At 60.2% G+C, this 57,671-nt stretch carries 52 protein-coding genes, 1 pseudogene and 1 other annotated feature (1 of these 54 running past the window's edge); of the genes and pseudogenes, 18 read left to right on the top strand and 35 right to left on the bottom strand.

The window, feature by feature from the left end; all coding sequences use genetic code 11:
* The 3 genes from PUT78_RS07430 to PUT78_RS07420 form a co-directional block, all read right to left on the bottom strand.
* Positions 1–1,200: the 5' portion of an ABC transporter substrate-binding protein gene (locus PUT78_RS07430; protein WP_274351617.1), read on the bottom strand. The gene continues 321 nt to the left of window position 1, outside the view; the window shows 1,200 of its 1,521 coding nt (coding positions 1–1,200); the start codon lies at positions 1,198–1,200; the stop codon falls past the left edge of the window.
* A gap of 310 nt (positions 1,201–1,510) precedes the next feature.
* Positions 1,511–3,112 carry an FAD-dependent monooxygenase gene (locus PUT78_RS07425; protein WP_274351616.1) on the bottom strand — a complete coding sequence of 534 codons (1,602 nt, stop codon included), beginning with the start codon at positions 3,110–3,112 and terminating at the stop codon, positions 1,511–1,513.
* Positions 3,113–3,408: 296 nt separating this feature from the next.
* Positions 3,409–4,605 (bottom strand): winged helix-turn-helix domain-containing protein, encoded by a 1,197-nt coding sequence (locus PUT78_RS07420; RefSeq protein WP_274351794.1) that lies wholly within the window; start codon positions 4,603–4,605, stop codon positions 3,409–3,411.
* A 229-nt stretch (positions 4,606–4,834) separates the two neighbouring features.
* Positions 4,835–4,888, top strand: a sequence feature (sul1 is cis-regulatory element that is thought to sense ions involved in sulfur or methionine metabolism; They are found in Alphaproteobacteria).
* Between the two features lie 106 nt (positions 4,889–4,994).
* On the opposite strand from PUT78_RS07420, the gene PUT78_RS07415 reads away from it, so the two are divergent.
* The gene (locus tag PUT78_RS07415; RefSeq protein ID WP_274351615.1) at positions 4,995–6,278 is read left to right on the top strand and encodes an SAM-dependent methyltransferase; all 1,284 of its coding nucleotides are present in this window, start codon (positions 4,995–4,997) and stop codon (positions 6,276–6,278) included.
* 75 nt (positions 6,279–6,353) lie between these two features.
* On the opposite strand, the gene PUT78_RS07410 is transcribed toward PUT78_RS07415, so the two are convergent.
* The 7 genes from PUT78_RS07410 to PUT78_RS07380 all read right to left on the bottom strand — a co-directional run bounded on the left by PUT78_RS07410 (position 6,354) and on the right by PUT78_RS07380 (position 14,756).
* On the bottom strand, positions 6,354–7,322 hold the full coding sequence (locus PUT78_RS07410) for a LysR family transcriptional regulator (RefSeq protein ID WP_274351614.1): 969 nt from the start codon (positions 7,320–7,322) through the stop codon (positions 6,354–6,356).
* A gap of 170 nt (positions 7,323–7,492) precedes the next feature.
* Positions 7,493–9,340 (bottom strand): CocE/NonD family hydrolase, encoded by a 1,848-nt coding sequence (locus PUT78_RS07405; RefSeq protein WP_274351613.1) that lies wholly within the window; start codon positions 9,338–9,340, stop codon positions 7,493–7,495.
* Between the two features lie 5 nt (positions 9,341–9,345).
* Positions 9,346–10,899 (bottom strand): ABC transporter substrate-binding protein, encoded by a 1,554-nt coding sequence (locus PUT78_RS07400; protein WP_274351612.1) that lies wholly within the window; start codon positions 10,897–10,899, stop codon positions 9,346–9,348.
* A gap of 17 nt (positions 10,900–10,916) precedes the next feature.
* Positions 10,917–11,897: an ABC transporter ATP-binding protein gene (locus tag PUT78_RS07395; RefSeq protein ID WP_274351611.1), complete on the bottom strand. Its 981-nt coding sequence runs from the start codon at positions 11,895–11,897 to the stop codon at positions 10,917–10,919.
* On the bottom strand, positions 11,894–12,865 hold the full coding sequence (locus tag PUT78_RS07390) for an ABC transporter ATP-binding protein (protein ID WP_274351610.1): 972 nt from the start codon (positions 12,863–12,865) through the stop codon (positions 11,894–11,896). The genes PUT78_RS07395 and PUT78_RS07390 overlap by 4 nt, the downstream gene beginning before the upstream one ends.
* Positions 12,862–13,785, bottom strand: a complete 924-nt coding sequence (locus PUT78_RS07385) for an ABC transporter permease (protein ID WP_274351609.1) — start codon at positions 13,783–13,785, stop codon at positions 12,862–12,864. Before PUT78_RS07385 ends, PUT78_RS07390 begins: the two co-directional genes overlap by 4 nt.
* On the bottom strand, positions 13,782–14,756 hold the full coding sequence (locus PUT78_RS07380; RefSeq protein ID WP_274351608.1) for an ABC transporter permease: 975 nt from the start codon (positions 14,754–14,756) through the stop codon (positions 13,782–13,784). Before PUT78_RS07380 ends, PUT78_RS07385 begins: the two co-directional genes overlap by 4 nt.
* A gap of 134 nt (positions 14,757–14,890) precedes the next feature.
* Here PUT78_RS07380 and PUT78_RS07375 point away from each other — a divergent pair, with 134 nt between their 5' ends.
* Both PUT78_RS07375 and PUT78_RS07370 read left to right on the top strand, forming a co-directional pair.
* The gene (locus PUT78_RS07375) at positions 14,891–15,772 is read left to right on the top strand and encodes a LysR substrate-binding domain-containing protein (protein WP_274351607.1); all 882 of its coding nucleotides are present in this window, start codon (positions 14,891–14,893) and stop codon (positions 15,770–15,772) included.
* A 390-nt stretch (positions 15,773–16,162) separates the two neighbouring features.
* Positions 16,163–16,360, top strand: coding sequence for a hypothetical protein (locus PUT78_RS07370; protein WP_274351606.1), 198 nt, complete (start codon positions 16,163–16,165; stop codon positions 16,358–16,360).
* Positions 16,361–16,378: 18 nt separating this feature from the next.
* Here the strand turns inward: PUT78_RS07370 and PUT78_RS07365 are convergent, their stop codons facing one another.
* From PUT78_RS07365 to PUT78_RS07355, 3 genes and pseudogenes are all read right to left on the bottom strand, one after another.
* Positions 16,379–16,645 carry a hypothetical protein gene (locus PUT78_RS07365; protein WP_274351605.1) on the bottom strand — a complete coding sequence of 89 codons (267 nt, stop codon included), beginning with the start codon at positions 16,643–16,645 and terminating at the stop codon, positions 16,379–16,381.
* Positions 16,642–16,773: a hypothetical protein gene (locus PUT78_RS07360; protein WP_274351604.1), complete on the bottom strand. Its 132-nt coding sequence runs from the start codon at positions 16,771–16,773 to the stop codon at positions 16,642–16,644. Before PUT78_RS07360 ends, PUT78_RS07365 begins: the two co-directional genes overlap by 4 nt.
* Positions 16,774–16,973: 200 nt before the next feature.
* Positions 16,974–17,306: pseudogene (locus tag PUT78_RS07355) on the bottom strand (3-methyl-2-oxobutanoate hydroxymethyltransferase); the annotation flags it as partial.
* A 66-nt stretch (positions 17,307–17,372) separates the two neighbouring features.
* Here PUT78_RS07355 and PUT78_RS07350 point away from each other — a divergent pair.
* Positions 17,373–17,705 (top strand): hypothetical protein, encoded by a 333-nt coding sequence (locus tag PUT78_RS07350; RefSeq protein WP_274351603.1) that lies wholly within the window; start codon positions 17,373–17,375, stop codon positions 17,703–17,705.
* Between the two features lie 93 nt (positions 17,706–17,798).
* Positions 17,799–18,833, top strand: a complete 1,035-nt coding sequence (gene rsgA, locus PUT78_RS07345) for a ribosome small subunit-dependent GTPase A (protein WP_274351602.1) — start codon at positions 17,799–17,801, stop codon at positions 18,831–18,833.
* A 303-nt stretch (positions 18,834–19,136) separates the two neighbouring features.
* Here rsgA and PUT78_RS07340 read toward each other — a convergent pair whose 3' ends face one another.
* From PUT78_RS07340 to PUT78_RS07320, 5 genes are all read right to left on the bottom strand, one after another.
* The gene (locus PUT78_RS07340) at positions 19,137–20,126 is read right to left on the bottom strand and encodes an ABC transporter ATP-binding protein (protein ID WP_274351601.1); all 990 of its coding nucleotides are present in this window, start codon (positions 20,124–20,126) and stop codon (positions 19,137–19,139) included.
* Between the two features lie 3 nt (positions 20,127–20,129).
* Positions 20,130–20,954 carry a carbohydrate ABC transporter permease gene (locus PUT78_RS07335; protein ID WP_274351600.1) on the bottom strand — a complete coding sequence of 275 codons (825 nt, stop codon included), beginning with the start codon at positions 20,952–20,954 and terminating at the stop codon, positions 20,130–20,132.
* Positions 20,951–21,811 (bottom strand): carbohydrate ABC transporter permease, encoded by an 861-nt coding sequence (locus PUT78_RS07330; protein ID WP_274351599.1) that lies wholly within the window; start codon positions 21,809–21,811, stop codon positions 20,951–20,953. Before PUT78_RS07330 ends, PUT78_RS07335 begins: the two co-directional genes overlap by 4 nt.
* A 67-nt stretch (positions 21,812–21,878) precedes the next feature.
* On the bottom strand, positions 21,879–23,159 hold the full coding sequence (locus tag PUT78_RS07325; RefSeq protein ID WP_274351598.1) for an ABC transporter substrate-binding protein: 1,281 nt from the start codon (positions 23,157–23,159) through the stop codon (positions 21,879–21,881).
* Positions 23,160–23,214: 55 nt separating this feature from the next.
* The gene (locus tag PUT78_RS07320) at positions 23,215–25,509 is read right to left on the bottom strand and encodes an alpha-L-rhamnosidase (RefSeq protein WP_274351597.1); all 2,295 of its coding nucleotides are present in this window, start codon (positions 25,507–25,509) and stop codon (positions 23,215–23,217) included.
* 141 nt (positions 25,510–25,650) lie between these two features.
* Between PUT78_RS07320 and PUT78_RS07315 the strand changes: the two genes are divergently transcribed.
* From PUT78_RS07315 to PUT78_RS07290, 6 genes are all read left to right on the top strand, one after another.
* Positions 25,651–26,667: a LacI family DNA-binding transcriptional regulator gene (locus PUT78_RS07315; protein ID WP_274351596.1), complete on the top strand. Its 1,017-nt coding sequence runs from the start codon at positions 25,651–25,653 to the stop codon at positions 26,665–26,667.
* 307 nt (positions 26,668–26,974) lie between these two features.
* The gene (locus PUT78_RS07310) at positions 26,975–28,483 is read left to right on the top strand and encodes an ABC transporter substrate-binding protein (RefSeq protein ID WP_274351595.1); all 1,509 of its coding nucleotides are present in this window, start codon (positions 26,975–26,977) and stop codon (positions 28,481–28,483) included.
* Positions 28,480–29,409: an ABC transporter permease gene (locus PUT78_RS07305; protein ID WP_274351594.1), complete on the top strand. Its 930-nt coding sequence runs from the start codon at positions 28,480–28,482 to the stop codon at positions 29,407–29,409. The genes PUT78_RS07310 and PUT78_RS07305 overlap by 4 nt, the downstream gene beginning before the upstream one ends.
* Positions 29,406–30,206 carry an ABC transporter permease gene (locus PUT78_RS07300; RefSeq protein ID WP_274351593.1) on the top strand — a complete coding sequence of 267 codons (801 nt, stop codon included), beginning with the start codon at positions 29,406–29,408 and terminating at the stop codon, positions 30,204–30,206. Before PUT78_RS07305 ends, PUT78_RS07300 begins: the two co-directional genes overlap by 4 nt.
* Positions 30,203–31,651 (top strand): ABC transporter ATP-binding protein, encoded by a 1,449-nt coding sequence (locus PUT78_RS07295; protein WP_274351592.1) that lies wholly within the window; start codon positions 30,203–30,205, stop codon positions 31,649–31,651. The genes PUT78_RS07300 and PUT78_RS07295 overlap by 4 nt, the downstream gene beginning before the upstream one ends.
* Before the next feature lie 265 nt (positions 31,652–31,916).
* Positions 31,917–33,158: a glycosyltransferase family 4 protein gene (locus tag PUT78_RS07290; protein WP_274351591.1), complete on the top strand. Its 1,242-nt coding sequence runs from the start codon at positions 31,917–31,919 to the stop codon at positions 33,156–33,158.
* 91 nt (positions 33,159–33,249) lie between these two features.
* Here PUT78_RS07290 and PUT78_RS07285 read toward each other — a convergent pair whose 3' ends face one another.
* From PUT78_RS07285 to PUT78_RS07225, 13 genes are all read right to left on the bottom strand, one after another.
* Positions 33,250–34,104 carry an amidohydrolase family protein gene (locus tag PUT78_RS07285; protein WP_274351590.1) on the bottom strand — a complete coding sequence of 285 codons (855 nt, stop codon included), beginning with the start codon at positions 34,102–34,104 and terminating at the stop codon, positions 33,250–33,252.
* A gap of 31 nt (positions 34,105–34,135) precedes the next feature.
* Positions 34,136–34,981, bottom strand: coding sequence for a fumarylacetoacetate hydrolase family protein (locus tag PUT78_RS07280; RefSeq protein WP_274351589.1), 846 nt, complete (start codon positions 34,979–34,981; stop codon positions 34,136–34,138).
* Positions 34,982–34,991: 10 nt separating this feature from the next.
* The gene (locus PUT78_RS07275; protein ID WP_274351588.1) at positions 34,992–35,738 is read right to left on the bottom strand and encodes an SDR family oxidoreductase; all 747 of its coding nucleotides are present in this window, start codon (positions 35,736–35,738) and stop codon (positions 34,992–34,994) included.
* Positions 35,739–35,781: 43 nt separating this feature from the next.
* Positions 35,782–36,984 (bottom strand): UxaA family hydrolase, encoded by a 1,203-nt coding sequence (locus tag PUT78_RS07270; RefSeq protein ID WP_274351587.1) that lies wholly within the window; start codon positions 36,982–36,984, stop codon positions 35,782–35,784.
* Complete coding sequence (locus PUT78_RS07265) at positions 36,981–37,310, bottom strand: UxaA family hydrolase (protein ID WP_274351586.1); 330 nt, start codon at positions 37,308–37,310, stop codon at positions 36,981–36,983. The genes PUT78_RS07270 and PUT78_RS07265 overlap by 4 nt, the downstream gene beginning before the upstream one ends.
* 51 nt (positions 37,311–37,361) lie before the next feature.
* Positions 37,362–37,694: an L-rhamnose mutarotase gene (locus PUT78_RS07260; protein ID WP_274351585.1), complete on the bottom strand. Its 333-nt coding sequence runs from the start codon at positions 37,692–37,694 to the stop codon at positions 37,362–37,364.
* A 1-nt stretch (position 37,695) separates the two neighbouring features.
* On the bottom strand, positions 37,696–38,811 hold the full coding sequence (locus tag PUT78_RS07255) for a mandelate racemase/muconate lactonizing enzyme family protein (protein ID WP_274351584.1): 1,116 nt from the start codon (positions 38,809–38,811) through the stop codon (positions 37,696–37,698).
* Positions 38,811–39,905, bottom strand: coding sequence for an ABC transporter ATP-binding protein (locus PUT78_RS07250; RefSeq protein ID WP_274351583.1), 1,095 nt, complete (start codon positions 39,903–39,905; stop codon positions 38,811–38,813). The genes PUT78_RS07255 and PUT78_RS07250 overlap by 1 nt, the downstream gene beginning before the upstream one ends.
* A gap of 3 nt (positions 39,906–39,908) precedes the next feature.
* Positions 39,909–40,811, bottom strand: coding sequence for a carbohydrate ABC transporter permease (locus tag PUT78_RS07245; protein WP_274351582.1), 903 nt, complete (start codon positions 40,809–40,811; stop codon positions 39,909–39,911).
* Positions 40,808–41,719 (bottom strand): carbohydrate ABC transporter permease, encoded by a 912-nt coding sequence (locus tag PUT78_RS07240; RefSeq protein WP_274351581.1) that lies wholly within the window; start codon positions 41,717–41,719, stop codon positions 40,808–40,810. The genes PUT78_RS07245 and PUT78_RS07240 overlap by 4 nt, the downstream gene beginning before the upstream one ends.
* A 77-nt stretch (positions 41,720–41,796) precedes the next feature.
* A complete protein-coding gene (locus PUT78_RS07235; RefSeq protein ID WP_274351580.1) occupies positions 41,797–43,125 on the bottom strand; it encodes a type 2 periplasmic-binding domain-containing protein in 1,329 nt (442 codons plus the stop codon).
* 83 nt (positions 43,126–43,208) lie between these two features.
* Entirely contained in the window at positions 43,209–44,390 is a 1,182-nt protein-coding gene (locus PUT78_RS07230; RefSeq protein ID WP_274351579.1) for a CaiB/BaiF CoA transferase family protein, read from the bottom strand.
* Positions 44,387–45,526, bottom strand: coding sequence for an extracellular solute-binding protein (locus PUT78_RS07225; RefSeq protein ID WP_274351578.1), 1,140 nt, complete (start codon positions 45,524–45,526; stop codon positions 44,387–44,389). The genes PUT78_RS07230 and PUT78_RS07225 overlap by 4 nt, the downstream gene beginning before the upstream one ends.
* A gap of 183 nt (positions 45,527–45,709) precedes the next feature.
* On the opposite strand from PUT78_RS07225, the gene PUT78_RS07220 reads away from it, so the two are divergent.
* Both PUT78_RS07220 and PUT78_RS07215 read left to right on the top strand, forming a co-directional pair.
* Positions 45,710–46,171, top strand: coding sequence for a MaoC family dehydratase (locus PUT78_RS07220; protein WP_274351577.1), 462 nt, complete (start codon positions 45,710–45,712; stop codon positions 46,169–46,171).
* On the top strand, positions 46,168–47,238 hold the full coding sequence (locus tag PUT78_RS07215; protein ID WP_274351576.1) for a Gfo/Idh/MocA family protein: 1,071 nt from the start codon (positions 46,168–46,170) through the stop codon (positions 47,236–47,238). Before PUT78_RS07220 ends, PUT78_RS07215 begins: the two co-directional genes overlap by 4 nt.
* On the opposite strand, the gene PUT78_RS07210 is transcribed toward PUT78_RS07215, so the two are convergent.
* A complete protein-coding gene (locus tag PUT78_RS07210; protein ID WP_274351575.1) occupies positions 47,235–48,074 on the bottom strand; it encodes an IclR family transcriptional regulator in 840 nt (279 codons plus the stop codon). The genes PUT78_RS07215 and PUT78_RS07210 overlap by 4 nt on opposite strands.
* A 68-nt stretch (positions 48,075–48,142) precedes the next feature.
* Here PUT78_RS07210 and PUT78_RS07205 point away from each other — a divergent pair, with 68 nt between their 5' ends.
* The gene (locus tag PUT78_RS07205) at positions 48,143–49,312 is read left to right on the top strand and encodes a CaiB/BaiF CoA transferase family protein (RefSeq protein WP_274351574.1); all 1,170 of its coding nucleotides are present in this window, start codon (positions 48,143–48,145) and stop codon (positions 49,310–49,312) included.
* 109 nt (positions 49,313–49,421) lie between these two features.
* Here PUT78_RS07205 and PUT78_RS07200 read toward each other — a convergent pair whose 3' ends face one another.
* Positions 49,422–50,126, bottom strand: coding sequence for a GntR family transcriptional regulator (locus PUT78_RS07200; RefSeq protein ID WP_274351573.1), 705 nt, complete (start codon positions 50,124–50,126; stop codon positions 49,422–49,424).
* Entirely contained in the window at positions 50,123–51,502 is a 1,380-nt protein-coding gene (locus PUT78_RS07195) for a formimidoylglutamate deiminase (protein ID WP_274351572.1), read from the bottom strand. The genes PUT78_RS07200 and PUT78_RS07195 overlap by 4 nt, the downstream gene beginning before the upstream one ends.
* A gap of 64 nt (positions 51,503–51,566) precedes the next feature.
* Between PUT78_RS07195 and hutG the strand changes: the two genes are divergently transcribed.
* Genes hutG through PUT78_RS07175 form a run of 4 tightly spaced genes read left to right on the top strand, consistent with a single transcriptional unit; the run spans position 51,567 to position 56,081 of the window.
* Positions 51,567–52,379, top strand: a complete 813-nt coding sequence (gene hutG / locus PUT78_RS07190) for an N-formylglutamate deformylase (RefSeq protein ID WP_274351571.1) — start codon at positions 51,567–51,569, stop codon at positions 52,377–52,379.
* A gap of 35 nt (positions 52,380–52,414) precedes the next feature.
* The gene (locus PUT78_RS07185) at positions 52,415–53,386 is read left to right on the top strand and encodes a TAXI family TRAP transporter solute-binding subunit (RefSeq protein WP_274351570.1); all 972 of its coding nucleotides are present in this window, start codon (positions 52,415–52,417) and stop codon (positions 53,384–53,386) included.
* 20 nt (positions 53,387–53,406) lie between these two features.
* On the top strand, positions 53,407–53,856 hold the full coding sequence (locus PUT78_RS07180; protein WP_274351569.1) for a DUF1850 domain-containing protein: 450 nt from the start codon (positions 53,407–53,409) through the stop codon (positions 53,854–53,856).
* Positions 53,853–56,081, top strand: coding sequence for a TRAP transporter permease (locus PUT78_RS07175; RefSeq protein WP_274351568.1), 2,229 nt, complete (start codon positions 53,853–53,855; stop codon positions 56,079–56,081). The genes PUT78_RS07180 and PUT78_RS07175 overlap by 4 nt, the downstream gene beginning before the upstream one ends.
* Positions 56,082–56,121: 40 nt before the next feature.
* On the opposite strand, the gene PUT78_RS07170 is transcribed toward PUT78_RS07175, so the two are convergent.
* Complete coding sequence (locus PUT78_RS07170) at positions 56,122–57,573, bottom strand: FGGY family carbohydrate kinase (RefSeq protein ID WP_274351567.1); 1,452 nt, start codon at positions 57,571–57,573, stop codon at positions 56,122–56,124.
* Positions 57,574–57,671 lie beyond the last annotated feature (98 nt).

The following is a 57,671-nucleotide window of genomic DNA, read 5'->3' as shown; positions in this document are numbered from 1 at the left end:
CACGCCTTCCGGATCACCGGAAACATTACGGATCTTGCCCAGGAACTGCGCGGCATCCAGTGTCTGGACCTCTACATTGATGCCCAGTTCACGCAGATACAGCGATGCGGCCTCAGCCGTTTCGCGCAGCCCAGCGAATCCACCACCCCAGATATCAAGCGGCAGATCGAACCCGTCCGGATACCCGGCCTCCGCCAACAGTTCGCGCGCGCGGTCCGGGTCATAGGCATAGGGCGTGATCGTCGGGTCATGGCCCAGTTCCCCCTCTGCCACGGTTGCTGTCACTTCCGGAACCCCGGCAAGCAAGCCGTCGATGATGGACTGCCGGTCCACGGCATGGGCCATCGCCTTGCGGACACGGACATCATACCACGGCACATCCGGGTTCAGGTTATGGAACTGAATCGCGATGGTCGGATGTGCCGCCAGATATTCCATCCTGAACCCGTCCGCTTCCAGTCTGGGTACATCGGGATAGGGAATATCCATCACCATGCCCACCTCACCGGCCTGCAACTGCGCCAGCCGGGTGCCCGCTTCGCGCACATAGCGCAGGGTTGCGTGCTCAACCTGCGGCAGATCACCATGGTAATTGTCATATCGCTTCAGAACCAATTGGGTGCCGGGCGTGTAGGACACGAATTCATATGGTCCGGTGCCGACAGGGTGGCGCATGAACTGGGTTTCACCGACGCGGTCGAAATAGGCTTTTGACACAATCGACAGACTGCGCGAGGGCATCATGCCAGCGTCCGGCGTATGGAATGTGAACCTGACGGTACGTTCGTCCACGACATCCACCGCGTCCAGCGCGCGCGCCCGGCGGGCGTATTGTGGGGCATTTTCCAGCATGCGATTGTGGCTGAACAAGACATCCTCTGCGGTCAGCGGGTCGCCGGAATGGAATGTTATGCCGTCACGGATACGAAACACGATTTCCAGCCCGTCATCGGATATTTCCCAATCAGCGACAGTTGAGGTCAGCGCGCCATCCGTCGCCGTGCTCCACAATCCTTCGGTGATGTTTTCCAGACTAACGCGCGCACCCGGCGCATGCGCGGTGGACGTCATGTCCAGCGTGTCCGGTTCTTCCGCTACCGCGACACTGAAATTATCCGGCGTGGCTTGCGCAAACAGCGCATTGCCTGATGCCGACAATAGCAATGCCCCCGCCGTCACGACCTTTGCCATAGCTGTCATTGGTATCCCCCCTGCCGGTATCGGCGACGCCCTCCCCCAGGGCATCAAACACCGTTCCGACCATTGCCGTTCTTCGGTCAGGCTAAGCGAGATTTGGATATAGAGCAACTAATAATCATATTACAGATGAAATTTATTGCAGCCATATGATCAACCCTTCGTGTGCTCAGCACTCCACCATAAAATACATGTAACTAATTATTTTTATATATTTTTTTTATAAAGCTTAATGTCCAGACAATGATGAATAGGCAGGATTCAACAGAAAACTCTCGGAAAAACTGGAAAATTAGGCAGTTCCAGCATGTTTCTAAGAATCGGACATGCGTTCCCGCAGGACCGAGTCCTGCACAGCTATCGCTGCACCAAGGATTTCGGCCGCCACGCCATCAGACCCAGCCCAGGCCACGAACTGATCAGGCCGGACCAGAACCGCAGCCGCACCATATCTTTCGGCCAGCGCCGGGTCAGGCAGATGACGTATGACCAGCGGCAGGGCCAGTGCCGCCGCCGCAGTCCTGAACCTGTGCGCACGCGCGCCCACGTCACCATCAAAAATGAAAAGCGTGAACCATGGCCCCAGCGCATCATACAAATGCCCGGCGCCATTCACCGGCGCGGGTGCCAGATGATGCCCCGCCCGCGCTTTGAAGCAGTGATCACCCCGCGCACCCGGTTGCCCGCCCGACCCGCTGACAATCGATGATCCGGCATAGTTCGGCGCAAAATTCACCACCTCATCCATATCGGCACGGCGCGCCCAGGCATCCCGGAACGCTGCTTCGTTCCGTACCGGGTCATATTGCTCCAGAAACGCGCGGTCCTGCTCAATGAAACGCGCAATAAAATCGCGTGCGGTCGATTCGAACACTGCGCGCCGCTCTTCCTGATAGCTGTCGAGCAGCGCTTCACTGCCCCAACCCGCGCCGGTTGCGGCAAGCTTCCAGCCAAGATTCACCGCATCCTCCAGCCCGCTATTGACCCCATATCCGCCATAGGGTGGGTGACTGTGCGCTGCATCACCTGCGATAAAAACACGGCCCTTGCGGTACTGGTCAGCAAGCGAGAACCGCATATCCCAGAACCCGACATGATCCAGCCGCAGGTCGAACCGTTGCCCGACAGCGCGGTGCAGCAGCGCTGCGAAATCATAGTTTTCTGCGGTGGTCCCTGTCGGCACCGGGGCATGGAAAAACCAGCTTCTGCCGTGATCGACCCGGCCAAAAAACCACCAATACCCGTCATTTTCCGGGTTCAGCACATTGTAGAATGCCTTGCCCGGATAGCGCGCAAGCAGGCGGTCCAGCTCTTCGCTTTCAAACACCAGCAGCGCCATCTGCCTTTCGTGGTCCTCTCGTGTTTCGGTGATGCCCGCCGCTTTGCGCACAAAGGAATGACTGCCATCGCAACCGACCAGATAGCGCGCGCGCAGGCTTTCGGTCGATGTGCCGCCCCGTCTGGCAATTTCCAGCGTCACACCGTTCTGATCCTGGGCCAGCGCCACCCCCTCAAATCCATAACGCACTTCGATATTGGGCAATTCCGCCACCCTGTCGCGCAGCACCCGCTCGGTCACGTATTGTGGCAGGCGGGCATGGCGGGTGTGATAAAACTGCCCCACTTTGGAACGGTCCAGCCAGTTTTGCGCATGATCTCCCAGCAGCGTGCCATAAACCGTAAGCCCCCCGATACCACCACCTTCAGGAATGGGATGGGCACTGCGCAGCGCGGCTTCGCAACCCCAGAAATGAAAATGCTCTGTGGTGCGCTGGGTAAGGTTCTGGCCTTTCGGTATCGGCTGCGGTTTGTGATACCGCTCTATCACAGTGACATCGCACCCGCGCTGCGCCAACTCAATAGCAAGCCCCATGCCAACCGGCCCGCCGCCATTGATGATAACATCACACTTCATATGTGCGCCCCACCATTTCCGCTGGAATTACGGCCTTAACATCATAACACACATGATATGCCTTCATCCAACGAATTTCTGTTGTGCTACCGTCACCCATGGCCAGATATTTCTTGATCTTCTATTGAACCTTTGAATTTTTCCAAATCCTTGGCTTACATCTGCGGGTTTCCAACGCCTTCATCCGGCGGACAATACGAAGATCACGCCTAAATGTAAAGAAATACTCATATTACTGATGTTAAACTTAGCGCCGCGAGCGGGAAAGTATTTCTCAACTTGCGGTGGGGGGGGGGTCAGACCTGCATCCAATCCGCCCCGTATTGGACAGTGTGCGCCCCGGCGAGGGCCTGCACCCGGTCGAGTTCCGACAACAGACCAGCTATCCGCGCCTTTCCCATCCGCACACCGGCTTCCGGCCAGAAGCGGCGCACAACAAGCGCGTTATTCGCGCGCTTCACATCAAGACGCCCAATCATGCGGTCACCCTGAAGCACCGGAAAGACATAGTACCCGTATTGCCGCCGGGCTTCGGGAACGAATATCTCAATCCGGTAGCGAAAACCGAAAAGGCGCTCTGCGCGCGCCCTGTCACGCAAAACGGGATCAAACGGCGACAAAAGGCGCACACGCGAAGACGGCTCGGGCAGCGCAGCGGCACTTTTCAGGGCGACTTCGGTCGTGAAGCTGCGCCGCACGGACCCGTCCGCCATCCCGATATCCGCTTCGATGATATGGCCGCGGGCAAGTGCTGCCGCGCACCAGGATTTTGCTTCGCTATTGGTCACGATATCGAAGAAAGCGGCCAGTTCACCATGTGTACCAAAACCGATCCGTCGCAGCGCTTCTGACATGGCCCAGTCGATGACTTCATGATCATCATGGCGGATATTCAGATGCACAGCCGGGATGACACGTTCTGTCAGGTCATAGAATTTCCGGAACCCCCGACGATGGCAGATCGCCAATTGCCCGGACCGCCACAAGAATTCCAGCGCGGTCTTGGACGGGTGCCAGTCCCACCACCCCGATGTCCCTTTCTTTTCATCCCCGCCAACATCAAGCGAGCAGGCGGGGCCGTTATCGGCGATATGCTGCAACACGGTATCGAGTTCGGCCTGCCACCCGTCGCGGCGCCATTGTGGCCAGCGTGCCCGCATATGCGCCGCGTCGCGGGCAAATTTCAGGCGCCACATCGGGTAAAACTGCATCGGGATAACGGCGGCATCATGGGTCCAGTGTTCAAACGCAGTCCGGGACGCTGCGACAAGGCGTTCAAGGGCCTGCGGCCGGTACTGCCCACGGCGGGACCACAGGATCAGATCATGCGCACGCGCAAGTGTGTTAACACTGTCGACCTGAACAAAACCAAGGCCCTGAAGTACGCCGTCCAGATCCTTGCCTTTGCCGGGGCCTGACCCCGGACGCAACAACAGATGCCGGTCCAGAAACAGGCGGCGGGCGTGCTGGTTGTTCAGGAACGGGCGTATCATCCGGGCACTATCGCCGATACTGCACAAGGAACACAATGGCCCGTCTGGCGTGATCATGCCGGTTTACTTGGCATTTCCGGATGCCCGGGGCCGGACCAATGATATTCCGCAATCCGCGAACTGATCATCCGTTTGCATGTCAGTCCGGCACACACCTGTTCAAAAAAGTAAACCCCTAGCTTGAACACATCTTTACAAATTCCGGAGCATCCTTCAAAAAATTTGCTGAACTGGACTCGGCTTCGCCGAGTGGCTTCTCCGGGCGCCTATCCCCCGGCAATATTGAACGTTGCTGAACATGTTCAATTTGTATCCGGTTTTGTTTATCCGACACCATTTCGCCGGATAGCAGCGTTCTGTGAATAACAGCGTGTACGGAAATGAAGATAATGCCAAAGGTCATGCGCAAATTTGCGCGCAAGCGGTTTGAAGCCCTGATCACCGCAATCTTCCGTAGCGGAACGCTTATCGTTGATGGCCCGGACGGACAGCGCTACCGGATGGGCGATCAGACCGGCACGAAGGTTCACATCCGCATCGCAACCTGGGACAGGGTGTTCCGTCTGGTACTGAACCCCGACCTGGCCTTGGGTGAGGGGTTCATGGATGGTGATGTACAGATGATCAAGGGATCGATCTATGATCTTCTTGCTGTCATCTTTCAGAATCTCGGATCCGATGACCCCCCGGGGATGTCGCGCGTCACGCGCAGCGTGTTCCGGCTGGTGCTGCGTTTCACCAGCTATAATTCGGTCGGCAAATCAAAGCGGAACGTTGCCCATCACTATGATCTGGATGGACGACTTTACGAACTGTTCCTTGACAGCGACCAGCAGTATTCCTGCGCCTATTTCGAAACGCCGGAAACTACACTGGAAGATGCGCAAATGGCCAAGAAGCGGCATCTTGTTGCCAAGCTCCATGTGCAACCGGGACACAGCGTGCTGGATATCGGATCAGGCTGGGGCGGTCTGGGCATATATCTGGCCCGTTACGCCAAAGCGCGCGTCAAGGGCGTTACACTGTCTGAAGAACAGCTTGCCGTTTCACGGGCACGGGCGGAAGACGAAGGTCTTCAGGGTCGTCTGAATTTTGAACTGCGGGACTATCGCTTGCTGGACGAACGTTTCGACCGGATTGTTTCAGTCGGGATGTTCGAGCATGTGGGGCGCAAAAGTTATCATGAGTTCTTCTCAAAGGTCCGCAGTCTGCTTGCCGATGACGGTGTTGCGGTTCTCCATTATATTGGCCGGACAACGCCACCGACTGAAACCAACGCCTGGATCCTGAAATATATCTTTCCCGGCGGTCACATGCCGTCCCTTTCCGAGGTGCTGCCTGAAATCGAACGGCAGGGGCTTGTGGTCACAGATATAGAGGTGCTGCGCCTGCATTACGCCGAAACTCTGCGCCACTGGCGGGAGCGATTCATGGCCAGACGGGAACAGGCGGTCGCACTTTATGACGAACGTTTCGCGCGGATGTGGGAATTCTACCTTGCCGCATCCGAAAGCGCTTTTCGCTATCAGGGGCTTGTTGTCCACCAGATTCAGATGGTGCGCGATCAGAATGTCTTGCCACTTGCGCGCAACTACATTCAGACAGCCGAAGACGCTTATCGCCAGCGCGAGACAGAATTGCACGACGACGCAATGGCGAAGGCAGCGGAATAAGCACAGCAAGACCGGCCGTCAGGCATCAGCTGATGCATTTTGCTGTCGGCCGGTTGTCGCGGGGGTCATAGCGTATCAGGGCGCGTGTTCAGGCTGCAGCTCAAGCGCGGACAGCACGCGCCGGGCCGCTGGTGACAGCTCCGTTCCGGACGGAAGCACGATGGAATAGGGCGAGATGGCAATTTCGTCGACCATGTCCAGCAAGGCGATATTGCCGCCCAGACCGCTGCGCCGTGAATAGAACTCTGCGACCGAGCGGGCGACCGGCGCAATTGCGTTGGTCTCGCTGATGATCCCCAATGTAAGAAGCAGCGACGATGTGCTCAGGATACGCTCCGGGATCGGATAACCATTTTCCAGCAGATAGGTTTCAACTTCGCGGCGCATCAACCCGTTCGGCGGCTGCATGACCCAGTCATAGGGCAGACACTGGTGTATCGACACGTTGCGCAGCTGCGTCAGCGGGTGATTCACATGCGTAATAAGTGCCAAAGGTTCCGGTCCGATACAGCGCATGCGCACAGCGCGCGCGTCAATGCCATGCGGCAAGCGCCCGATATAAAAATCCAGATCACGCGATAATAAGGAGTCGATCAGTTTATCTGATGTTTCCACATCAACCGAAATCTCGATTTCCGGAAATGCGTCGCGCAGTTTACGCAGCGCGGGAATAACGATTTCCAATGCCGGCCCGGTCACAGCCCCGATGCGGACGTGACCGCGAACACCGTCAACAAGTTCGCGGATTTCGTTCCTTGCATCGTCCAGCTGACGCAGCATTGCATGGGCTTTGTCGGCCAGCAACGACCCCGAAAGTGTCAGGGACACGCCTTTGGCGTGCCTTTCATAAAGTGGGGCGCCAACGATCTTCTCAAGCTCCCCCATCAGCCGTGACGCCGCCGGTTGCGTTATGGCGATATTCGATGCAGCGCCTGACATCTGCCCGGTACTTTTCAACGCTACCAGCAACCGAAGATGTGGCAAACGCAATCCGCGCCGGATAAAATCGTCATGAAGCCCCGACAGGGCTGTGCGTTGCGACATCTGTATACCATTTCCGTTATGTTTTTTGGCTATATTTACATTTGACTCGCACAATATGCCAAGTCAATCGCTGCGCATCACGGCTCGCAGCAGAATATTGCGCGCAGGTTCGCATAAAGCAGACAGTCCGACCACCCCCCCCCGGAAGGCAGTGGCAGGTTTGCGGTTCTCTAACGAGAGGGAAGCAGGTTCACCAGAAGACAGGATAAATGCCCCGGCCCGCAATGCACCGCGTTAAGTGCCCTGAACTTCGTGCCACTCAGGTCATTCCCGACCGTATCGTTGGGATTAACATCAAAACGCGGAAAATTGGATGACGATATTTCCAGCCGGATGCGATGACCGGGTTCAAACCGGTTTGCGGTCGGGTAAAGCCGCACCAGAACCTCGACAATTTCGCCACTTTCAAGCGGGCGCTGTTTGTCAAACCCGTCGCGATAGCATGTGCGCAGAATGCCGTCTGACAGGTTCATAGCATAGCCATGCGGGTAATCTGACGTAGCAGGGTACACATCCACCAGCTTTGCGGTGAAATCCGTTGTCGGGCGGTCCGAGCTGACAAAAAGCGACACAGACACATCGCCCGCAATCGTCACGGCCCGGTCAAGCGGCGCGGTTTCAAAGATCAGCACATCAGCGCGGCTGGCCAGCGGCATTCCCGGCGCAGTGGCGTTGAACAGGTCTGGCCGCTCTGTCTGATCGAACGCACCGCCGACCATCAACGGCGCACCAGAGGTGATCGGTCCGCCTGTTGTCGGCACCGGCCTTTCCGGATCAAACAGAAAGGACCGCGCACCCACAGCCTGGGGCGGCGCCCCGGTCAGGTGGCCCATTGCGTCAAGAAACAATCTGGTGGGCACCGAATCCTCGGGCGGCCATGTATTCGCGACATGCCATGTGCCGCCGTGATACATGCGCCCCGCGCCGTTGCGCCGCCCATCGCCCCCACCCATTACAAAATACCGCACGCGCGGACCGGGCGGCAGTTCGGCCCCCAGCAGATGGCGGCGGAATGTGTCGATGCGGAACTGAACGAAATCCTGCCCCATGCCCGTATCAAACGTGCAATCCGCGCCGAAATCCACATCGCCCGCATAGGAACGCGAACGGTCGCCATGGGTCCATGGACCCAGAATAAGGCTTGTCTCATGTCCGGCGTCACGCAAGCCGGTGAAATTCTCAACCGCTGTAACGGCATAGGGATCATACCAGCCGGAGATATGCACACTGGGAATCCGGCGCATGGTTTTATGCCAACCGGCGGCATAAAGGGCCGGAATTTTCCAGTAGTCGTCAAACATATTATGTGTCCATTGTTCGAACAGGAACTGCTCGTAATCAGGGACAGGCGATAGCGGGGAATGGCCTTGTGTCCATGGCAGGCGGTGCATCCAGTCGCGCAGATCAGTGGCTTCAAGGGCGGCCTTCGCCACCGGGTCGGCGGCAGCCGCGCGGGACCGCAGCGCATGGCGGAAGGCCCATGTCACCTGTTTCAGTTCCAGCGCCCCACCAAAACGGATACCGCCCTGATACGCGTTGGAGAACCCACCGCAATCGCATATCATGGCCGCCAATGCAGGCGGGTTCAGGCAGGCCGCAGCCATCTGGGTATGAGCGGAGTAGGACATGCCCATCGTGGCCACTTGCCCGTCGCACCAGTCCTGCCGCGCAATCCAACCGATGGTGTCGAAACCATCCTCAGCCTCGCCCCGGTATTTGGTGAAACGACCTTCTGACCCGTAGCGTCCACGACAATCCTGAAACACCACGACAAAGCCCGCATCGGTGAAGAACCGTGCCAGTTCTTCGCGGCCAAAGACCTGCGGATGACGCTGGGTATATTCATTCACCCGCGCTTCGTGCTTGTCATAGGGCGTGCGTTCAAGGATCGCGGGCCATGGACCACGGCCCGCATTCTGTGGAAAAAACACATCTGTCGCCAGCCGGACACCGTCACGCATGGGCACCATGATGTCGCGTAGTGTGTCTGCATCGGGCGTGTGGCTGACAACAGGCATAGGGCTTACCGCTGGCTGATATTGGTGATCAGCGAACGGCCATCAGGGCTGGGTGTGAACTCTATCTCTCCGCGCACGGCCCAGTTGTTCCCTTCCCAGTAAAGCGGGATGACCGCCACATCTTCGGCTGCTATGGCGGCGGCTTCCTGCAGGGCGGCTTCGCGTTCATCATCCTCGAATGCGTCAAACGCGCGGGCAAGGGCGTCATCAAATGCCTCGCTGGAATAGCGGAAACGGTTGTTGGAGCCCCAGCCGCGTTCCTCGTCCGCGGTTCCCAGCACATTGCGCAATGCAAGGCTGCTTTCGCCTGTAGTAATCCCGAAGGCAACCATGAAGGCCGAGAATTCGCGCGCTGTCGCCTGCCCGAAATAGACATTGGCGGGCACATTCTCTACCTCGATATCAAGGCCGATCTGAGACCACATCTGCCCGACGGCCAGCAACACATCGGTGTCGTTCACATAGCGCCCGGCGGGGCCGTGAATGGTCATCGACCAGCCATCACCATAGCCTGCTTCCTCCAGCAACTCGCGGGCGCGTTCCGGGTTATATTCGGGCTGTGGAATGTCGGGGTTATGGCCAAAGATACCTTCTGGCGCGAACTGGTTGGCAGGCGCACCGGAATTGAACTGAATACGGTCGATGATGGCTTCTCGGTTAATTGCAAGACTCAGCGCCTCGCGCACGCGCTGGTCGCGGAACGGGTTGCCAACCGACGGGTCAATCCGGATGGTGGTGTCTTCCATCTGATCAACGCCCATATACAGCATCCGCGCCGAAGGGGCCGCCACCACAGTCACCGCATCCATCCCGCGCAGGCGGTCCAGATCATTGGGCGGCACTGCATCGATGAAATCCACCTCGCCCGCCTGCAAGGACGCCACGCGGCTGGCCGAATTCTCCAGAAAGCGGATCGTGACATCCTCAAAATCCGGCGCATCGCCCCAATAATCCGGATTGCGTTCGATCATCAGGTTTTCGCCGGGGCTATAGCTGACCTGACGGTAAGGCCCGGTGCCGATAGCCGCCGTGCCACGGTCGAAATCGGCACTTTCCGCGTCGCCAACGTTTTGCGACACGATATAGATGGTGGACAGGTCCGTGGGCAGGCCCGGTGCCGGTGCCGATGTGGTAATGACCAGCGTGTGGTCATCCACAGCTTCAGCACTTTCAATCGCGGCAAGGCGCTGGGTGAAGGGCGCGGGGCTGTTGGGCACTTCGGGGATGCGTTCGAATGTGAACACCGCATCTGCCGCCGTGAACGGGCTGCCATCATGGAAGGTAACGCCTTCGCGCAGTGTGAAGGTCCAGGTCAGGCGGTCGTCCGACACGCTCCATTCCGTTGCCAGACCGGGGACAAAATTGCCATCGGGGCCGATATGGATCAACCGGTCATAAAGGATGGCAGCAAGCTGCTGGTTCTGGCCCGTGGTGGCGAAATGCGGGTCCATCGAGGATGGCGCAGCAGCAAGCCCTGCGGTAATGCTTTGCGCCCCGGCAGTACCAGCCATAAGGGCGACCAGCGCCGTTGCACCCAAGTATTGCGATAGTTTTGTCATGGTCTCGTATCTCCCTGTTATGGGCCTGTCACTTTGTGACAGGCAACTGTGCGCCCCGGTGCGACCTGACGTAGCGCAGGGCGCAGGGCACGGCATTCCCCGTCGGCCAAGGGGCAACGAGGGTGAAAATGGCAACCCGTTGGCGGGTTGAGTGGTGAAGGGATTTCCCCCTTGATCGGCTGAAACCGGCGCTTGCCGGTCGTCAGGCGGGGCACTTCATTCAGAAGGGCCTGCGCATAGGGGTGCAGCGGATTGGCAAACAAATCTTCTGTGCGGGCCTCTTCCACGACGCGGCCCAGATACATGATGACAACCCGGTCCGCGATATGTTCAACCACGCCCAGATCATGGCTGATGAACAGATATGCCAGCCCCAGTTCGCTGCGCAGGTCCATGAACAGGTTCAGCACCTGCGCCTGCACCGACACATCCAGCGCTGACACGGATTCATCAGCCACAATGATTTCCGGCTTCACCGCCAGTGCCCGCGCAATCGCAATGCGCTGACGCTGACCGCCGGAAAACTGATGCGGATAGCGGGCGCGGAAATTCGGGTCCAGCCCGACTTTTTCCAACAATGCGGCGGCAAAACTATCCGCTTCGCGTGCCGTGATCTGGCCATGGAAACGCGGTGCTTCAGTGATGATCCGGTCCACCCTGTGCCGCGGGTTGAGCGAGGACATGGGATCCTGAAACACCATCTGCACTTTCAGCCGTGCTTCGCGCGTGCCGGTGGCCTGTTCGCCCTTCCACAAAAGCCGCCCGTCGCTGGGCGCATGGATGCCCGCCGCAACCCGCCCAAGGGTGGACTTGCCGCAGCCGGATTCGCCCACCAAACCCACCACTTCGCCCGCATTCACCGAAAGCGTCACGTCATCCACCGCATGCACGGTTTCATTGGGGATGTTCGCCCCAAGCCGACGCGCCAGCCGCACGGCAATGTCCTGCGGCTTGGAAAACCGTTTGGACACATTCTCAAGGGTCAGAAGCGCAGTCATGCCAGCACCTCTTCAAAGGCTGGCAAGTCAGCAGCGCGCCAGCAGCGCACATTGTCGCGCAACACCTGCGGCGCGGCGCACCCCTCCATCCGATAGGCGCAGCGCGGTGCGAAGCGACACCCGACAGGGCGGTTCACCGCAGGGGGCGCGCCGCCCGGAATTTGCGCCAGCCGCGCGCCGCGCCGATTGCGCGATGGGACAGACCCGATCAGTCCGCGCGAATATGGGTGTTGCGGGGCCTCTATCAGCCCGTCAGTCGTGGCCTGTTCAACAATTTCGCCCGCATACATGACCGCGACCCGGTCGGCGAAACCCGCCACCACCGACAGATCATGCGTGATCCAGACAAGGCCGGTGCCGTCCTCCTCGACCAACCCTTGCATCAGGTGCAGGATCTGCGCCTGAATGGTTACATCCAGCGCTGTTGTCGGCTCATCCGCGATGATCAGGTCGGGTTTGTTCAGCAGCGCAATGGCGATGGCTACACGTTGGCGCATGCCGCCGGAAAACTGGTGTGGGTAGGCGCACATGCGCTCGTCAGGGGCCGGAATGCCCACACGGCCCAAAGTGTCGCGGCACAGCGCCCATGCCTCCTGTTTCGGCATATCGCGATGGGCATGGATCGTCTCGACCATCTGGGTATCGACCCGCAGGACGGGGTTCAGCGTCATCATCGGGTCCTGAAAGATCATGGCAATGCGCGCACCGCGCAGCTGCCGCATCTCATGCGATGGCAAGTTCGCAATCTCGCGCCCGTCAAAACGGATAGAGCCACCGACCACGCGCCCCGGCGCATCGATCAGCCCCATTACCGACAGGCCGGTGACCGATTTTCCCGACCCGGATTCGCCCACCACCGCCAGAACCTCGCCCCGGTTCACATGATAACTGACGCCATCCACCGCCTTCACCACCCCGCCAGAGGTGAAGAAATGCGTCTGCAGATTGTCGATTTCCAGCAGGCTCATGTAATGTTCCTTGGGTTCAGCACATCGCGCAGCCGGTCACCCACCAGATTGATTGCGACAATCAGCAGAAGCAGCGCGATGCCGGGAAACACGCTGATCCAGTATTGGCCGGACAGCACGAACTGAAACCCGTTTGCGATCAACAGGCCAAGGCTGGGTTGCGTGGCAGGCAGGCCAACGCCCAGGAACGAAAGCGTCGCTTCCAGCGCAATCGCACTGGCAATTTCCACCGTATACAGCACCATCAGCGGCGGCAGGCAGTTGGGCAGCAGGTGGCCAAACAGAATGCGCGTTTGCGACAGGCCAAGGCTTTGGGCCGCTTCAACATATTCGCGGCCACGCTCTGAAAGGGCGGTGGCGCGGGCCATGCGCGCGAATGTCGCCCATTGCACGATGATGAGTGCGAAAATGATATTCTCCAGCCCGCGCCCCAGTATTGCCAACAGAATAAGCGCCACAAGAATGGGCGGGAAGGACAGGTGCAGATCAACCAGCCGCATGACGATAGTATCGATCCGCCCGCCGAAATACGCCGCGATCAGGCCAAGTGTCAGCCCGATGATCAGCGCCGCCGTGCAGGCGATCAGGCCCACCATCAGTGAAATGCGCAGCCCAAATAATATGGCCGAGAACATGTCACGCCCCTGCCCGTCCGTGCCCAGCCAGAAGGAAATCCCGGAAAACCCAACCTCGCCCGGTGCAAGGCGACTGTCCATAATATTCAGACTGCGCAGGTCATATGGGTTTTGCGGCGTGATCCATGGTGCCAGAAAGGCCGCGGCAATAATCACCACCAGCAGCGCCAGCCCGAACAGCGCAAGCGGGCTTTTGCGGAAATCACGGATGATCCGCCACACCGGGCGCTCTGGCGGGGGTGTTACGTCCGGCGACGCAGCGGCGGATATTGCGGTCTCGCTCATTGCTTCGCCCCGTCCAGCCGGATGCGCGGGTCAATCAGCGAATACAGAAGATCAACCAGCAGGTTCAGGATGATGAAAATCACGACAATCACGATCAGATAGGCCACCACGACAGGGCGATCCAGCTGGCGGATTGAGTCGATGATCAGCTTGCCCATGCCGGGCCATGCGAAGATGGATTCTGTCACCACGGCAAAGGCGATCAGCCCGCCAAAGGACATGCCCACAAGCGTGACGATCGGGATCAGGATGTTGCGCAGCAAATGGACCAGCACGATACGCGATTCATGCAGCCCCTTGGCGCGGGCGAAGCGGATGAAATCCTGCGCCTTCACCTCCTGCGTGCCTGACCGTGCCAGCCTGATGACCAGCGCCAGATGCCCGATTGCCAGATTGATCGCGGGCAACGCGATATGTTGCAGACCGTTCAGCGTGAACAGGCTGGACCGGACACCGAAGAATTCGCCAACCTGCCCGCGCCCGGATACCGGAAACCAGCCCAGCATGACCGCAAAAATCATGATCAGCATGATCGCCTGCCAGAAATTAGGCACGCTGAACCCAAGAATGGACCCCGCCATGACGGCCTGACTGCCAGCGCTTCCGGGGCGCAACCCGGCATACATGCCCAGCGGAATGCCCAGCACCACGGCAATGACAATCGCCGCAAATGCCAGTTCCAGCGTGGCGGGCATGCGTTCAAGGATCAGGCCAAGCGCGGGGCGGTTATAAACAAAGCTGTTGCCGAAATCACCCTGCAGGACATTGCCAAGGAATATCAGGTATTGCTCGTGGAACGGGCGGTCCAGCCCAAGCTGCGCGATCAACCGCACCCGCTCTGCCTGCGTTGCCTCCGGGTCGATCAGAATATCCACCGGGTTGCCCACTGCAAAAATGCCGGTGAACACCAGAAAGGACATGACCAGCGCCAGAAAGACGGCCTGCAACAAGCGTCTGATGACATAGACCAAAACTGCACTCCCTGTTTATGCGTGGGCAGTCCTGTGGGTGCATGAACCCACTGATTTGCCTGAAGCATCGGTTTTCATAGATCATGTTGCAATCTTATGATGATTTTTGATGAAGGTATTTGTATAACGAATAGATGGAAATTCGCCACATCCGCGCCTTCAGGGCAATCATGCAGACCGGATCAACGGTAGAGGCAGCAAAACTGCTGGGGGTCTCGCAGCCTTCAATCAGCCGGTTGCTGGCAGAATTCGAGGCTGCAACGGGCGAGCGGTTGTTCATCCGCGCCAATGGCAGGCTGACCCCGCGCGAGGTGGCCGAATTGCTGCTGCCGGATGTTGAGCGCACACTTGCCGGTGTCGAGGGGCTTCTGAATCAGGTTGATCGTAGCGCCATGCCGCTGCGCATTGCTGCGCCTGCGGGTGTCGTGACTCGGATCATCGCACCCGCGATGCGCCGGTTACAGGGGGACCGGCCCGGTCAGAAAATCATTGCCGAAATCATGTCCTATTACGAAATTGTTGCCGCGGTCGCGTCGGGGCGCGTTGATCTGGGTTTCGTCAAGGCCCCGGTCGAGCATCCGGCACTCGATTCGTTTGATCTGGTCACCGTCGGCACGGATGTCGTGCTTCCGGCGGATCACCCGCTTGCGCGGCGACACCAGATTGCGCCTGCTGACCTGCGCGCAGAAAGTCTGATCCTGCTGGGCCGGAACCGGCCGTTTCGCGTTCAACTGGATCAACTGTTCCTTCAGGCCGGAATCAGGCCGGAAATCCTGATAGAAACGCAGGCCGTCAGCGCGGCGTGCAGTTTTGTGCGCGAAGGGCTGGGTGTCACAATCGCCAATGCGCTTCTTGCGCGGGGTGAATCCGGGGATGGGCTGGTATGCAGGCCGTTTTCATCCGCGCTACAGCACAGCTTTTCACTGGCGTATCTGAAAAACCCGTCACGCCCACGGACATTGGCGGCGTTTTCCCGGCATATCCGAGATGTCGCGCACGGCATTCTGCAGAAATGATCCGGGTGGCAGTCTTTCCACCACACGTGCCACAGGCTGTTCAGGACAGGGACGTAAATGCGACACAGGTCAAACCCTCCTGGCACTCAGCGGCTGAACCGCGCGAAGCGGCGGCGAACAGCGACGCCATTTTGCGACCATGATGTAGCAGATGTCGCGCGTCATACGGACGATCAGGCGCCGGTTCCCCGGATGGTTCCTGTGACCGCCAAGATGGCGCCGTGTTCCGGCCTGCCAGCACGCACAAGCGGCAAAGGCGCATGCATTAGTTCAGTATCTGCGTTCTGTTGAAATCCACATTGACAGTGCAGGTTTATCTGGGTTGAGATACGCTGCACGCAGGCCCCGGAAATGTCAGCAATTGGGAAGCCACAACTTATGAAAAGCATCATGCTTCAGTTGGCAGGAACGGTTCTGATAATCCTGTTTGTGGGCGGCTGGTGGCTGCTGGACCGTTTCGGATGCAGCTTCAACACAGCAGGGTGTAGCAGTATCTTGCCGACACTTTCGCTGGGCGCTGTTGCGGCCCTGATCGTTCCAGTCGGGCTGGGGATCGCCATGATCCTGGCAGGGCGGCGAATACGCTAGGCGGATGCACAGGCCAGATTATATACCTGCCGCAGGCTGGCGGCGATCAAGCCATACTGACATGCCCACCCCGCATGCAAAAGCCGGAAGCGCGCCAAGAAGGGCAAAATCGCTTGCCGCAAATTCACACAATACGGGCGCGTCAGGCTCACATATGCCGATCACATGCATCAGGGGCAGCGCAGCAATATAGCCAAGCATCGGCACGACCACCAGCAGGGCAATCCCCATGCAGAATGCGCGAAAGATCATCTCAGAAATCGGAAACTGTCTGAACCCGGTCATTCCACCTCGCTGCATTCAACCAGACCCGATGGGGCGGTTACGCAGGAATGTGTCGCAGGGGCGTCTTCTACCGGCGCGACAGTACAGGCGGCCAGAAACAACACCATTCCAACAAGAAGACGTTTCATGACCAGCCTCATAAGGATTGCATTTCAGGACAAATATTCAATCGTCGCGGACCAGTGCGGCCGGTCCGAACGCATTCACAATATATTGCATCAAGATATCACATCGGACAAGCCTGTCGTGCAGCATGCGCGCGCCGCCGGAACCGTCAGGTTTTTCCCGACCTCTCCGTGCGGGAGGGGCTGCGTTTCAATGACAAGCCCTAGCTTGCGTGCAGTCCCTGCAGAAACCCTGCGAATTCTGCATCTTCAATGGCCACCTGATGTTCGGGTGCAGGATAGACCCCCTGTTCCACATCGGCCTGAAATGCGGCGAACGCTGCCACCCGCAACCGTTGCAGCCGCGAATACTCGGTCGCAAAATCGGCATGGGTTCTGGCGTGACGCAGCTTGTGCCCACTGGTGCAGCCCAGCACATCTTCGGCAAACAGATATTGCGCGTCCGCCCCCGCCCTGGCCCCCATGCCCAGCGGCGTGCGACCGGAAATTTCGGCAGCAACGCGGTCGGACACAACTTCCAGATCCGCCCCGAAGACACCCGCATCTTCGGGCGTTTACCCTTCAGCGCGCGGATATCCGCAACGGTGGGCCGGGATATGGTCATGGTCATTTCCTTGTTCATTCAGGCCGCTTTGGCCTGTTTCAACAGCGCCTTCAGCGCGCGTTCCGGGTTGGCAAGCGCGGCAAGGTCCGGTCTCGCACCCGTCACGATCAGCATTTCCGCAAGGCGGATATCCTTTGCCACGCTTTGGCCCGTGCCCAACCCCGCCGCCCTGACGGACCGCTATGCGTTGCTGGCCACCGCCACACCACTTGCAGCACTGACCCGAAATCTGGTGACGCGGATGGTTGATGCGGCGCAGGGGCGGGCTGCGGGTCGCACCGCATATTCCACGGTCTTTGATCCCGTCCTGTGGTTGCCGGAATCTCTTTGAACACGCTTCTGCTGACGGGCTTGCGCGGATTTGGCGCGAAGTTCTGCACAGCGGGGCTTGCATTCGGCTTGCATCACGCTCATGCAAGTATGCGTGACCCATTGCGCAGAACAGACATCGCATTCATTGGCAGCCCTTGGGTGGTCGTCATTCTTTGACGATCAGTTGCAACCGGAAGAATCGGGCCTTGCCCGCATGCGCATTGCAACTGTCCACCGGGCCAGAATGACCGCCGCCTCGCAGCTTGGCACGGTCCGGCTGAACCTGCCGCCGCATGTGCATACGGCGGATTATGCCGTCGGGGACTGGGTGCTGGTGGACAGCGATACGCGAATGCTGACCCGCAGGCTGGACCGCAAGGCCCTGCTGCAACGCCGCACCGAAGGGGGGCGCGTACCGCAGCTGATCGCGGCCAATGTCGACACGCTTTTCATCGTGACATCATGCAATGATGACCTGAACCCGGCGCGGCTGGAACGGTATCTGGCCCTTGCGAACGAGGCAGGCACAAGACCCGTGATCGTGCTGACAAAGGCCGATCAGGTTGACGACGCCACACCCTTTCTGGCGCAGGTATCCGGGTTGCAGCGCGGGCTGGATGCGGTCGCCCTGAACGCGAATGCCCCGGATGCGGCCCTGAAATTGGCCCCCTGGTGCAGCGAGGGGCAGACAGTTGCACTTGTCGGGTCGTCCGGGGTGGGCAAGTCATCCTTGCTGAACACGCTTGCGGGAAAATCACCCGAAGATGCGCAGTTAACCGGCAGCATTCGCGAAGATGATGCAAAGGGCCGCCACACAACCACGTCCCGCTCATTGCACCCGATTACCGGCGGCGGATGGGTCATTGACACGCCCGGAATGCGGACCCTTCATGTCAGCGATAATCTGGCCGGGCTGGACCAGTTATTTGCCGAAATCACCGAGCTTGCGCCCCTGTGCCGGTTCCGCGATTGCACCCATGCGCATGAGCCCGGCTGTGCAGTTCAGGCGGCCGTTGCCGCCGGGACGCTGGACCCCGCGCGCCTGGCGCGGTGGCGTAAACTTCTGGATGAAAACCGCGCCAACACGCCTGTCCAGACCGGGCCGCGCGGAAATAAGCGAACCAAAACCCCCGGCAAGCACCGCTGAGCTGCGCCTTGGGCGCGCGCTGCTTTCTCCGGGCACTTGCGGCTGGCCGGTAACCCGCCCCGTGAAGGGCCGGTCATCAATTCCCGCATTGCATGAAATACAATTGGCGGCGATGCCGGGAGGAGGAGAGCATCGCCGCCTTGTATGAAAAGCCCCGGGAGGAGGAGGAGCCTTTCTGTAAACGTAGTAAAATCATAGCCCGATTCAAGTCAGTCCGGAAGCTTTATTGCTGCAATGCGGCATTCCGGTAGGATCTTGGCGTAAAATTTGGGCATTTCCGGGTGCCGCCGCGCGGTCATACCGTCAACCCGGCGCCGCGTAGAAAAATTCCATGTCCGGTTGCGGTGACGCCTGAACGACCTGCCCCGGGTGAAAACTGCAATTGCCATCCGTCCGGGCAACAAGCGCGCCAAGCTCCGGCACGTCCAGATGAAGGATCGTATCCGCGCCCAGCCGCTCCACATGGCGCACCTGCCCCGTCCAGCGCCCGTCGCTTTCGGAAATCAGCAGATGTTCAGGCCGGATTCCGTAAACATCACAACCCATCCGCCGCGCAACATCGCCGTCGAACAGGTTCATCCGGGGTGATCCGATAAACCCTGCAACAAAGGGGGTTGCCGGGCGTTGGTACAGTTCCATCGGGGTGCCGACCTGTTCAATCCTGCCTGCGTTCATTACCACAATCTTGTCGGCCATGGTCATCGCCTCGACCTGATCATGGGTCACATAAATCATGGTCGCGCCCAACCGCGCATGCAGTTCGGTCAGTTCAAGGCGCATCTGGCTGCGCAACGCGGCATCAAGGTTGGACAAGGGTTCATCGAACAGAAAAACCTGCGGGTCGCGGACAATGGCGCGCCCGATCGCAACACGCTGGCGCTGCCCGCCGGACAGCGCCTTGGGTTTGCGGTCCATGAATGGCCCAAGTTGCAGGATTTCGCCCACTGCATCGACCTTCTGCCTGATCTCGGCCTTTGGCCGCCGCGCCAGCGACAGGCCAAAACCAATGTTGTCGCGCACACTCAGATGCGGATATAGCGCGTAGGACTGGAACACCATGGCGATACCCCGTTTTGAGGGTTCGTCAAAACTGACATCACGGCCCGCAATTTCGATCTGCCCTGATGTCTGTTCTTCCAGTCCCGCAATCATCCGCAGCAAGGTGGATTTGCCACAACCTGACGGCCCGACGAAAACGCAGAATTCGCCCGGTTCCACCACCAGATCGATGCCTTTCATGACCTCGACGGCACCGTAGCTTTTGCGCAATTGTTTCAGTTCAACACGCGACATGGTCTATCCTTTCACCGCGCCAGAAGTCATTCCGGCAACGATCTGGCGATTAAAGAAGATGAACACGATCAGTGGTGGAATCGTCACGAGCAGGATGTTCATGAACAACAGGTTCATCTGGCTGACAAACTGACTTTGGAAATTATACAGCGTCAGTTGCACGGTCACATTCTCGCGGCCCGGCAGGTAATATAGCGGATGGGTGAAATCGTTGAATATCGCGATGGACTGCACGACGATCACAGTCACGGTTACCGGTTCTAACAATGGCAGGATCACGCGGAAAAACACCTGAAGCGGGCGCGCTCCATCCACAATTGCGGCTTCATCCAGATCGCGCGGGATCGAGGCGATGAACGCCCGGTACAACAAAACCGTAAATCCAAGCCCATAGGCAACCTGAATCAGGATCATTCCGTGCAGCGTCTTGAACAGGTTTATTTCCTGCAAAACCCAGATGGTCGGCACCACTGCGGGCGGTATCATCAGACCGGTCAGCACGAACGCATAAACGAAACTGCTGAACCGTGACGGACGGCGTTGCAGAACATACCCAACCAACGCCCCGAAGATGACCAGCAAGGTCACGGCCCCAACCGTGATGACGGTTGAATTGAAATAGGCAAGCAGCAGCATGTAGTCGCGGGCCTGCACAACATCCGTCAGATTCTGCCAGAACTGCCATTTCTGCGGCAGCCTGAAATCCAGCCTTGCTGATTCAGCCGCCGATTTCATTGCGTTGATCACAACAAAAATGAAGGGGATCACGAAGATCACGAAAGCGACCGCAAAAGACACTGCGCCGATGACATATTGGCGGCGCTTCATGACTCCACCTCTCGTTTATTGAACCAATAGGTCAGTGGCGCGATGATCACCGCAATCATGATGAACAGGATGACATTGCCTGCAGTCGATAACCCCCAGAAGCCGGACTGGTATTGCTTATAGATCACGCTGGCCAGCACATCGGACGAAAAGCCCGGACCACCGCGTGTCATCGCCCAGACCAGATCGAACAGGCGCAGCCCGGAAATCAGCGACAGCATCACCACAGTTGTCGTTGCAGGCCAGACCAGCGGCACGGTCACGCGCCAGAACTGTTGCAGGCGGGTGGCACCGTCAATGCGCGCGGCTTCATAATAATCGGGGCTGATGGTCGCCAGACCCGCGATATAGATCAGCGTTGCCAGACCCACCCCGCGCCACACATCGACCAACGCCACCGAAAACAACGCAAGCGACGGGTTGGTCAGCCATCCCGGCCCGTTTATGCCAATCCAGGACAGCGCCACATTGATGGCCCCCTGTGTCGGGTGCATCATTTCCTGAAACAGCAGGCCAACACCAATAGTCGATACCAGCACAGGAAAGAACACGATGGACCGCAAAAGCCCCTGCCCCCAGACCCCGGAGGTCAGCAGGACAGCAAGTAAAAGCCCCAATATGGTTTTCAGCACGCATGTCACAATCGCGAAGCCCACTGTGTTCACGACACCGCGCACAAGAAACGGTTCAGAAAAGAACTGAACGTAGTTTTCAAACCCGGAAAAGCGGGCCTCGAACGGGTCCCAGATGGTCAGGCTGAAATACAGGGACGCAAGGGTGGGCACGATGAACAGCACGAAAAACACAGAAATCGCGGGCAACATGAACCAATAGGGATAGTGTGACTTGCGTTTCATATCGGGCATCCTTGGTGATGAACGGCCCGCGCATTGCACGGGCCGTTTGCATGAACCGGCGGAAGGATTACCAGTTCGGCAGACCGAGCTGACGCGCCTGTTTGGCAACATCACCATCATACAACGCCGCAGCACTTTGCGCATCACGAATGCCGGAACCAACTTCGACTGTCAGCTGTTCCAGCGCCGGGCCTTTGATCGGGGACAGGAATTCAAGCGCCGGGGCTGTGCGCCCCGCCTGTTCAAAATAGGGCAGCATCCCCGCCACCGCTGTCGGGACATCATCCGGCAATGTGCACCCTTCGATCAGGTAGGGGCCGCCCGCACCAACGCTTTCGGTAATCACATCGCAGGCTTCGGGCGTCGCGATGAAATTCACGAAATCCTTGGCAATGTCGATATGGGCACTGTCCTTTGAAATGAAGTAACCATTCGGCATCCAGACCGTCAGACCGTTTGCATCCGCAGAATCGCCCGGCTGCGCGAAGAACCCCACATCATCCTGTTCATCAGGGTGGTTTTGCTGAATCGCGGCAATCGCAAAGGTCAGCATCGGATAATGCGCCGCCTCGCCCAACGCGACCATTCTGAGTCCGTCATTATAGGTCGCGGCCCCGAAATCCGCGTTGAAATAACCGGCCTCATAGGCTTGTTGCAACAGCTCAAACCCGCGCATCGCGGCTGGTGTCGTCGCATATTTTGCTTCGTTTGCAGTATACCTATCCGCAAAATCAGGTTCCTGCATCTGAACATTGTAGTAATCCGCCAGGATGAAAAGCTGCGATGTCCAGGGGTTGCGATAGGTCTGCGCAATCGGCGCGACCTGCCCATCCGCCGCAATTACCGCGTTGTTTTCCATGAACGCTTCCCATGTCAGGGGTATTTCCAGACCAAGGCGTTCATATGTCGGAACATGATAGAGGATCCCGCCGCCCATTGCCGCCTTGTGCGGAACGCCGTAGACATTCCCGTCGGGGTCGGACACGGTCGAAATATAACTGTCAAAGATCGCGCCGAAATTCGGAATGTCGTTTATCGGCTCCAGCGTGCGCGCGGGGCGCAATGCCTGTAGCAGCGCGCCGGCATTATAGGAAAACATGTCCCCCATTTCCCCGGTCGCAAGACGGGTTTTGACGACGTTTTCCCCCTCGCCCCCACCGGGGCGGGTTTCGATGTCAAAACTCACACCGGGGTTTTTTGCGCTATAGGCCGCTGTCAGCGCTTCGGTGATGGCGATGGTATCGGGGTTGTTGTCGATCAGGATCGAAAGTTGCTGCGCGCCCGCAGCCCCTGACGCCAGAACAAGCACTGAGGTCAGCGCCGTCAGTCCGGTATGCTTCACTGTCATTTCGGTTCCTCCCATTATCAACCGGACCTCCTCGTCCGGTTATCCTTGTGCAACTTCACAGATCGAAGCTTATTTCGTGTCGTCCAGCCGGAAGCCGCCCCTCGGCGCTGGCGTTTTTCAGACTTCCGGCGACAATCTCACCTTCGCAACCTTCGGGCAGCGTGACAGTGTAAATCACGCGGTTCCCGTCCATCTTCCACGCGGCTTCGATCCGCCCGTGACGGCAATCATGCCACATCGACACCTGCCCAAGTTCCGGCAGGATGGTGGGGTTCAGCCGCACCCGGTCAAAACCCGGCGCTTCGGGCACGGGGCGGACACCGGCAACATCTTCGAACAACCACTGACACACCGCGCCATAGGCATAGTGATTGTAGCTGTTCATCATCGGGTCATAGATTGTGCCATCCTCGCCAATGGCATCCCAACGTTCCCAGATCGTCGTGGCACCCCGTTCAACCTGATACAGCCAGCCCGGCACCTTGCGGTTCAGAAACACCCGTTCTGCCAGATCGGTCATGCCCAGCTTGGTCAGCGCGGGCAACAGGGCCGGCGTGCCGATAAAGCCTGTGCCGATCAGGTAGTCAGCATCCTCGATGACCCGGCGGAAATAGGCTTTCGCGGCCTCGAAATGCTGATCAGGCACAAGGTCATACAGGAACGCCAGCGCGTAAGATGTCTGGTCATTATGCGCCAGCCGCCCGGTGGCCGAAAAATATTCCGCAGAAAATGCGCGGCGTATCTCCGTGGCGCGGGCAGCAAGGCGGTCTGCTTCTGCCTGCGCGCCAATGATCTGCGCGATTTTCCCGGCCAGATCAGTGGAAATCGCATGATACAGGGTTGCGGCGCAGTCGTCGGACACTGTTGGCCGCGGTTTGCGGCTATCGCCTGTGGGCTGCAACCAGTCCCCGAAGGTGAATCCCTTCTCACCCCAGACCGCATGCGGGCGGATGATGGGACCGTCAGAAATGCTCCACAGGTAGTCCAGCCATCTGACCATGGCGGGAAAACATTCGCGCAGCACGTCGTCGCGCCCGTAATGCAGATAAAGTTGCCATGGCATGATGACAATCACATCGCCCCAGCCAGTCGATCCCGCCCAGTCCCCCGGCGCGGCAGAATGCGCGCGCAGGGTCGGATCAGGTGAAAAATGCGAAATGCCGCCATCCGGCCGCTGGTCATGCATCACATCGCGCAGGTATTTGCGCAGGAAATCTTCGGAATCGGCCAGCCAGCACGCGGTTCCCGCAAAAACCTGCGCATCGCCTGTCCAGCCAAGGCGTTCATCGCGCTGCGGGCAATCGGTCGGGACTTCAATGAAATTGCCCCGCTGTGACCAGACGGTATTCTCCACCAGCCGGTTCACAGGGGCCACAGCACAATCGAACCCGCCCGCAATTTGCGGCACTGATGTAACAGGGACGGAAACAATGTCGATCAGTTCTGCATCGCCGGTGATGGCAACGCGCGCATAGCGAAAGCCGACAAAGGAAAACATCGGTGCCCAGGTTTCTTCGCCCTGCCCCTTCAAAGTATAGGAAAATGCCGCGCGCGCCGCTCGGTAGTTGCGGTTGTCAAAGGCACCGTCCTTGTCCAGCACCTCGGCGTGGTCAATATACAGCCTTGCGCCCTCAGCACCCCTCACCGTGATCCGCTGATAGCCGACTGCATTCTGGCCAAAGTCATAAATCCTGCGCCCTGCACTGTCCTGCCAGCTTTTGACCGGGGCAATCGGTGGCAATTCGGTGACCGGACGAGTTTCGGACGGAACCAGCAGGGCGGTGTTGAACGCCAGCACCTCTACCCCGTCGGTCGCGTCCAGCGTGTCAAGGCGGGCATCAAAATCCTCGCCCCAGTAGATTCCGGTTTTCGTCACCGGCAACAAACCAGACGCCCACGCCCCGGATGTCGCCAGATGCGGTTGGCCATCGACAACCAGATCGGCGATCGCGGCAATCCGGTCACCCCATGTATTCGTGATCTTGATGTCACGCCACATCAATGTTGACCTATACCAGCCATCACCCAGCCAGATTTCGATACGGTTTGCACCTTTGCGCAACAGATCCGCCACATCATAGCTCTGATAAGCGATGCGGTCGTCATAGCAGGTCCATCCCGGCGTCAGGACATCATTGCCCACCCGCCTGCCATTGATGAAAGCCCGGTACAAACCCTGCGCCGAAACATGCAACACGGCATTGCCGCCGTCATATTGAAAATCCGTCGCAACAAAGCTTGCCTGCGACCCCGCACCTGCATCAGCAAGCGGCGCAATCATCTGCCCTGTCCAGTCACGCACGCGCAGCGAATTCCGTCCGAATCCACGGGTTTTTGCGTCGATATTCATAAATCCCCCCGATGTCCGGTCCGCGGGTCTGAGAGACCGGACCATATTTCGTATATCGTTCTACGTAGAACATTATACAAAACGGATTGTCTGGCAAGCGTTTTTCTGTATTTTTGTTCAGCAACGAGGGAGCGCCATGAAATGCCGACGCAAACACCCAAGACCAAAGTCACAATCCGCACTGTCGCGGATGACGCAGGCGTTTCTGTCGCAGCCGTGTCAAAAGTGCTGCGCGATGCTTACGGCGTCAGTGACGCATTGCGCGCCAAGGTTCTTAAATCAATCGAAACTCTGGGCTATCGCCCCAATATGGCAGCCCGTGGAATGCGCGGCAAAACCAGAACAGTCGGCATTCTGCTGGTCGAGATGGCAAACCCGTTTCTGTCGGATGTGATTGCGGGTATCGACGCCACACTCCGGGCGCTGAACTACAAGACCATGATCGGCGTGGGTGAAGCCGAAGAACAGCTGGAAACCTCGTTGATCGAACGGATGGTCGATTTCCAGATGGACGGGCTGATTCTCATTTCGCCACATCTGGGTTCTGCGCCGATGGCACAGGCGGCGGGTGAAATTCCGATGGTCGTCATCGGCCACCACGAACCGGTGTCGCAGGTCTATGACACAGTCAATTCCGACGACCGCGAAAGTGCGCAGATGGCGGTCAACGCCCTTATTGCGCGCGGCCACCGCGATATCATGATGACCAGCCTGCAACACACGCGGCTTAGTGACCATGATGTCGTTCTTGAACGCGAAGCGGGCTATACCTATGCCATGGTTAACGCCGGGCTGGAACAATATAGCCGCATCATACGATTGCCGGACCGGACAGCGCAGATGGAGGCGGACATGCTGACGCTGTTGCGCGCGCCCGACCGCCCCACCGCGTTCTATTGCTGGAGTGATCTGCACGCCGTCCCCATGATCAACCTGGCGAAAACCAGCGGCATTCGCGTGCCCGCAGATCTGGCCATCATCGGCTGCGATGACAGCCCCCCGGCCCGCATGCATCTGATCGATCTGACAAGCATTAATCAGGACGCGCCCAGATTGGGTGAAATCGCCGCGCGCACACTACTATCGCGGATAGAAGGCCGAAAATCGCCCGAACACATCCTTGTTGCGCCAAATCTTGTTATCAGATCAAGTATTTAGCTAAAGACACTATGATCGCACCCAAATGGGGTGAACGGGTGTCTTTCTCTATTCCAACTGCATGACATACAAGGTCCGGAAATCCGGCGCCCGGTTTTCTGCGCCATGTGCGGGTGTAGCGGGCATCTGCATTTCCGGCGCAATTATACACGTTGCCCTGTGTCCCTCTTGCGTAATGTTATCATATTACATAACTACTATCTTCCCGAATCCCCGGCATGTCGTCGGCCTGAAACTGTGGGACCGGGCGCCGCCACGCATGAACGCGGTGCTTTGACCTGCAACGAAGCTATGACCTTAGGATATCATGATGATACAGTTGAAACGCCCGCTCATCGCCGCTCTGCTCGGTCTGTCACTTGGCACGCCTGCGCTTGCGGATAGCATGATAGGCGTTGCCGCGCCGTTTGAAATTCAGTCGCCCGACCCTTCGACCACCGGCCATATCTTCACCAATATGGGTATCGCTGAAACGCTGGTGGATGCAGATCCGCAGGGCCGGTTGCTGCCGGGTCTTGCCACAGAATGGGACACATCAGAGGATGGTCTGACATGGCGATTCACCCTGCGCGAGAATGTCAGTTTCCATGATGGCAGCCCGATGACGCCTGCGGCAGTAGTCAATGCACTGGAAATCGCGCGGGCTAAGCCCGGCCCCATCAGCGGGTTGCCGGTTGCGGCAATCACAGCGGACCATGATGCCGTGGTCATCACCCTGACGGAACCACGCGCCGCGCTGCCTGCGTTTCTGGCCGAAAGCCGGACGCAGATTCTGGCCCCTGCCGCCTATGGTCCGGACGGGCAGGCCGTGGCGGTCATAGGCACCGGCCCCTACCGCATAACCGATCTGACGCCGCCCTTGTCGCTACGTGCCACAGCCTTTGCCGATTACTGGGGCGCGCAACCCCATGTACCGGATGTAAGCTATACCGCCGTCAGCCGGGCAGAGACACGCGCATTGATGGCGGAATCGGGCGATGCGGATTTCGTTTTCAACCTCGACCCAGCCAGTGTGACGCGCCTGTCACAATCTGAAGCGGTGCAGGTAATATCGGTGGCGATTCCGCGCACGCTGCTGTTGAAGGTGAACGCCGCGCATCCGTTTCTGAACACGCCGGAAGCGCGGCAGGCGCTTAGCCTTGCCATTGATCGCGCAGGCCTTGCGCAAGCGGTGCTGCGTTACCCCGAAGGGGCGGATCAATTGTTCCCGCCTGCCATCGGGTCATGGCACAATGCTGGGATGGATCCTTTGCAATATGACGTTGCCGCAGCGCAGGCGCTGCTGGCGCAACAGGGCTGGGCACCGGGCGCAGATGGCATTCTGGCCCGCGACGGACAGCGCTTTGCCCTGACGCTGACCACCTACCCGGACCGGCCGGAATTGCCGCTTGTAGCCGCTGTGCTGGAACAGCAATTTCGCACCATCGGGGTGGAACTGACGATCAACAGCACCAACTCGTCGGAAATTCCGGCGGGCCATCAGGCCGGCACGCTGGAACTGGGCCTTCTGGCGCGCAACTTCGCGCTGATCCCCGAACCGATCGGTACTATCCTGTCGGACTATGCGCCCACCGGTGACTGGGGCGCGATGGGCTGGGATAACCCCGAGATTGTGGCACTGGCGCAAGCCATTGCGCGTGGCGAAGGGACAGACGCGGATCGCGCGCGTGTCAGCGCCATTCTGCAAACCGAACTGCCGGTGATCCCGATTGCCTGGTATCAGCAGACATTGGCAGTCAAGGCCGGAATCGACGGGGCGGTGATTGACCCGTGGGAACGCAATTTCGGTCTGGCAAGGCTGCGGTTCACCGAATGAATATCCTGATTTCGCGACTGGTACAGGCCGCCACCGTGGCGGTCCTTGTCGGGGCGGCAACTTTCGCCATGATGCGCAGCCTGCCGGGTGACGCCGCATGGCGCATTGCGGCGGGGCGCTACGGATACGACAATGTGAATACCGCCGCCGCCGATGCGGTGCGCGCAGAACTGGGGCTGGGGGGGCATTGGTTCCCGGCTTTCACGCAATGGATGGGCGATCTGCTGCGCTTCGATTTCGGCGTATCGCTGGTATCGGGGCAGCCGGTGATCGCGGAAATCACCCATCAACTGGGGGCATCACTTTGGCTCGCACTGACCGCAGTCGGCCTGTCATTACTGATCGGCCCGCCGCTGGGCGTGCTTGCAGGGCTGCGGCCGGGGGGCGCGCTGGACCGGGGGCTGCTTGTTGTGTCCGCGGCCCTGAAGGCTATTCCGCAATTCCTGATGGCGCTGATCCTGATCCTTGTGCTGTCGGTGCAGCTTGGCTGGCTGCCTGCGGCAGGCCACGGACAGGCGCGGCATTTCATCCTGCCTGCTCTGGCGCTGGCACTGGGACTGGCTGCGGTGAATGCCCGGATTGCCCGCGATGCCATGGCCAGCATTGCGGCGATGCCCTTCTACCACTTCGCCCAATGGAAAGGGCTGTCGCGCCGTCAGGTTCTGTGGCGGCACGGTCTGCGCAATGTTTCGGTGCCACTGCTGACCTATCTGGGTCTGCAATTCGTCACACTGGTTGAAGGTGTCGTGGTGATTGAATCCATCGTTGGTTGGCCGGGCATCGGGCATGCGCTGGTCCATGCGGTCTTTGCACGCGACGTGCCGATGGTGCAAGGCACCGCGCTGATGCTGGGTCTTGGCTTTGTGCTGGTCAACGCGCTGATTGATCTGGCTGTCACACGGATCGATCCGAGGGGGGCAAGATGACGACATTTTCCAATACCCTGCCGCCAGGTCGCGCGATCGGGGCTGTGGTGCTGGCACTGATGCTGGGTTTCGCGCTTGTTGGTCCGTTACTGGTGCCCGGTGATCCCTTCGCGCAGTCGCTGATGAAATCGCTGGCCGGGCCGGACTCGGGCGCCCCCTTCGGCTATGACCATCTGGGCCGGTCGCTCTGGCACCGGCTGGCGCATGCGCTGCGCCTGTCGCCTGCCATCGCGCTGGCGGCTGTGGTCACGGCTGGCGCGGCCGGGTTGGTCCTTGGCACGCTGGCTGCTGCGCGGGGCGGCTGGGTCGAACGCTTGTTGATGATCCTTGCCGATGCGCTGATGGCACTACCAGGGCTGTTGCTGGTGCTGATCGTGCTGGCCATCATGCCGGGCACTGCCATGGGCTTCTGGGCGGGGCTGTCGCTGGTTTTATGGGTGGAATTCTTTCGCCTGACGCGCGCGGCCACGCGGTCCACGCTGGCCAGCCCGGCAGTGCAGGCAGCGCGGCTGCTGGGGTTTCGCTGGCCCTATGTGTTCCGCACGCATCTTTGGCCCGAAATTGCCCCCCTGATGCTGACTGCTGCCGCCTTTGGCACGGCCACGGCGATCATGGGCATCGCGGCACTTGGGTTTGTCAGTGTCGGAATGCGCGCGCCCACGCCCGAACTGGGCCTGATGATGGTGGAACTGCTGCCCTACTGGCGCGAAGCCCCCATGGCGCTGCTGACCCCGGTGCTTGCCACATTTGCACTGCTTCTGGGGTTGACCCTGCTGGCCGGAGGACAAAAAGCATGACACTTCTGCACGCAACCGACATTGCGGTTTTCGACGGCACGAACCGACTGCTGGACCCTGTCTCCGTCACACTTGAACCGGGCGAGCCGCTGGTCATTCTGGGCGAGACGGGTTCGGGCAAAAGCCTGCTGGCGCAGGCCATCATGGGCACGTTGCCGGAAAACCTGCGCGCTGAAGGACAGGTCAGACTGGGCAATCGCAGCCTGCGCGCAGGCGCAGACCGGGCGGCATTCCGCAAGCTGTGGGGGCGCGAGATTGCGGTCTTGCCACAGGAACCCTGGCTGTCACTTGATCCACTGATGCGCGCTGGCGCGCAGGTGGCAGAGGCACACAGGCTGGTCCGTGGCCTTGCCCCCGCGCAAGCCCGTATGCAGGCAGGAAACGATCTGGCGGCCTTCGGGCTGGGCGCGGCCGTGGCGCGCTATCCGCATGAATTGTCGGGTGGCATGGCGCAGCGCGTGGCCATTGCCGCCGCCCGCGCAGGCGGGGCACCGATTGTCATTGCTGATGAACCGACGAAGGGGCTGGATGCCGCCCGACGCAACGATGTTGCCGCACTGCTGCTGGGGGAACTCGGCCAGGGCGGCGGGCTGATGGTCATTACCCATGATCTTGCACTTGCCCGCATGATTGGCGGGCGGCTGATCGTGTTGCGCGAAGGGACCGTGATCGAAACCGGTCTGACTGAGCAGGTCTTTGCCGACCCAAAAGCCGCGTATACCCGCGACCTGATCGCCGCCGATCCGGAACACTTGCCCGCACGGAAAACAGGTGCCGGGACCGGGGAAACGGTCCTGCGCGCCCAGGGTCTGACACTGTCCCGGCGGGGACAGGTGCTGGTGGAAGGGCTTGACCTGACGCTGCAGACCGGGCGTATCCTTGGTATCACCGGGCCATCGGGTTGTGGAAAATCCAGTCTTGGCGATGCGCTTCTGGGCCTGCTGCCCCCCGATGCAGGGCAGGTGATCCGCGCACCGTACCTGCCCCCGACAGCGTGCCAGAAGCTGTATCAGGATCCCGTCGCGGCCTTTGCACGCAAGCGCAGTCTGGGCCAGACCCTTACGGATGTGGCGCGACTTCATCGGGCCCCCGCAGGGCGGATCGAAACCCTGCTGGCCCGCCTGCGCCTTGATCCCGCACTTTTGGCGCGCAGGCCCGGTGCAGTGTCGGGTGGCGAATTGCAACGGCTTGCCCTACTGCGCGCGATGCTGGCACAACCGCGCATGTTGTTTGCAGACGAGCCGACCTCGCGCCTTGACCCCATTACCCAACGCGACGTCATCACGATGCTGGCCGATCTGGCCCGCGATGAAGGGCTGTCAATCGCCTTGGTCAGCCATGACGCAGCGCTGATCGACAAGGTTTCGGACGATGTGCAGCGGTTTGCGGCGCAAGGATCAGACATCGCCGCAGCGATGGGCCGCGACAAGGCCATGGTCGCCTAATCAACAACCGGGAAACGGCAATGCCGGGGCGCAGCAAAGGCCGAAAGCGGCCGCCGCGCCATGAGTCCGGCCGTTCTGCGACCTGCGGGTCCACCGGACATGACCGCGCCTGAATGCAAAAGCAACCACGCCAGACGACCCTGCGCGTGGGTGTTATCATTTTGCCGCCAGAGGCAGAACAGCAAAGCTGCTGCGCGAATTCCCCTTTTGGCGGCAGGTCAGCTGGGTTAGGCTTCCTGTTCCTGACCAAATGTGAAATCCCGCTATGCCAGAACCCGTCACCCAATCTGTTTCCCTGCCCCCCGATGCCGCCCATGCTGTCCGGCAGTCCCTTGGACTGGGCGCGCAATCCGCGCTGCGCATCGCCTTCGTTGCGGGGCCGGGTGATGCCGTTGGCACCTTCGATCACTGGCAGAAGGGCGCGCATGATCCACGCACCCCGGTAATCGCCTATTCCTCGATGTTCTATAGCGTTGCAGACGCGCTTGCAGCAGATGTGCTGATGCTGGTCGAACAGGACAGGCAGCCCGCCGCACCCGACCCGCGTTTCCGTTTCATTCATACGCCGCGCAGGCGCGGCAGGCGCGGCATCGGTTACCGGCTGGACGAACGCGCCTTCACCGCCTGCGTGTTACGCCATCTGCGTGATTTCCGCCCTGATGTCATTATTGTCGGTACTGATGCGCCCAATGCCCTGATCGCGGGGTTGCCAGCGACGCGGCGTGTCATTCTGACGGCGCATAACACCTTTTGGCCGATGGGCCGCCGCCCGGTTTCGCTGAAGGCTCGGCTGCGGCTGCGGGCAAAATCATGGGCCTTGCGCCGGGTTGATGCCGTTGTGAATACGTCCGGTGAATGCGCCGCACAGGTCGCGGCACTCAGCGGTCCTTCCGGCACCCGCAGCTTCACCGAGATTCCACAGGTTCTGCCCGACTGGTATCCCGAAACCCTGACACCCGCGCCCACCGCAGAACGCCTGCTGTATCTGGGCCGGATAGAGGCGAACAAAGGGGTGTTCGACCTGCTTGGCGCGTTTGACGCCATTGCCGCCGACCGCCCCACCCTGACGCTGGACATTGCGGGGACCGGCACCGCAGATGCGCCGCTGCGCGCGGCTATTGCGGCCTCCCCCCATGCGGCGCGCATTACCTTTCATGGTCAGTTGCAGGCACGCGATGTGCATGACCGGCTGGACGCCGCTGATCTGCTGATCTGCCCCACCCGCACTGACTTTGCCGAAGGTCTGGCGTTGGTGGTGGTCGAGGCGGCAGTGCATGGGGTGCCAGCGCTGCTCAGTTCCATCGTTCCCGCCAAAGCGCTGCTGCCCGGTGCGTGCGTCACCTTCCCCGCCGACGACAGCGCCGCGCTGACAGCCGCACTGCGGGGCATTGTGGACACCCCGGCCGAATACGGCGCTTTGTGCGCCGCACTGGCCACGAAACGCCACCAATTCCGCGAAAGGTCCGGTTCCTGGGGGTCCATGCTCTACCGCGCATTGGTGGCCTGAACGGCGATTGGCGGACACGCAGCCACGTGGGGGGGTGATGAAGGTCCATTGCGACCGGAAAGGACCAGCCTTGCGGAGTCATCCACGATGATCAGGGGGCCGCAGGAAGCCCGTAAACCTGTCGGGCATTGCCATGCGCCACCGCTATGCGTTCTTCGGCGGAAAGCATATCAAGGATTTGCGCCGTGACATCCAGCCAGTCCACCAGACCACCACCAAGGTTCACCACCGGCCAGTCACTGCCCCACACCACCCGGTCCGGCCCGAAGCGCGTGAACACGTGATCCACATAAGGCCGGATTGTCGCAAAACCGGCAGTGCCCGGCGCGCAATAGGCCATAAGGCCCGACAGCTTGCAGGTCACATGCGGCAGCTTCGCGATTGCGTCTATGCCCGCGCGCCACGCATCGAACCCGCCACCGGCAATGTCGGGAACACCGCAGTGGTCCAGAACCAGCTTCGTATCGGGGCAGGCCTGTGCCAATGCCTGTGCCAGCCCCAGTTGCCGCGCCGTGAAACACATGTCGAATGTCAGGCCGCGCGCGCCTATCATACTGATATTACGTCGAAAAATATCTGATTGCGACAATGCGTCGGGCACCACATGCAGCACGCGGCGGTAACCGACCACGCCCAGCCCCTGCCCTTCGTCGATCCAGTCATCCAGCCCGGCGGGTTCTTCCGGGCGGCAGGACGCGATCTGCCCCAGCAGGACGCCACCGGACTGTCCTATCAGCCCGCCGATCAGCCGCGCTTCGTCCTTGTAACCGGCATCATCAACTGCCGCTTCCATGAACACGGCGCCCGCCACCCGGTCCCCCATCAGCGCGCGCGCATCATCAAGGGTGAAATCGCCCGTGGCCAGCGCCGGTATTTCCGACGTCCAGCCATAGCCCAGCGACTTGCGATAGATCAGGTGCAGATGGGTGTCGATAAGCGCGGGCATGGCAGACCTCTCGTGCTGATGCGGGCGTGCTTCAGTCATCAGCCACAAAACGCTGGCGTTGCTGGCCCAGCCCCGCGATACCCAGTTCCACGACATCGCCGGGTTTCAGATAGCGCGGTGGTTTCATTCCCAGCCCCACGCCCGGCGGCGTCCCGGTCGAAATCACATCGCCCGGATGCAGCGTCATGAACTGCGACAGATAGCTGACCAGATGCGCGACGCCATAAACCATGGTCCGGGTCGATCCGTCCTGAACCTTTTCGCCGTTGACCGTCAGCCACATCGCCAGATCCTGCGGGTTGGCCACAGCGTCGCGCGTCACCAGCCACGGGCCAAGCGGTCCGAACGTGTCGCAGCTTTTGCCTTTGGTCCACTGGCCCTGTCGTTCGGCCTGAAAGGCGCGTTCGGACACATCATTGGTCACCGCATAGCCCGCGACATGGGCCAGCGCATCGGCTTCGGACACATATTTGGCCCTGGTGCCGATGATGACCGCCAGTTCAACCTCCCAGTCGGTTTTGACCGATCCCCGCGGAATGCGCACGTCGTCATCGGGACCGCAGATCGCGCTTGTTGCCTTCATGAAGATCACCGGTTCTGACGGGACTGCCATGCCCGATTCAGCCGCGTGATCCGCATAGTTCAGCCCGATGCAGATGAATTTTCCGGTGCCCCCCACACAGGGGCCGAGCCGCGTGTCCGGTGCAACGACCGGCAGCGCGGCGGCGTCAACTGTGCGCAGATGGGCAAGACCTGCATCCGACAGCACATCGCCGCCAATATCCTTCACAATGCCGCTCAGGTCACGGATGGTGCCGTCATCATGCAACAGACCGGGCTTTTCGGCCCCTTGCGGGCCATGGCGCAGAAGTTTCATTGTCGTCCTTTCAGATGTTTGACCAGCCGCCATCAATCGCGTGGGCGGTTCCGGTGGTGTAGCTGCTTTCATCGCTGGCCAGATAGACCACCAGCGCCGCGATTTCGTCGGGCGTTCCGATCCGTCCGATCGGCTGGCGGGCAATGAATGCGGCACGCGCGGCATTGTAGTCGCCGGTCGCGCGCAGGCGTTCTTCAAGCGAGGGGCTTTCCACGGTGCCGGGGCAGATCGCGTTGCAGCGAATGCCATGGGCGATGAAATCAGCGGCGATGGCCTTCGTCATGCCGATCACGGCGGCCTTGGTTGCGCCATAGACAAAGCGGTTGGGCGCAGCGATCACCGACGACGCGACCGAGGACATGTTGATGATACTGCCGCCCCCGCGCGCAATCATGCCCGGCAGAAAAGCCCGGCACATACGGTACATCGCTGTCATGTTCAGATCGAGTGAGAATGCCCACTGATCCTCGTCGCAATCAAGAATGGTGCCACTGGCGACAAAACCCGCGCAGTTGAACAGCACATCCGGCGCAATGTCCCCCGCGAGTGCGGAAATCGCCGCTGGATCGCAGACGTCAAGCAGCCGAACTTCCACCAGTCCTGCCGGTGCATCTGCCGCAAGCGCTTCCAGCGTTTTCGGGTTGATGTCCGTGGCGATGACCCGCGCGCCTTCGCGTGCCATCATCAGCGCACTTGCCCGCCCGATCCCCTGCCCCGCCGCTGTTACCAGCGCTGTCTTGTTGTCAAGTCGTCCCATGCTCGCTCCTTGTCATTGCGGCCCCCATATGCCGGACGGTCCGTCAGACCGGCAGGCATGCGGGGCCGATCGGTTCAAAACTTTTGTAAGTCAGGATAAATTCGGTATGACCCAGTTCTTCCGACCTGCTTTGCGCACCCGCGGCCAGTGCCAGCACATGGTCAAAGATTTCCGCGCCCACCTGTTCCAGCGTGGCCTCGCCTTCCAGAACGCGGCCCGCGTTTATGTCCATGTCATCCGCCAGCCGCCGGTACATATGCGGATTGGCCGCGATCTTCAGCACCGGCGCAAGGGCCGACCCGACGACTGAACCGCGCCCGGTCACAAATAGTGTCATATGCGCGCCAGAGGCCATCATCTCGACAATCTCGGCATTGTCCGAAATGTTGGGGAAACCGAAGCGCACCTCGCCATCGGGCACCACATCCATCAGGTAAAGCCCGCCGCGCGGCGGAATATCGCCAGGCTTGATCAAGCCTGAAATCGGCGACTGCCCGGATTTCATATAAGCCCCCAGCGACTTTTCCTCGATTGTGGTCAAGCCGCCATCGGCATTGCCCGCAGCAAAACTGCCATAGCCCAGCGTTGCGTAATAATGCGCCGCCTTGGCGACCGATGCGCGCAGTTCAGTAGCCAGTGCGGGCGTCTGCGCACGCGATGCCATAATTTCCTCGCAGCCGATCAATTCGCCCGTTTCCTCGAATATGCAGGTTGCACCTGCCGCGACCAGTTTGTCAAAGGCGATCCCTGCAGCCGGGTTGCCGGTAATCCCGCTGGTGCCGTCCGATCCGCCACAGACCGTGCCGACAACCAATTCGGATATATCCATCGGCACGCTCGGGGCCTGTGCCAGTGCTGCCGCCTGTTGCGTCACCCAGTCCCGGCCCGCCGCAATGGTTGCGCGTGTGCCACCGTCATTCTGGATGGTCAGGGTCCGCACCGGCCTGCCGCTGTCGCGCACCACCTGTTCAAGCTGATACCGGTTGAAACTTTCGCAGCCCAGCGACACCAGCAGCACCGCGCCCACATTGGGATGCGTGCAAAGCCGCTCCATCATCGTCTGGGCATAGGGGTTGGGAAAACAGCCGGGAAAGCCGATCACATGCGCGGTGTCGGGCTGCGCAACCGTGATCTGGCGCGCGACATGATGCGCACATTCGACCAGATAGGCCACTGCAACCACATTGCGGATACCCTTGCGCCCGTCTGCGCGCAGCCAGCCACGCATTTGTCCCGCCGTGTTCATCCCGTGCTCCCTGATGTGTGCGCCTGTGCTGAGTCCAGCGAATAGGTCGGTGTGTAGTCGCTTTGCAGATTATGGGTATGCACATGATCCCCCGGCGCGATGGCATGGCTCGCGGAACCGATGGGCGCGCCGTATTTCACCACCTTGCCCCCCGGCGCGACGGGCTGCCGCGCGATCTTGTGGCCCAGCCCCAGACGATGGGGAACCGTGACCGCACGCCCTTCGACCAGCACTGTTTCGCCGGCGTCGATCTGCGCGCGCAGCACATAAACCGTGTCATCCGGGGCCAGCAGCAAAAGCCGGGGATCAGTCGTGATATCCGTCATCAGAATTCCCCATGTTGCAGATATGTGGCGTTGCGCGAATGGGCGGATGTGTCAGTCATGGTGAAACACCTCCTGCATCTCTGCCCACCATTCGCCTTGTTTGCGCGCGCCCATGGGCACCTGACAGGGCATACAGACGGCCCACCATTCCTGCGTGCGGGGATCGGCGGCCATTCTTGCCATGTCGCCTGCGAAATCCGTGCCGTGATATTCGAAATAGGCGAACATCAGATTTTCAGGTTCTTTCAGATAGATCGAATAATTGCGGATGTTGCAGGCCGTGATCATCGCCAGAATCTCTGGCCAGACCGCGGCATGCAGCCGCTTGTATTCTGCAATATGGTCCGGATGGACCCGGATCACGCTGCCATGACGTTCCATCATGCTACCCTTTCCCTGTCTGCGAATGACTGCCCGCCACAGTCTGTGCCGCGATTGCCGCCATGTCCCAGTCGATGCCTATTCCCGGCGTGTCGGGCGGGTGTGCCTGACCGGCGCGCAGATCCAGTCGCGATGTGGTGATCGCATCAAGCTGCGGAATATATTCCAGCATCCAGGAATTCGGCACTGCGCAGATCAGGCTGACATGCAATTCCATCAGGAAATGCGGGCAGACCATGATGTTATGAGCCTCTGCCAGATGGGCGACCTTCAGCCATGGTGTGATCCCGCCGATCCTCGCAGCATCCACCTGCACAATGCTGGCTGCACCTTGTTGCACGTAATCCTTGAACTGGCCCAGCGAATACAGGCTTTCGCCCACAGCGACCGGGACGCGCGAATGGCGCGCAAGGGCGGCATGGCTGCCAATGTCGTCAGCGGGCATCGGTTCTTCGAACCAGCCGATGGCATGATCGGCCAGCATGTCCGCGCGCAGCATCGCCTGCGACAGGCTGAAGGCCTGATTGGCATCCGTGAACAGATGAAAGGCATCGCCGACAGCCGCGCGCACCGCGCCAAGGCGCGCGGCATCTTCGGCCAGATGCGGGCGGCCAATTTTGACCTTGGCCCCCGCGAAGCCCTGTTCCTGAACCGCCAGCGCATCATCGACCAGCGCCTGCGGTTCCACATGCAGCCAGCCGCCTTCGGTGGAATAGACCGGCACCGACCGCTTCGCGCCGCCCGCCATGCGCCATAGCGGCAGGCCCGCCCGCCGACAGCGCATATCCCATAACGCGATATCCACTGCCGCCAGCGCCAGAGAGGTGATTGCGCCCACCGATGTGGCATGCGTGGCGAACAGAAGATCACGCCAGATGCTTTCGATTTCCTCTGCCTCCCGGCCGATCAGCCGGGGCGCGAAAACCTGCTGCAACAGGCTGATTACCGCAGCGCCACCCGTGCCGATCGTATAACAATACCCTGTGCCCTGCGCCCCGTCGGCATCAGTGATTGTCACCAGCGGCGTTTCCTGGCTGACAAAACTCTGGATTGCGTCGGTCCGGCGCGTGCGAGGCGCCAGATCCACCATCCTGATTTCAACCGACCGGATCAACGCCATCAGAGCACGTCGAGCGAGCGCGTGGTAGCCGCGTCAAACAGATGCGCCCGGTCCAGTGCCAGCCGGAAGGACAGCGTCTCACTCGCCTGAACAATCCGCGGGCCATAAAGCTTGGCCTGCACTTCCTGCCCGGCGATACTGGTATAGATAAGGCTTTCCATGCCAAGCGGTTCCGCCAGATCCACTGTCAGCGCGATGTCGGTGCCCTCGTCCGTTTCGCCCAGTCCATGGCCGACCGGGCAGATATCGTCTGGCCGGATGCCCAGAACCACGTCCTGCCCTTCATGCGTTTTCGCACGCAGGCGAGCGGGCACCGGAACAAGGCTGCCATCACGCAGCAGCACCTGCCCTTCATGGATCACCGCTGGCAGCAGGTTCATCGGCGGAGAACCGATAAAAGTTGCGACAAAGGTGTTGACGGGATGGTTGAACACCTGCATCGGCGTGCCGACCTGTTCGATATGACCGTCGCGCATGACCACGATCCGGTCCGCCAGCGTCATCGCCTCCACCTGATCATGGGTGACATAGACCACCGTTGTCCGCACCTTCTGGTGCAGCTTCTTTATCTCGGCGCGCATCTGTCCACGCAGTTTGGCGTCAAGATTCGACAGTGGTTCATCAAACAGGAACGCATCGGGGTGACGCACGATGGCGCGGCCCATTGCCACGCGCTGGCGCTGGCCGCCGGACAATTCCGCAGGCGTGCGGTCCAGCAGTTCCGACAGTCCCAGGATGCCCGCCGCCTCGTTCACCCGCTCGGTGACGACCTGCGGGCTTTGTCCCGCGATGCGTAGTCCGAAACCCAGATTGTCGCGCACATTCATATGCGGATAAAGCGCGTAGTTCTGGAACACCATGGAGATGTTGCGCTTGCGCGGCGGCAGGTCATTGACCCGTGTTTGGCCAATCCAGACATCCCCGCCGGAGATATCCTCCAGCCCGGCGATCATCCGCAGCGTGGTGGATTTTCCGCAGCCGGAAGGCCCGACCAGCACCACGAATTCTTCATGTGCAATCTCAAGGTCGATGCCATGCACCACCCGCACCGCACCATAGGCCTTTTCGACCGCCCTTATGGAAATGCCTGCCATATCTTATCCCTTGACCCCGCCGAATGTCAGTCCGGCTATTAGGTGTTTCTGCACAAGGAAGGTCATGATCAGCGCCGGAACGATGATGATCACCGCCATTGCGCACATGCCTGCCCAATCAATCGTGAATTGCGCTGTGAAATCCATCAGCCCCACCGGCAGCGTCTTGCTGTCGGTCGAACGTGTCAGTTGGCTGGCCAGCGCATATTCGTTCCATGACGTCAGGAACGCAAAGACCCCCGCCGCCGCGATACCGGACCGGGCCAGCGGAAACTCGATCTTCCAGAACGCCTGCCAGCGGGTGCAGCCATCGACCTGCGCGGCTTCAGACAGACTCATCGGGATTTGCCGGAAAAACCCGTCAATCAGCCAGATCGTGAACGGCACATTCAACGAGATATAGACAATGATCAGACCCAGCTTGGCATCGATCAGACCAAGCCGCGACCAGACCATGAAGATCGGCAGCGACAGCGCAATCCCCGGCACCGCGCGGAACAGCATAAGCCCCAGAAAGATGCCACCCTTGAACCGGAACCGGTAGCGCGCGAAAGCATAGCCGCCTGACATGCCGATGATCAGCGCAATGACAGTCGAGGTCAGCGCGATGATCAGCGAATTGGAAAAATACGCCAGCACCGGTATTGCCACCTGATCCTGCCCGATGCCGAATATCTTGGCAAAATTATTCAGCGTCAGGGTTTCAGGCACCCAGATCGGCGGTTTGGCCAGAATCTCGCGGTTGGGACGGAAGGCGGATAGTACCACCCAAAGACCGGGCACGCACATGATGACCATCAGCAGGAATGTCAGCAGCCACAAGCCGAACGCCTGTGCGCGTTTTTTCAGCGGTGGGCGTGGCAAGGGCCTGTCGGCGGTGCGGACCGGTATTGCGGTTCTGCTCATTGCACACCCCCCATGTATCTGCGCGCCTGCATCAGTTTCGTGTAAAAATACCAGGTAAAGGCGATCGACAGCAGCGTCGAAAGATAGGCCATCGCATTGGCCTGCCCCATCCGCGCATCCATGTAGCCGGTGCGCGCGATCAGCGTCCATAACAGTTCGGTCCGGCCCGCCGGACCACCGCCCGTCATCACATGCACGATGTCATAGGCCCGCGCCACATCCAGACTGCGAATGGTCATCGCGATAAAGGCAAAGGGCATGATGAACGGCAGAGTGATATGGCGGAAAACCTGCCACGAATTGCAGCCATCGACCTTGGCGGCCTCCAGCGGGTCGCGCGGCATGGCGAAAAGCCCTGCCAGCAACAGGATGGCAAATACCGACGTGCTCATCCAGACTTCGGCAAAGATAATGGAGAACATCGCCAGCCGCCCGTCCACCAGCCACGGTATGGCCCGGTCGGTCAGGCCCAGCGATTGCAGCGCGTTGTTCAGAATGCCGATATTGTCATTGAAGATGAACTTGAACTGAAACCCGACAAGGATCGGGGAAAACATCATCGGAAACATCATGATCGTGCGCAAGGTCCGCTGACCCCAGGTGATCTTGGCGATCAGCAGCGCGATGCCCAGACCCAGCAGGAATTCGACATTCAGCGCGATGGCCAGAAACAGGATCGTGCGGCCGAATACGCGCCAGAATTCCCAATCCTCCAGCAGGCGGATGTAGTTGCGCAGGCCTACGAATATCTCGATCGTTTCGGGCCGGACCAGCCGATAGGCGGTCAGACTGGTATAGAACGAAAACCCCAGTGGAAGTGCGACGACAAACAGCATCGTCAGCAATGCGGGCGACAACAGCAAAAGCGGTATTAGCGCTGTGCGGCGTGTGCGGAGAAAGGCGATCATGCATTGGTCCGTTCAAGGCCCTGCGCGGCGGTGCCACCGCGCAGGGAAAGGGTGGGCAAATGCCCGTTCATGCGGGCCTAGTAATAGCCCGCATCCTCCATGACTTCGACGGCGGAGGCAGCCGCCCGGTCAAGCGCATCCTGCGGGCTGCGGTCACCGACCATTGCTGCCTGCAACTGCGGCCACAGCACGTTCGACACCTCGATCCATTCGGGAATCAGCGGCGGGGTGAACGCATCTTCGGCCATTGACGCGCGGAAAGTCTCGAACACTTCAACAAGGAAGCTGTCGCCACGGCTGTCAAATTCGGCAATCGCATCGTCCCAGACTGCGGTGCGTGTCGGCAGGATGCCGGTGCGCGCCTCCACCATCTGGCGGTCATGATCGGTCAGGAAAGTGACAAAGCTTGCCGCCGCTTCCTTTTCACCGCAGGTTTCGGTGATCGAGAAACTATGCGATCCCGACCAGCCGCTGCGCAGCCCCGCTGTGCCCTTTGGCGCGCGGACCACGCCCACATCGCCGGCGATGCTTGAATTTTCGGGATCGTTGAAGAATGCCGACCAGCCAGCCCAGTCCAGATTCAGTGCCACGGTACCCGATGCAAAGCCCAGCCCGGTATCATCCCACAAGTAATTCGGCACACCTGCGGGGACTGCGCCCGCCTCATACAGATCGACAAACCAGCTCAGCGCCGCAACACCGGCTTCCGAGTTGAAGACCGGGCGCATGTCATCGTCAAACATCTGGCCGCCATTCGCGACAAGCTGTTCAAAGAAACGCCCGGTTATGGCTTCGTCCTTGCCGACGAACTGGGTGCCATAGAACTGGGGCGGGTTGGCAAAGAACTTCGCCTGATCTGCGACCTGTTCCCAGGTTTCAGGAGGTGCAAGATCATAGCCATATTCCGCCACGAAACGTTCCTGATTGTCGGCATCTTCAAACAGCGATTTGATATAGAACAGGTTCGACACATCGGAATGGCGCGGCAGTTGTACCAGCCGCCCGCCGACTGTCGAATGTTCCAGCAGCAATGGCGTGAACCCGGCCAGCACCTCGGGGTCGATCAGATCATTCAGATCGGCATAGATATTGCCGTATTGCGGTGCAAAGGATGTGTGGTTCGACCCGACGCACCAGTTCAGAGTGCGCGCCGCGATATCCTGCTTGATTTCGCGGTCCAGTTCAAAATGGTTCTTGCGGCTCAGGATCTCGACCGTCGCGCCGGTCAATTCTTCCCATTTGCCGATCTCGGCATAAAGCGGCTCATATTGCGCGCCACCGATCAGCTTGACCCGCAGAACCGTGCCATCAAAGCTGCCATAATCATATTCAGCAGCCGCCATACCCGCTGTCAGGGCAGGCAATGCCACCCCAAGCGCCAGCGCCTTCAGGATTCGTGTCGTCATTCTTCGTTCCTCCCTTGATTACCATTTCCGGGCCGCCTCTTCCCGGCCCCGCTACATTCCGCCATACAGGCGGCGATATCAGTTCAGCCGCGCGCCGCGTTTGCGTCACAGCCGAATTCAGAAAAAACCCGCGCAGTGTCCGCGCCCAAGCGTGGCGCGCCCCGCCCCGATGCCAATGTCTGCCGGTCCAGCCGCAACGGGCCGCGCAGCGTGTCAAGCCCGGTCGCCCCACCAATCCGCTGCACCATATCCAACTGACCAAATGCCGGGGCCGCCATCAGCGCGTGCCAGTCCAGCACCTCGGCGCACCAGATATCGGCGGGCTGCAACATCGCCAGCCATTCAGTGGTGCTGCGCGTTGCGACCTGTGCCGCGATCACCGCGTTGATGTCATCGCGCGCTGCGCGCGCCGCCTGCGGATCATCAAGCCAGGGGTCCAGCCCGTCGATCTGCATCAGCCCGGCCAGATGACGCAGCGATGGTGTCATGGCAATCGCCAGATGACCGTCCCTTGTGGCGTAAACCCCGTAGGGCGCACCGATATAGGCATGCGCGCCATTCGCCGCGGGCCGTTGCGGCAGCTGGTGGCCGTCATTCAGATGCGTGGTCAGCACTTCAAACTGAAGCGAAAGCAGCGCTTCCAGCAGGCTGGTTTCCACCAGCGCGCCGCGACCATGCACGCCGCGCCCGACCAGTGCGGCAAGGATACCCTGCGTCAGCGCCTCTCCCGCCAGCATATCCGCAACTGACAGCCCCATGGGCATTGGCGGATGGTCACCGCTGCCGGTCAGCCACATCAGCCCTGACCGCGCCTGCGCCAGCAGATCCTGCCCCGGCAGATCGCGCCAATCCGTATCACTAAAGCCCGAAATTGACCCGTAGACCAGCTGCGGGTTGATCTGCGCGACATCATCATAGCCCAGACCCTGCCGCGCGATCACGCCAGGGCGGAAATTCTGGATCAGAACATCGGCCTGCGCGACCAGCGCAGTCAACCGCGCGCGGTCCTGCGGGTTGCGCAGATCCGCGGTGATGCTTTCTTTGTTGCGGTTGATCGCGTGGAAAAGTGGGTTCTCGCCGCCGACCGGGTCCGAGATGAACAGCCCGCGACAGGGATCGCCAGTGCCCGGTCGTTCGACCTTGATGACACGCGCACCCAGATCCGCCAGTTTCAGCCCGCAGAACGGCCCCGACAGGTACTGACTGAAATCCAGCACCAGAAGCCCGGCAAGTGGCCGCTTGTTCTGTGGCAGCGCGTTCATCATTTGCGGCTTTCGGCATAGGCGGCCTGCAACTGCATGATTGCCGCCGGGGTATCAATCTCGCCGCGCAGGCATGCATGGACAATATCGCCGCCCTGTTCCTGCAGGCGCATATACCCGTCATAGCGTGGCCGCAGCCAGGATGTTTCCAGCGTTTCACGGGTGTTGCGGAAAAAGTTGCGCGTCGCGGTGTTGCAGGCGTCATCTTCCCATGCGGCGGCATTGGCGGGCTGGCCCCCGGACTGAAAGAACAGCCCGCGCTGACAGTCTGCACCTGCGATGTGGAATGCGTAATCCACCGCCACATCCGGGTTGCGGCAGCGGGCCGACACGGCAATACCGGTGCCGCCAATCACTGTGCCGCGCGGGCCGTTATCCCCAAAACCCGGCGCATCAGCAAAAACCAGCGGATGGGGGCAATAGCCGTTACGGCTGTAATTGGTATACCCATACCCAAAGGGCGAATAGGCAGGTGCCACATCGCTTCGTCCCATCCATTCATAAATGCCGATCGGGTCCAGTGTCAGACAGCGCGGGTCAATCAGCGCCACAATCTCATGCAATGCATCAAATACCTGCGCGGCGGCATCCGGTGCGATCAGTTCTGCGGGGTCTTCAGCAATAGCCACGCCCAGATTCCGGGCCAGCCCGAAGAATGTCATCAGCGCGTTAATCGGGATCAGCGCGAACCCGACCTTGCCCGCACGCGCCAGCGCGATCACCTGATCCCAGCGGCGCGGTGCCGTGTCGATCAGGTCGGGGCGATAGCAGGCAACCGGCGTCGCTGCATCTATCGCCAGCCCCCATTGCTGCCCGTCAAATTCATAGGACGGATGGGACGCCCCCACCGACTGCGCCGCAAGGGTGGCCAGTTCCGCGTCGCGCCCGCGCCCGTTCAGCGCCAGCAAATGCCCGTGGCGCGCGACCTCTCCGACATGGGGGTGATCAATCACCATCAGGTCATAGGTTTCGGCCATTTCGGCAATTGGCCGGTCAGCAAAAGCCTGCAATGACCGCTTTTCCCACGTGATCACGACCCCGGGATGGTCCTGCGCAAACGTGCGAGATGTCGCAACCATCGGGTCAAAACCGCGCGCGTGGTCCCATGTCATGCCCCGCAGGACAATCTGCTTCGTCATTCCTGGCCTCCTTCGCGGCTGTCTTGCCATTGTGACGGCGTTGCCCGCGAACCGTTCCGGGTTGCAATACTGCGCAGCCATGCGGTGCAGGCCGGGCCTTGCGGATCAAGTAGCAGTAAAACTTTTCACTTGTCAAATCTTTTTTCGTATATAAAAACTCTGGAAGACTGACAGGAGGAAACCATGGAAAACGAACGCTACTTTGAAGATTATGAACCCGGCCATACGCGGCGAACATTCGGGCGCACCATCACGGAGACCGACATCGTCGTTCATGCCGGGCATTCGGGCGATTTTTTCCCGCATCACATGGATGCTGAATTCTGCAAGACCCAGGCCTTCGGTCAGCGCATCGCCCATGGCACCATGACTTTCGCCATCGGAATCGGGTTGACCGCGACCGAGATAAATCCGCGCGCATTCACCTATGGCTATGAAAGGCTGCGCTTTCCGACGCCGGTTCATCCCGGCGATACCATCCGCACCACGGTCACGATCGGGCGCAAGGCCGCTGACCCCAAAAGACCCGGTTTCGGACAGGTTGTCGAGATATGCGACACCCGGAATCAGAATGACAAGACAGTCATGTATTGCGAACATGTCCTGCTCGTGGAAATGCGCAAGCAGCAGGGGGACACACCGTGACGAAGACGACCACCACCACCGCACAGGACTGGCCCGCGCCGTCGCGCGCCAAGCCGATTGTGATCATCGGCGCGGGTGGCATTGTGCGCGACGCGCATCTGCCCGCCTATGCGATGGCAGGGCTGCCGGTTGTGGGGGTCACCGATCTGGATCCCGGCCGCGCGCAGGCGCTTGCCCGCGACCATGGCATCGCGCATGTTCACGCATCAGTCGCAGATGCGGCAACCCATGGCACCGGTGCCGTCTATGACATTGCAGTGCCGCCCCACGCGATCAACGACATTCTGACCGCCCTGCCCGACGGGGCAGCGGTGCTGATCCAGAAACCCATGGGCAGTGATCAAGCGCAGGCGCGCGACATCCGCCGTATCTGCCGCGAGAAGGGGCTGAAGGCCGCAGTCAATTTTCAGCTTCGTTTTGCGCCAATGATGATGGCGGCGCGGCAATTCATCGAACGCGGTCGCATCGGTGAATTGCTTGAGATAGAGGTCCACCTGAACATCTATACCCCATGGCAGATATTCCCGTTCCTGATCCCGATGGAACGGGTCGAGATTGCCGTGCATTCGATCCATTACCTTGACACGATCCGCGCGCTTGCGGGCAACCCGACAGGCGTTTTCGCCCGCAGCATTGCCGATCCGCGCGCCGCAGATTTCGCGCAGACGCGCACATCGGTCATTCTGGATTATCCGGCGCCATTGCGCGCGATCATGAGCATCAACCATAACCACCGTTGCGGTCGCAAGTTTCAGTCCGCCGGGTTCCGGATCGAGGGGACGGAAGGTGCGATGATGGTCAAGCTTGGTGTGTGCTATGACTATCCGAACGGTGAGCCGGACGAGCTGTGGTTCTGCCGCAATGGCGGCGACTGGGAACAGGTGCCGCTGACCGGAAGCTGGTTCATAGAGGCGTTCATGGGACCGATGCGCAACCTGCAACGGTTCGACGCAGGAGAGGATGAACAGCTGTTCACTGGTGTAGAGGATGCCTATCAGACCATGGCGCTGGTTGAAGCCTGCTTTCGCGCCATGGCAATACCGGCGCAACCGCCGGAACTGGACTAGTCCCGGTGGTCCAGCGCAGTGTCAGGATCATCCGGAAGCCCCTGCCCGGTATCGCGTGCAATGCCGCCGCCCAGATTGCGCGTCAGCATCGTGGTGGCGCGCAGCAATGCGGCACGGCATTCTTCAAACGTCACTGTGTCCTGAAACCGTTCAATATAGGGCACGGTCATGGCCGCGATTGCCCAGCCGGTATGGTCTATCACCGGGGCAGAAATATTGACGACCCCGCGCACGATGAAACTGTCCCTGACTTCGTGCCCGGTTTCGCGGATTCTGGCCAGATCGCGCCGCAGCGTCGCTTCATTCAGTTCCGCAGGCAGCGGTACCCGCGCAAGCGCATCGGTCAGTGCTTCTTCGGGCAGATGCGCCATGATCACCCTGCCGGAGGACGCGCGCCACATCTCGATCCGGGCGCCCAACCGCACGCTCATGATGTTGTTGCCGGGACTGTCCACCTGCCCGACCACAAGCACGACATCCCCGCTTATGACCACCAGATGCACAGACTGGTTCACATCCCGCGCCAGTCCTTGCATCACCGGACCGGACAAGGCCGTCAGTCGCTTGATCAAGGGGGTACGATGGGCAATCTCGAAAAGGCGGGTGGTCAGCATGTAGCGGTCGGTTTCGGGGTTCTGCGCGACATACCCCCGCGCCTGCAGCACCACCAGCATCCGGAAAATCTCGCTGACGGAGCGGTTCAACTGCCGTGCGATGTCAGTCTGCATCAGCCCGGCATCTTCGGTCGACAGCAATTCAAGGATATCCAGCCCTTTTTCCAGCGCTGGCGCCGTATATTTCTGTGCAGCGGCACCTTCTGTCCCTGTTGTCGGCATCAGCGCACTCCCCTTCGGCGAATTTCACATATGAAACACATGCTGACAAGCTTAAAGGGCCAACAGCCATGACAGATACCTGTAATGATGAAACCGCCCCGCTTGCCGGGCTTCTGGTGCTCGATCTCAGCCAGTTCCTGTCGGGACCATACTGTTCTTTGCGGCTGGCCGATCTGGGCGCGCGGGTGATCAAGATCGAACGCCCGGATGGCGGCGACCTGACGCGCAGCCTGTATCTGTCCGATACCGAACTTGGTGGCGACTCCACGCTGTTTCATGCCATAAACCGCGGCAAGGAAAGCTTGGCCCTGAACCTGAAATCGCCGGATGACCTTGCGGCGCTGCGCAAACTGATCACGCAGGCAGACGTGCTGATCCAGAACTTCCGCCCCGGTGTGATCGAACGGCTGGGCCTGGATTATACGCAACTGCGCGCCCTGAACCCCCGCCTGGTTTACGCGTCAATCTCTGGTTATGGCGAAGATGGTCCGTGGGTTGCCCGTCCCGGTCAGGATTTGCTGGCACAGGCACGTTCAGGGATCATGTGGCTGAACGGCGATGCGGATCAGGGGCCGGTTCCCTTCGGTCTGGCTATTGCGGACATGCTGGCAGGTGCGACGGCGGTTCAGGGCATTCTTGCCGCGCTGGTGCGGCGCGGAATCACCGGGCGCGGGGGGTTGGTGCAAACCAGTCTGCTGGAAGTTCTGATTGACCTGCAATTCGAAGTGCTGACCACCCATCTGAACGACGGTGGCCGCCTGCCGCAGCGCGCAGCAGACCGGAGTGCGCATGCCTATCTTGCCGCCCCTTACGGGATTTATCGCGCGACGGACGGGTATCTGGCGCTGGCAATGACCCCCCTGCCCCGACTGATGGACATCATGGACCTACCCGAACTGGCCCCATGGTGCGATGACCCGAAAAGCTGGTTCACTGCGCGCGACCAGATCAAGGCAGTGATTGCCGCTGCCATCGCCAAACGCCCGCTGAGCGCGTGGCTGGACCTGCTGGAACCCGCAGATATCTGGTGTGCCCGTGTCATGGACTGGCCCACGCTGTTGCAAAGCGATGCGTTCCAGCGGCTGGACATGCTGCAGACAGTCACACGTGGGGACGAACTGTCGGTGGCCACGACCCGCACACCGCTGCGCATTGACGGCATCCGCCCCGGCACCCGCGCCGCCGCGCCGCTGATCGGCGCGGACAGCGCGCAAATCCGCGCCGAGTTCGGATTGTAACACCGCATGCGCTGCCCGGCGTCACGCAGGGCGTTACTGATCCGGCAGGCCATGGCAAAAAACGGGTGGATGCAGGCCGCGTTCCCCGACCGGCACAACCGGATATTGGCTATATCCCGGTCAGCAATCGATGCCCGGGTACGTGATAAAGCCGCAACATGCCGATCAACCGCGTCTGTCGCCAGCTTGTCCGTGTAATCAGCAGCGTGGGCATGTCGGGCGCAATCTTCAGGGCGTCCGCCACTTCGGCGGGGGGGTGCGCGGCTTCGATCGCGATATGCGCGCGCGTCAGCGGTACATTGCGCAACAGCCATTCATCGGCAGGCATGGTTTCCAGTATCTCTGGCGTCAACCCCACAACTGTGGCGGGCAGTAACCAGCGTTGTTCAACCTGATAGGGCCTGTCATCGGCCAGATGCAGCGCTGATACGAACAGGAACGAGGTGCCTGCAGGCACTCCCATCTCTGCCGCGATGGCGGGGCTGGCAGGTCTGACACCTGCATCCAGCATATGATACCCGGCGACATGCCCCGCCTTGCGGATGGCTTCGGCGATAATGGGCACATCAAGTGGGGCCTTGCGCACAGGGTTCGCCGAAACGGTGGTTCCCCCTTTGCGCTTGCGGTCCAGAAACCCTGCTGTTGCCAGATCACGCAGCGCGCGCCCGACAGTGGACCGTGTGCAGTCATAATGCGCGGCCAGTTCCACCTCTCGCGGGATCTGGTCGCCGGGTTTCCACGCACCCGACTGGATACGGCCAAGAAGATCACGGCGAATGGCCTTCCAGTCAACCTTGCCAGACGGCGCTGTCACATCGCATCTCTCAATCGTGCCAGAACGCGCCGGTAATCCGCGACGATCGCAGCCTTGTTGATATGTTCACCAGCACGCACAACATGCCGGCCTGCTGACCACACATCAGCAATGCAACGATTATCGCCGGAAAATATCAGGGTATCAAGAAACAGATCCCCGTCGCGCCCTTCAAGATCGGGCGTTTGCCCGTCCAGTGCAACCATATCCGCCCAAAGCCCCGTTGCAATGGCACCCGCCGCGCGCCCGGCGGCCTGCGCGCCGCCCGATGCAGCGCCTTCCCACAGGATACGCCCTGTCGAATAGCCGGGAACTGCCAGCACAGCCCGGCGCCGGTCACGCAAGCGCTGGGAATATTCCAGCCCGCGCAGTTCTTCGGTCAGCGAAATGCGGATATTGGAATCACTGCCAATGCCAAACCTGCCGCCATGCCCCAGATAGCGTGCGCCATCGAATATTCCGTCCCCAAGGCTGGCTTCAGTAATCGGGCAAAGACCCGCAACCGCATGTGTCCGGGCCAGCGCCACAGTTTCAGCCGGGGTCATCTGGGTGCAATGGATCAAACACCACCGGGCGGATACCGGGGCATTGTCCAGCAACCATTCTACCGGGCGGGCGCCAAATGCGGCCTGAATTTCGGTGACTTCTTCCTGTTGTTCCGCCAGATGCATATGCATAACGCGCGTCCCCGCCAGTTCTGTGCAAAATGCCAGATCATCTGGCTGCACAGCGCGCAGGGAATGCGGTGCCACGCCCATGGCGCTGTCTTCGGGTAGCGCGCCGATGGTTTTCTCCGAATCTGCAAACAGTCGTGCGAACTGGTCACGGTCATTGCCGAAACGCCGTTGTCCGGGCGCAAGGGGGCGGCGGTCACAGCCCCCATACTGGTACAGCACCGGCAGCAGCGTCAGCCCCATGCCCGTCTGTTCGGCGGCGGCGCAAATTCCATCCGCCATTTCGGACAGTTTGTCATAGGGCTGCCCGTCAGGCCGGTGATGCAGATAGTGAAATTCCGCCAGCGCGCCAAAACCCGCTTCCAGCATTTCCATTTGCACCATGGCCGCGATCGCACGGGCGTCATCGGGAGTCAGGTGGTCTAGGAAGCGGAACATCAACCGCCGCCATGTCCAGAATGTATCATGCGGATCGGGGCCGCGCGCTTCGGTCATGCCAGCCATGGCACGCTGGAATGCGTGACTATGCAGGTTCACCGGCGCGGGCAGCAGCGTGTCCACCCTATGCCCCTGAGGTGGCGCATCTGCGGTGACGGAGGCGATCCGCCCCTGTGCGTCAACGCAGATCAGCACATCATTTGCCCATCCGTTCGGCAGCAAGGCCTGCCGTGCCCAAATCATCTGATCGTTGTTCATCTTCATATTGACACTATTATTATGCTTACGCATATTAATGACACGAACTTCAGCCGAAGGGAATAGCCCAGTGAACGACATCACATCAGCCAACCCACAGGATCTGCCCTTCGGCATCCATCAGGGGAACAGCCCGCTGGTGTTGGGCATCCCGCATGCCGGAACCTGTATTCCCGATGATGTGCGCATAGCCCTGAATGACACAGGACGCGCGATTTCCGATACCGATTGGCACATGGACCGCGTTCATGAGGGGTTGGTGGATGATGTGACCATCGTTTCCGCACGTTTTCACCGCTATGTCATTGATGCCAACCGCGACCCTTCGGGGGCCAGCCTTTATCCCGGCCAGAACACTACCGGCCTTATTCCGCTGACTGATTTCGACGGGAACCCGATCTGGGCACAGGAACCGGGTGCCATGGACATCGAATCGCGACGCAAGCAATTCCACGCGCCCTATCACGCGGCACTGGCGGCGGAACTGGCCCGTGTAAAGGCGCTGCATGGCTTTGCCATTCTTTATGACTGTCATTCCATCCGGTCACAGATTCCGTTCCTGTTTGAAGGCACCTTGCCGGATTTCAATATCGGCACCAATCATGGAGTGACCTGCGCGCCTGCCCTGCAGGCGCTTGTCATGCGCCATTGCGCTGATGCGAACGGTTTCACCAGCGTTTTGAACGGCCGCTTTGTCGGCGGCTGGACAACGCGGCATTATGGCCAGCCCGATCAGGGTATTCACGCCATCCAGATGGAACTGGCCCAGTCCACCTATATGCAACAATCCCCGCCCTGGGCCTGGGATAAGGGCCGCGCTACACGCCTGCGCGCGGTTCTGGGACCAATGCTGCGCGAAATCGCGGCGCTTGACCTGTCCTGATCACGAATGAAGAAACCCCAACAAGGAGTAACACTATGAAGCATATCACGAAATCCTTCTGCGCGCTGACGCTGTCGGCAATGGCGCTTGGTGCGCCTGCAATGGCGCAGGAACGTGTGTTTGTCGGCATCGCAACCGGCGGCACCGGCGGCACATATTACCCGCTGGGCGGGATGCTGGCGCAGCTTATTTCCAACACCGCTGAACTGGAAGGCAAGCGTATTTCCGCCACGGCGGAAACCGGCAACGCGTCGGTTGCCAATGCCGGTCTGCTGGCGCAGGGCGAGATTGAAACCGCCTTTATCGCCGCTGATATTCTGGATGCCGCCTATCGCGGTGCAAACCAGTTCGAAGGCAATGCCGCCGAGAATATCCGCGCGCTTGGCTCGCTTTATCCTGAAACCGTGCAGCTTGTGGCGCGCGCGGGTGCAAATGTCACCAGCTTCGCGGAAATGGCGGGAAAATCAGTATCGTCCGGTTCACCGGGTTCGGGCCAGTGGCAGCTTCTGGGTGACCTGCTGGACGCGCATGGCATGACCCGCGAAGACGTGTCCGAGGATTATTCGTCCTTCGCGCAATCGGCAGACAAGCTGCGCGATGGCAATCTGGACGCATCGCTGATCACGGCGGGGATTCCCACAGCCTCGATCACGGAACTGGCCAATGGGCATGACGTCACTGTTGTACCCCTGACCGGCCCTGAAATTGCTGCCCTGCAGGAAGTGCAGCCCTATTACGCATCGGTCACCCTGCCCGCGGGTACTTATCGCGGCATTGACGAAGATGTGGAAACGCTGGCCGTGCGCGCCATCTGGGCCACCCATGCTGATCTGGACGATGATCTGGCCTATGCCATGGTCAAGGCGCTGTATGAAAACACCGAAACACTGGCGCAGGTCCATGTCATGGGCAGCCAGATTTCGCTGGAAACCGCACTGGAATCGGTGTCGGTGCCGCTGCATCCCGGTGCGGAACGGTTCTACCGCGAAATGGGCCTGATCGAGTGATCGGCTTCGGCAAGTGCTGCGTGAATGCGCTTGCCATCGTAACGCTGGTTGCGGGCGGCCCCGGTGCCGCCCATGACTGCGCACAGCGCGCGATTGATGTGGTTCGCCTGCATGACGGCGTGGTGCTGGCAACATTGCCTGCGCGACCCTTCACATTGGTCTGGCGCAATTCCGTGACCCTGACGATGGTGCAGGCCGATTATATCCTTGGCGATGGCGGGCAGATCATTCAGATCGCAGAGCGGTTTGCGGCCCATGGCCCCGGCATGGCCCATGACGGCACTGGCTGGCGCGTGGAAAATGACCAGATGGCGATCGAGTTGCACCGCGACGTGGGGCGCCTGATCCTGCGCAGCGCACCTGCGCATGAAAACCGCCTGATTGCCGGTGACACGACAATCGACCTGACCCAGTGGCCCGCCACCCCGCTTGAAATTCTGTCGCCCGACTGCAAGGACACCCCGCGATGAGCACATCTGCACCCCAAAGCACCCTGACCGACGCGGAAATGGAAGCGCTTGTCCGCAAGTATGACAGCGAAACCAATTTCCGGCGGCTGACGGGGGTGACGGGGTTTGCGGTGACGCTGGCCTGCATCGTGCTGAGTGTGTTCCACATTTACACATCCGGTTTCGGTTTGCTGAATGAAGTCATGCACCGCTCCGTGCATATGAGCTTCATCATGCCGCTGGTATTCCTGCTGTTTCCGCGTGCGCGCGTGGAAAAGCCCGTGCGCGCCTGGGGGTTCGGGCTGGCATTCGCTGCGTTTTATGTCTTCCTGGGCGTGCAACTGGCCGATGCGCTGAGCGGGCGCATACCTGACATGGCGCGCTGGGGGCTGATTGGTGTCAGCTTTGCGCTGGCCCTGACCGCGCTGCCCATCTCCGCCCTGGGTGGGCAGGGCAACCGGGTATCGGTGACGGACTGGCCGCTGGCCATCGCCGGGGGCGGGTCGTCCCTGTATCTGATTATATTCTTTGACGAAATTTTCATTCGCAATGTCGGGTTCCCGCAACCGCTGGATTATGTGATGGGCCTGCTGGCCATCATCATGGTGCTGGAAGCCGCCCGCCGCACCATGGGCGAGGTACTGCCGGTGATTGGCACATTGGCGCTGCTTTATGCTGTTTTCGGCCCCTATCTGCCGGGTGATCTGGCGCATCGGGGCTATAATATCATCCGGCTGGTCAACCATCTGTATCTGGGCACCGAAGGGATTTATGGCATCGCCATCGGTGTCGTGGCAACATTCGTGTTCCATTTCGTGCTGTTTGGGGTGCTGGCACAGAAATCCGGGCTGGGGCAGTTATTCATCGATCTGGCCAGCATTGTCGCGGGTCGCTATGCGGGCGGACCCGCGAAAGTGGCCGTCGTGTCATCGGGGTTTTTCGGCATGATCTCCGGCTCGCCCGTGGCCAATACGGTCACCACTGGCGCATTTACCATTCCCATGATGAAGGCCAAGGGATTTTCAGGCCGCTTTGCCGCCGCGACCGAAGCCTCGGCCAGTTGCGGGGGACAGGTAACCCCGCCGATCATGGGGGCCGCGGCCTTTGTGATGACCGAAATGCTGGGCGTACCCTATAATGAACTGATCCTGATCGCGATCATACCGGCAGCGTTTCATTATCTGTCAACGCTGTTCATGGTCCATCTGGAAGCCAAGCGCCTGAATCTGGAAGGGATCGCGCCTGACAAGCTGCCGCAATTTCTGGATGTGCTGGTCCGGTCATGGCACCTGTTCATTCCGCTGGTGGTGATGGTCACGCTTTTGCTGATGAAATTCACGCCCTTCCTTGCCGCCTTCTGGGGGATCATCCTGACGATTGTGTGCTCCTATATTCCGGTAACCCTGCAACTTGTCGGGTTGGGGCGGCGCATGGATGCCAGCAGTGCGCTGACACCGATGAAGCTGCAGGACGCGCTGAAAAGCGGCGCGCAGCAATCCATCGCCATCACCGCCGCCTGTGCCTGTGTAGGTTTCATTCTGGGGGTAACCACCCTGACCGGCATGGGATTCAAGTTTTCCGGTGCCGTAATTGATGGGGCCGCATGGATGGGGGCTGCGATTTCCGCGCTGGACCCGTTCGGGTTCCTGTCGCAAAATGGCACAACGCTGTTTTTCGCGCTGATTTTCGTTGCCATCGCCTGCATCATCATGGGTGCGGGTATCCCCACAACCCCCACCTACATCATTCTTGCTGCCATTGCCGCGCCCGCGTTGCAGCAACTGGGCGTGCCACTGCTGGCCACACATTTCTTCGTGTTCTATTATGGGGTTCTGGCAGACATCACACCACCTGTGGCATTGGCCGCCTATGCCGGCGCAGGGATCGCCAAATCCGACCCCATGAAAACCGGCATGACCGCGTTCCGCCTGTCGATGGGCAAGGCACTGGTGCCGATGATGTTCATCTATGCGCCCGCGCTGTTGTTCATCGATTTCACCTGGTGGGATTTCATGCTGGCACTGTCATCAGGGGTTCTGTCTATCGTTGCGCTGTCAGTGGCCTATATCGGGTTTTTCAAGACAAGCGTGGCGCGTTGGGAAAAATGGGTACTCAGCCTTGCCGGGCTGGTGCTGGTGGCACATAATCTGACGGCAATCGTGCTAAGCGCCGCAGTGGTGCTGACTATTCTGTGGCGCAACACCCGCAAACCCGCCGATACGGGCGTACCCCGCCCGCAGGACTGACAGCGCGTTTCCTGACAATCCGGGCTGAATGCGCATTTCCCTATGGCGTAAAACCGGCACGCTGGATTGCCTGTTGCCACGCGGTCCGGCGGGACGCGCGGATATCGGCGGACAATCGTGGCGAATATGTTTGCGCAGGTGCAGGCAAGGGCATGTCCACGCCCAGATTGCCAAACGCCATGGCAGCGACCCCCAATGCGCCGATTTCAGCGATATCGGCAGTCTGCACCGGGCAACCCAGCATATCCGCCTGAAGCTGCATCAGAAATGGATTGCCGGACGCGCCGCCATCGGCCCTGATCCGTTCCGGCGGCTGGCCGACATCGCGCCCCATCGCATCAAACACATCGGCAACCTGCTGGGCGATCGCCTCGAATGTGGCGCGGGCAACATGGGCGCGGGTGGTGCTCAGGGTCATACCCGCCAGCAGGCCGCGCGCAGCATCATCCCAATGCGGTGCCCCCAGCCCTGCAAGCGCAGGCACAAAACAGACACCGCCAGTGTCGGGAACTGTCTGCGCCAACGCCGACAGCGCAGCCGGGTCCGCCACGCCCATCAGCCCGGCCATGAATGACGCTGCCTGCGCCGACACGGTAATATTGCCTTCCAGCGCATAGACCGGCCCTGCCGCAGTGCTCCATGCAATGGTGCCCGACAGACCATGCGCCGAGTTTACCCGCGTTGGCGTCAGTGTCATCAGGCTTGATCCGGTGCCATAGGTGGCCTTCACCTGCCCCGGCGCGCGCACGCCATGCCCGTAAAGGGCGGCATGGCTGTCGCCCATCATCGCCAGAACCGGCACCCCCGCAGGAAGGTCCGTCACCCCCGCAGCGGTTTCACCGAACTCGCTGTCAGATGCGTGCGGCGTTGGCAGGCAGTCTGTCGGGACGCCGAAAATCCGGCCAAGTCCGGCGCTGAATTGCAGATTTCGCGTGTCAAATAATTGCATGCGGGACGCATTTGAATGATCGGTGGCAAAGGACGCCCCCGCGGTCAGGCACCACAACAGCCATGTATCCACCGTGCCCGCCCTGAGCATGCCCTGCTCATGCAAGGCACGCGCCTGCGGCACATGTGCAAATACCCATGCCAGCTTGCTGGCCGGAAACAGCGGGTTGATCCCAAGACCGGTGGCGGCAACCACCTCCGCATCATGACCGGCTGCGATCAGCGCGGCGCAGCTTTCTGCCGTGCGGCGGCATTGCCAGATCAGTGCGGGGCATATCGGCTGTGCAGTTCCGGCGTCCCAGACCACCAGTGTTTCGCGCTGGTTTGCGATGCCGATGGCGTCCGGCACCCCTTCGGACCGGACAATCTGCCCGATCACATCGCGCACCGAGGTCCAGATAGACATGGCCGATTGCTCCGCCCAACCGGGCCGGGGATAGTCGGTTGTCAGCGCCGCACTGGCACTGGCCAGCACGCGGCCCTGATCATCCACCAGAACAGCCTTGGTGTTGGTCGTCCCCTGATCGATTGCGAGTACGCGCATTGCTTATCCTTTGCGCTGCAGCGTTTTTTGGGCTGCAGCGATGATGCCTTTTGTTGAGAGGCCGTATCTGGTGAAGAGCCATTGGACGGAGCCTGTTG

The sequence above is a fragment of the Roseinatronobacter alkalisoli genome, assembly GCF_028745735.1.
GTDB lineage: Bacteria > Pseudomonadota > Alphaproteobacteria > Rhodobacterales > Rhodobacteraceae > Roseinatronobacter > Roseinatronobacter alkalisoli.
Note: the sequence above shows the minus strand (reverse complement) of the source record. Positions and strands in the feature narration are given on the sequence as shown.

Bases quoted from the DNA above. Each gene is read 5' to 3' on its own strand.
- PUT78_RS07260 (WP_274351585.1), bottom strand. From the start codon at position 37,694: ATGATGGAACGTCATGGCAGCGTGATCCGGGTCCATCCGGACCATATT.
- PUT78_RS07170 (WP_274351567.1), bottom strand. From the start codon at position 57,573: ATGCGCGTACTCGCAATCGATCAGGGGACGACCAACACCAAGGCTGTT.
- PUT78_RS07410 (WP_274351614.1), bottom strand. From the start codon at position 7,322: ATGTCGCAACGCACAGCCCTGTCGGGGCTTCATGACGATTTTATCCGG.
- PUT78_RS07265 (WP_274351586.1), bottom strand. From the start codon at position 37,310: ATGACGGATATCACGACTGATCCCCGGCTTTTGCTGCTGGCCCCGGAT.
- PUT78_RS07250 (WP_274351583.1), bottom strand. From the start codon at position 39,905: ATGGCAGGCATTTCCATAAGGGCGGTCGAAAAGGCCTATGGTGCGGTG.
- PUT78_RS07255 (WP_274351584.1), bottom strand. From the start codon at position 38,811: ATGGCGTTGATCCGGTCGGTTGAAATCAGGATGGTGGATCTGGCGCCT.
- PUT78_RS07415 (WP_274351615.1), top strand. From the start codon at position 4,995: ATGCCAAAGGTCATGCGCAAATTTGCGCGCAAGCGGTTTGAAGCCCTG.
- PUT78_RS07185 (WP_274351570.1), top strand. From the start codon at position 52,415: ATGAAGCATATCACGAAATCCTTCTGCGCGCTGACGCTGTCGGCAATG.
- PUT78_RS07230 (WP_274351579.1), bottom strand. From the start codon at position 44,390: ATGATGAACGCGCTGCCACAGAACAAGCGGCCACTTGCCGGGCTTCTG.
- PUT78_RS07290 (WP_274351591.1), top strand. From the start codon at position 31,917: ATGCCAGAACCCGTCACCCAATCTGTTTCCCTGCCCCCCGATGCCGCC.
- PUT78_RS07315 (WP_274351596.1), top strand. From the start codon at position 25,651: ATGCCGACGCAAACACCCAAGACCAAAGTCACAATCCGCACTGTCGCG.
- PUT78_RS07210 (WP_274351575.1), bottom strand. From the start codon at position 48,074: ATGCCGACAACAGGGACAGAAGGTGCCGCTGCACAGAAATATACGGCG.
- PUT78_RS07395 (WP_274351611.1), bottom strand. From the start codon at position 11,897: ATGACTGCGCTTCTGACCCTTGAGAATGTGTCCAAACGGTTTTCCAAG.
- PUT78_RS07390 (WP_274351610.1), bottom strand. From the start codon at position 12,865: ATGAGCCTGCTGGAAATCGACAATCTGCAGACGCATTTCTTCACCTCT.
- PUT78_RS07420 (WP_274351794.1), bottom strand. From the start codon at position 4,605: ATGATACGCCCGTTCCTGAACAACCAGCACGCCCGCCGCCTGTTTCTG.
- PUT78_RS07175 (WP_274351568.1), top strand. From the start codon at position 53,853: ATGAGCACATCTGCACCCCAAAGCACCCTGACCGACGCGGAAATGGAA.
- PUT78_RS07325 (WP_274351598.1), bottom strand. From the start codon at position 23,159: ATGACAGTGAAGCATACCGGACTGACGGCGCTGACCTCAGTGCTTGTT.
- PUT78_RS07330 (WP_274351599.1), bottom strand. From the start codon at position 21,811: ATGAAACGCAAGTCACACTATCCCTATTGGTTCATGTTGCCCGCGATT.
- PUT78_RS07305 (WP_274351594.1), top strand. From the start codon at position 28,480: ATGAATATCCTGATTTCGCGACTGGTACAGGCCGCCACCGTGGCGGTC.
- PUT78_RS07280 (WP_274351589.1), bottom strand. From the start codon at position 34,981: ATGAAACTTCTGCGCCATGGCCCGCAAGGGGCCGAAAAGCCCGGTCTG.
- PUT78_RS07220 (WP_274351577.1), top strand. From the start codon at position 45,710: ATGGAAAACGAACGCTACTTTGAAGATTATGAACCCGGCCATACGCGG.
- PUT78_RS07385 (WP_274351609.1), bottom strand. From the start codon at position 13,785: ATGAGCGAGACCGCAATATCCGCCGCTGCGTCGCCGGACGTAACACCC.
- PUT78_RS07425 (WP_274351616.1), bottom strand. From the start codon at position 3,112: ATGAAGTGTGATGTTATCATCAATGGCGGCGGGCCGGTTGGCATGGGG.
- PUT78_RS07275 (WP_274351588.1), bottom strand. From the start codon at position 35,738: ATGGGACGACTTGACAACAAGACAGCGCTGGTAACAGCGGCGGGGCAG.
- PUT78_RS07300 (WP_274351593.1), top strand. From the start codon at position 29,406: ATGACGACATTTTCCAATACCCTGCCGCCAGGTCGCGCGATCGGGGCT.
- PUT78_RS07370 (WP_274351606.1), top strand. From the start codon at position 16,163: ATGCTTCAGTTGGCAGGAACGGTTCTGATAATCCTGTTTGTGGGCGGC.
- PUT78_RS07405 (WP_274351613.1), bottom strand. From the start codon at position 9,340: ATGCCTGTTGTCAGCCACACGCCCGATGCAGACACACTACGCGACATC.
- PUT78_RS07205 (WP_274351574.1), top strand. From the start codon at position 48,143: ATGACAGATACCTGTAATGATGAAACCGCCCCGCTTGCCGGGCTTCTG.
- PUT78_RS07270 (WP_274351587.1), bottom strand. From the start codon at position 36,984: ATGAACACGGCGGGACAAATGCGTGGCTGGCTGCGCGCAGACGGGCGC.
- PUT78_RS07400 (WP_274351612.1), bottom strand. From the start codon at position 10,899: ATGACAAAACTATCGCAATACTTGGGTGCAACGGCGCTGGTCGCCCTT.
- PUT78_RS07235 (WP_274351580.1), bottom strand. From the start codon at position 43,125: ATGACGACACGAATCCTGAAGGCGCTGGCGCTTGGGGTGGCATTGCCT.
- PUT78_RS07245 (WP_274351582.1), bottom strand. From the start codon at position 40,811: ATGAGCAGAACCGCAATACCGGTCCGCACCGCCGACAGGCCCTTGCCA.
- PUT78_RS07375 (WP_274351607.1), top strand. From the start codon at position 14,891: ATGGAAATTCGCCACATCCGCGCCTTCAGGGCAATCATGCAGACCGGA.
- PUT78_RS07320 (WP_274351597.1), bottom strand. From the start codon at position 25,509: ATGAATATCGACGCAAAAACCCGTGGATTCGGACGGAATTCGCTGCGC.
- PUT78_RS07340 (WP_274351601.1), bottom strand. From the start codon at position 20,126: ATGTCGCGTGTTGAACTGAAACAATTGCGCAAAAGCTACGGTGCCGTC.
- PUT78_RS07350 (WP_274351603.1), top strand. From the start codon at position 17,373: ATGGTCATTTCCTTGTTCATTCAGGCCGCTTTGGCCTGTTTCAACAGC.
- PUT78_RS07335 (WP_274351600.1), bottom strand. From the start codon at position 20,954: ATGAAGCGCCGCCAATATGTCATCGGCGCAGTGTCTTTTGCGGTCGCT.
- PUT78_RS07365 (WP_274351605.1), bottom strand. From the start codon at position 16,645: ATGACCGGGTTCAGACAGTTTCCGATTTCTGAGATGATCTTTCGCGCA.
- PUT78_RS07310 (WP_274351595.1), top strand. From the start codon at position 26,975: ATGATGATACAGTTGAAACGCCCGCTCATCGCCGCTCTGCTCGGTCTG.
- PUT78_RS07285 (WP_274351590.1), bottom strand. From the start codon at position 34,104: ATGCCCGCGCTTATCGACACCCATCTGCACCTGATCTATCGCAAGTCG.
- PUT78_RS07195 (WP_274351572.1), bottom strand. From the start codon at position 51,502: ATGAAGATGAACAACGATCAGATGATTTGGGCACGGCAGGCCTTGCTG.
- PUT78_RS07295 (WP_274351592.1), top strand. From the start codon at position 30,203: ATGACACTTCTGCACGCAACCGACATTGCGGTTTTCGACGGCACGAAC.
- PUT78_RS07360 (WP_274351604.1), bottom strand. From the start codon at position 16,773: ATGAAACGTCTTCTTGTTGGAATGGTGTTGTTTCTGGCCGCCTGTACT.
- PUT78_RS07225 (WP_274351578.1), bottom strand. From the start codon at position 45,526: ATGACGAAGCAGATTGTCCTGCGGGGCATGACATGGGACCACGCGCGC.
- PUT78_RS07240 (WP_274351581.1), bottom strand. From the start codon at position 41,719: ATGATCGCCTTTCTCCGCACACGCCGCACAGCGCTAATACCGCTTTTG.